The following is a 57,671-nucleotide window of genomic DNA, read 5'->3' on the forward strand; positions in this document are numbered from 1 at the left end:
GAGAGCGTAGGGTCTATTCTCGTGGTAGGCATGTTGATTGTACCTGCAGCGACGGCTTACTTACTCACGGATCGATTGGGCAAAATGATTCTGTACAGCGTGCTCGTAGGAGCAGCTTCCTCGGTAGGAGGCTACATCATGGCTTACGCGTTGGATGCTTCCATTGCAGGTTGTATGGTGGCCGTAGCAGGAATTCTGTTTGTGCTAGCGCTGCTGCTGTCTCCAAAGCATGGTATTGTCTTTCGGTATGCTCGTCGCAAATTCGCGGCACGTTAATGGATAAAAAAAGTAGCAGCCGCCTGCATCGCAGGCGGTTTTTTCATGGCTACGGGTAATTTTATTACATACCAGACTCTTACATGAATTGGAACAGACCCCTGTTGCCATGTTGTAAAGGTTCACCCGTATCGCGGGTTACTTTGTTGCAGGCCGACAATCTGTGGTAAAATGTCGTTAGCTGTGACGTCCGGAGCATCCGCCTACGCGAATGCCGGGCGATCTTTTTGTGAGAGTATGTTAGATAAGATATAAAGAGCATATAAGTTGAACTGGAGATACATTGGGAAACGGAGAGGACAGAAAAGTCCTGAAGAAGCGATTACTTGGTTTTATAAATTTTGTTTTTCCAAACAGGTATATTGGGTTTTATAAATAACAGGCGTAGTGGAGGGAACGGAATCGATCTGAAGAAGCGAAGCGTTCGCCTTTGTATCCAAATTACAACTATTAGAAAGTTGGTTCAAGAAAATTTGGATACAACAGCGATCGGAAGACGATCCGTCCCCGTAACGTTCACCCTGCAGACCCTTAGGAATACCAATGTTGTAGCTATAAAGGAAATATATAAAATCAAAGATAACAGCGATCGAAAGGTTTTCTGTCCACATAGTGTCTATATGTATATCCATGAGTTCAACTTGGAGAGAGACAACTGAGGAGGAAATACGGCATGAGTGAACTAAAATACAAATTGCTTGCATTGGATATGGATGGAACATTGCTTAACGATAATCATGAGATCACACAGGAAACCGCCAAATGGATTCAGATCGCCATTCGCCGGGGAGTGCATGTGTGCCTTTCGACGGGAAGAGCTGTTTTTCATGCGATGCCTTATGCGGTACAGCTTGGGCTGGAGACCCCGATGGTAACGGTCAATGGCAGTGAAGTCTGGAAAGCTCCGCATGATCTGCATATGCGCCATCTGATGGACCCGGCATTGATCCGCAAAATGCAGGAGATTGGCGAAAAATATAATAGCTGGTACTGGGCATATTCCGTGGAAGAGCTGTTTAACCGGGATCGCTGGACGGACAATATTGAAGGTCTGGAATGGCTGAAATTCGGATTCAATACCGAAGTAGATGAAGTCCGTCACCAGATTATGATGGAGCTGCAACAAATGGGCGGCTTGCAAATGACGAACTCATCACCTGTTAATATTGAGATTAACCCTGGTGGTGTATCCAAAGCGAGCGGCGTAGCTGAAGTCTGCAAGCTTCTGGGTATAGAGATGTCCGAAGTGGTTGCTGTTGGAGACAGCTTGAATGATCTGGCTGTTATTGAAGCCGTGGGTCTTGGTGTTGCCATGGGCAACGCGCAGGAACAAGTGAAGGAAGCGGCTGACCTGATCGTAGCGAGCAACAACGAAGATGGCATAGTCGAAGTCATCCGTGATCATATTTTGAAGGGGGAGTAACCTTTGCTCGCAACCGTTGGCTGGATTTTAATTGTACTGCTGTTTGCGGTGGGGATGGCCGGAACGGTATATCCCATACTGCCTGGTGCTGTAGCGATTTTCTTCGCGTTTCTGGTCTATGGCTGGTTCTTCAGCTTTGTTCCGTTCGGTGTATGGTTCTGGATTATCCAGATATTGATCGTAGTGGTGCTGTTTGTGGCTGATTATGTCGTCAGTGCCTGGGGTGTGAAGAAATTCGGCGGCTCCAAATTATCGACGACTCTCAGTACGATTGGTGTCATCATTGGCCCATTTGTCATTCCGGCATTCGGACTTGTACTGGGGCCATTTATCGGTGCTTTTATCGGGGAACTGATCGGAGGTTCTTCACCAGCCAAAGCTTCTAAAGTCGGATTTGGCTCCGTGGTGGGGCTGTTTACGAGCACCGTAATGAAAATTATTTTGCAAATCGTCATGATTGTTCTGTTTATTATCTGGGTGGTAAGATTCGCATAGACGTTCGGGAGCGGCTTCATCTGGATGTACGTCGGTGTGGGGGAAAGAAGGGGAATTGGCTTGTCTAAGAAGGAAACATTTATTAGAGGTACGCTCATCTTGGCGGCAGCTGCGCTGATTGCGAGGGTACTCGGATTGGTTCAACGGGTGCCGCTGGAGCATATCCTCGGCGATATCGGTAACGCATCGTTTACCATCTCCAACACGGTATATTTAATGCTGTTAACCGTTGCTACAGCAGGCATACCGAGTACACTTAGCAAAATGGTCTCGGAACGTTATGCACTGGGACGCGCAGGTGAAGCTCAACAAATCTACCGTGCAGCCCTGATCTTTGCGGCTGTAGCCGGGGTAGTGATGTCTGCTTTATTATGGTTCGCAGCACCTTATTATGCGACGTACGTATCCAAAGTGCCGGAATCGGTGAGCGCCATTCGGGCCTTGGCTCCAGCGCTGCTTCTCTTCCCGGCCATCGCAATGATGCGTGGATATTTCCAGGGTCGTGGCAATATGACGGCAGGCGGCATTTCACAGATTGTGGAGCAGTTTGCACGTGTAGGTACAGCGATCATCGTGGCGTTTGTTATGCTGCAATGGAATTATGATGATCAAACCATTGCGGCAGGGGCTTCATTTGGGGGCGTATTCGGAAGTATTGGCGCTTTTGCTGTCATGTTGTACTTCACCTTGAAGCTTCGCAAAAATGACCGTGCGGCTCAATTGAATTACGAACGTGCGGAGCAATTGCCCATGCGGGGTATTTACAGCGATATATTCAAACTTTCGATTCCAATCGTATTATCTTCACTCGCTGTTCCAGCGATTAACTTTATCGATTCATCGTTGGTAGTTCCACTGCTTAGCGGACGAATCGGACTGGAAGAAGCGACAGGAGTTCTTGCCATTCTCGGTGCCAAGGCCCAAAGTATTGCAGGCATTCCTCCGATTTTGGCTATCGCACTGAGTCAATCACTTGTGCCAGTCATTTCGGCAGCTTTTGCACGCAAGGATGAAGTTCATCTGAAAAACCAGGTGACGCTTGCTTTGCGCATTTCGATTCTGACCGGGATGCCAATCGTTATCGCTCTATGCGCGGCAGCGTATTCCGTTAACGGCTTGCTGTTTACCAGCCCAGACGGGACACCAATCATTACATTGCTGACGTTTGGTACTATTTTTCAAATTACAATGATGACCACGAACTCCATTTTGCTTGGGGTGGGTAAACCACGGATTACAATGATCAGTGTAGCTGCGGGTATCGTAGTCAAACTCATAGCGAGTTTAATCCTGGCTCCGATTTTTGGCATTTACGGAATCATTATTGCGACCGCATTGTGTTTCTTGGTTATTACGTACCTCAATCTGCGGGTACTTCGCAAAATTGTTGATTTCTCGATCATGGGTGATCGTTGGAAAGGATTCATCATTACCGTGCTGCTTGCAGCAGGTGTTGGTTTTGCAGCGAACTGGGCTGGGAACTCCATCTTTGATTTATTCCTGCCAGCACGTGTATCATTCCTCGTTACCTGTCTGTTTGTGGGTGCGCTTGTGGTTGTCGTGTATCTGGTACTCATGGTTGTTCTACGTGTACTTCGTAAAGACGAACTGGGCAGTTACCCTCGTATTTTGCAAAAAATACTCCGTCCGCTCATGCGTCTACAACGTGGAGCCGGGCAACGTGGCTAATCGTTTCAACACATAATACACACTTCGTTATATTGTTTGAAATAAGTACAAGCTCTGTCTGCTTTCATAGCGGACAGGGCTTTTTTATTTATACCAATAAAGGTAGTCCATTTTTTTCTACTAGACGAGTCCTCGACAAAGCCTCTGTCCTTAATGCGTCAAGGTTTTTGCATCATGGGCCAATGCAGTTTTCAGCATGCCGTACCGATGTTCATGGCTCATCTCAAACAGCCAGGGGCGGCGCGGGGCAGTGAGATGAACGAGGCAATCTCGATTTTGCAGCCAATCCTGCCTTGTAATCGGTTCATACGGCGTATCACCCCATACAGCCAGCAATTCAGGACTATATAACCTTTGTCCTACTGGTAGCCATTCTTGATCCAGTAGCTCCTGACTATAGAGCTCATTTTCTCCGGCTTCATCTTTATGTGCGGTGAACAGACCAGGCCAGTATTCAGCACGTGAGCCACGGTGGGGAACCGAGCGTGCAAACTCCAATACTTGAGTAAACACTTGTTCCACGCCAAACAGCATCGCATATAAACCTTTGCCAAACATAATCCGCTCATCCAGTTTGCCAAAATGTTCAATAACCCGGCCTGCAAGACCTTTTTCCCGTCCGAGTGGAAATACGATATGATTCAGCCCAGCCAGATTATGCAGATGGAATGCGGGTTTGGACAGCACTTGTTTTTGAAAATAGGGATGCTGCACGACCCGGCTCTCGATATAGTTCTGCTCATTAATAATTAATGCCACACTAAGCAGCGAGCTGCATCGCTCCAGCCAAAATCTTTCCCAAAATGGCGTCATGAACGCCGATACATGAAAATGGGACAACAAATGAAAACAGCTCCGGCCGATCCGGCGGCTATTCATATACAACAGAAGCTGGGGATAAGCATCCTGGAAAATGAGGGCATTGCATCGCTCCAGTAGTCGATACATATGCTCACGATCTGTTTGATTTTGCAGATTGTGCATAAGGTCACTCTGGAGATCGGTCATGTGATATCCGCCGTTGCGGGATACCATATGGGCAAGCAGGGCCCAATGCAGCTCTGGATACTGTTCGTAACATTCCAGGTATGCTGCTGTGCGAGTGATGTTACTCCGGTTGTTTTCTTGCGTTAATGTCTTGATTTCTTCCAGAATGATGCAGTCCTCTTCACAGACCAGTGCACTGAGCGTATTTCGGGCAAAAGCATTCTCGTTTCCAGGCAACAGGCGCTCCACTTCAGCTTGTAAGGTAGCAGCCATGTCAGAGTCCCAAGCCATATCACGCAAGGGATGACGAAGCTGTGCAGAAGCCTGCCAAGCCGCCTGTTTGCCCCTCCACACTTCCCGGGCCGCACCGGGGATGGATCGAACCATCTGTAATATTGACCCATGATGGGCAGACTCGGAGGAATCCGATTTAACGGAAGTCATGACATGACCTCCTTTCCTGATATTCTGATTACGGTTTTAGTTTAAGAAGCTGTTGATGTCAGTATGCGCCGAATATTTGACTTCCACTCCGCAATTTGCTTCACTTAGAGGATAAGACAAGGTATAGAAAGGAAGATGTTGTAATGGAAAAGATTACATCGAAACCGGAATTTGATGTGGCAATCCAATCTCCGCGTTTGACTGTAGCTGTATTTAAGGCAGATTGGTGTGGTGATTGCAAGTACATCGATCCGTTTATGCCTGAAGTTGAAGAGAAGTTTGCTCGTGAACTGAAGTTGGTTGAGGTCGACGTAGATCAGGTGGGTACAGTGAGCGAAGAGCAAAATATTCTCGGCATCCCCAGCTTTGTAGCTTACACAGATGGCCGGGAACTTGTTCGTTATGTGAACAAACTGCGCAAGTCGAGAGAAGAGATTGAGCAATTCCTGCAGCGTGCAGTTGAGGTGTATAACACGATTCATAAATAAAACATGACAGGTTAACCATGTTAAAGGTTATAATTAAAGGAACGCCATTTCTCTTGAAATAGGGAAGTGGCGTTTGTATTTTCCGAGTTTTCGGGAGAAACTAAGGTTGTAATAATGTACATATTTGCCGATGACCTGTGGGTCAACTTCTCGACAGACGTTAACATTTTGTCACAAAGCGCGGCGTCAATGACACATTTATCCGGTATAATGAATTTAGTTGTGAAATAAGTGTCAAAGTAACGAATCAAGCGGAGGATGTAGTTCTTCGCCATCTTAAACCAACAGCGGGTGAGAAAAAAATTGAAGCACATAACCTTGTTTAAATGGTTAACCGTATTAACCTGTCTTGTCATGTTTCTGGCCACATTTGGCGGAGGCGTAGTGACCCGAACGGAATCGGGCCTCGGCTGCGGCGCAGAATGGCCTTTATGTAACGGAAAACTTGTGCCTGCACATACTGTTGCCTCACTAATTGAATTTTCCCATCGCGCAGTCAGCGCACTGGCAGGGCTTTTGTCCATAGCCTCTTTTGTAGCATTTTTGCGGTTTGGCAAATCACGCCGTGATCTGCAATTGTTTTCATTGTTAACGCTGATATTTGTTATTGTCCAGGGAATTATGGGGGCTTTTGCCGTCGTATTCTCCCAATCTTCCGCAGTCATGGCACTGCATTTCGGATTTGCCTTAATTGCTTTTGCCAGCTCCTTGATGATGGCGCTTGGTATTCGGCAGGAAGCTCGCCATGGTGGATTGGAAAGACTGAATCGATATCCGCGAGTTAGCAAAGGCTTCCGAAATCTGGTGTGGTTTTCCACGATCTATACGTACCTCGTGGTATATACTGGAGCATTTGTGAGCCATACGGATTCTGCTGGAGGATGTTCAGGCTTTCCGCTCTGTAACGGGCAGATTATTCCTGAGCTCTCGGGAGGCGTAGCTGTTGCTTTTGCTCACCGGGTGGCGGCTGTTTCATTAGTAATCGTCATTGCAATTCTTGGTCATTTTGCGTATCGCAAACATCCGGATAACACGGAATTAAGAGCGCTAGGAGTCATTTCTGTTGTACTGGTTTTGTTGCAAGTGGTGATTGGTTTTGGTTTGATGCTCACGATGAACCGTCCGGAAGTGTATATGTTCGTAGCGCTGGCGCATATGCTTGATATTGCCATTTTATTCGGTGTATTAACGTATATGAGTTTCCTGGTGTACAAGTTGCATCGGCCCGTTAACCGTTTCTAATATATCCGAATTATTGTAGTTCAGGGGATGAATCCAGTGAAGTTCACCATCCGATGATGTACATCATTGGACAGGTGAACTTTGTTTGATGTCAGGCGTGTCAGGGCACCCTATTGTAAGCAGCGGTCATACGTTTACTCTGATTCCGATTTTGTTTAATATGATGAATTATTATTAATTTGATGATCTGCAGAGTGGAAAGAGGAGGCTATATATGCTGCGAACGTTGCTGGGTGAAAAGCCGCGTAAGAACGAAGGCATACTAAAGGACGCGATGGAAGCGATGGCGGATACACTTGAGCTATTTCAGCGACAGATGCATGTGGACCATGATCCTACCCATGATTTTCGTAAACTGTATATATGGACCCAGGGACTGATCTCTTCGCTGGATGAATTGGAACAAAGCTGTTTTGCAGCTTCCCATTTCCGTCAGAAAGTCAAAGCGGGCTCTACGGATGATATGACATTATTAGAAAAAGCGGAGTATGCCCGTTACGTCTATTTTTATAAGGATGGCTTCATCCGATGTTTTGCCATTTTGGATAAATTAGGTACAGTGTTGAATGAAATATTTGAGCTGAATACAACCAATGTTAAAACTCATTATTCATATTTCACCGTATTAAGACAGTTCGGATATGATAAGCTGCATTATGTTCTTGCCAAAGAACTAATTCGGATCAAGGACTCTTACCGTGAGCCAATGAGCAAATTGCGCAAACGACGAAACATGGAGATTCATTACATGAACTCCGAAATGCAGGATGATCTGTGGCAGTTGCACCAGACTTTGCAAGGGAAAGTGAAGCTGGAGGATCTGGATCAACATGTCGTGGAACTCCGGCAGGGTGTGGATATGGTATGTGAGACGTTAAAAGCAGCGTATGGCTACATCAATGAGAAATGGCATAAGCAGGTATTGCATCAACCGAAGAACTGATTGGATAGTAATATTTGCCTTTGACAAATCGGAATACTTGGATTATACTGAGTTCCTGATCGACAGTTAGATGGAATTAACATTTATGACATTAACATTACCTACTACTGAACTTATAAATTAAATATTTCTTATCGAGAGCGGCGGAGGGACAGGCCCGATGAAGCCCGGCAACCGATTTATAACTGCATGACAGCTGTGTCATACTTTATAGATGTTAGGTGCTAATTCCTACAAAATGGTGCAAGGCACGATTTTGGCAGATGAGAAGGTATAATCTTTCACGTGAAGAGCCCTTTTTGTTTCTGCAAAAGGGGCTCTTTTTTTGTACGATGAAGGGGAGTTTTCCTTTCATTCGGGTAAAGATACATGTAGGCAGTGGGAAGGAGCAGTAATTTTGATTGAATTAAAAGGTTTAACCAAGACGTACGGTAAAGGTTCAAAAAGTACGACGGCCTTATCCGATCTAAATTTGAATATCCGCAAGGGTGAAATATTCGGAGTTATCGGACATTCCGGTGCAGGCAAGAGTACATTGATCCGTTGTATCAATTTGCTCGAACGCCCCACGGCAGGCGAGGTTTGGGTTGATGGAATCAACCTAACCAATCTCAATAAGTCCGATCTACAACAACAACGGCGTAAGATCGGCATGATTTTCCAACACTTTAATCTGTTATCCTCAGCTACGGTATATGATAATGTGGCTTTTCCTTTGAAGCTCGTTAATACGCCCAAGGCTGCAATTGATCGGAAAGTGAAGGAAATGCTTGCATTGGTTGGACTGGAGGACCACAGCAATAAATATCCGGCCCAGCTGTCAGGCGGACAGAAGCAAAGGGTAGGTATAGCAAGAGCACTCGCGAGTGATCCGAACGTTCTGCTGTGTGATGAGGCCACATCGGCACTTGATCCCCAGACAACCGATTCGATTCTGAAGTTATTGCTGGATATCAATGAAAAGTATAACCTGACGATTGTTCTAATTACCCATGAGATGCACGTGATCCAGAATATCTGTGATCAGGTGGCGGTTATCCATCAGGGAGGCATCGTGGAGCAAGGCCCAGTGACGGAAGTGTTCCTCAAGCCGCAGCATGCCATTACGCGTGACTTTATGATGCGGGACCATGAGGTTGGAATTGCATTAGAAGAGACTGCTCTGGCGAGTGCAGATGTCTCATTACAGACGAACGGAGCTTCTAAGCTTGTGAAAATATCCTTCCTGGGCAATAAAACCTATGAGGCGATTTTGTCCAGAACGGTTCGTAAAACAGGAGTGGATTTCGCCATTTTGCAAGGCACCATTTCAACGATCAAACAAGTTCCCTATGGACAGCTGACCGTTCGGTTTGAGGGGCAGTTAGATGAGATTAATCTCACCATTAAAGAGTTAGTGGATCAGGGACTTGATGTGGAGGTGCTTCGTTAAATGGATTTTTCGACGGTACGTTGGGAAGAAATCGGTAAGGCTTCAATTGAAACGCTGCAAATCCTGGGAGCATCGGGCCTATTCACGATCATCATTGGTTTGCCGTTAGGCGTATTGCTGTTTATGACGGCAAGGTCGACTTCAATTCAGTCTCAAGTGGTGTACACGATACTATCGTTTATTGTAAACATTCTGCGATCAGTGCCATTTATCATTCTGATTGTTGCACTCATTCCGTTTACCCGTTCACTGGTTGGCACAGCTACAGGGGTGCTGGGTGTTATACCTCCGCTCGTCATTGCCGCAGCTCCATACTTTGCCCGGTTGGTGGAAACTACACTGCGTGAAGTGGATCGTGGCGTCATTGAAGCGGCACAGGCGATGGGAGCTTCAACCGGACAGATTGTAAGGCGTGTGCTTCTGCCAGAGGCATTGCCGGGTCTGCTAGCCGGGATCACCATTACAATCGTTACCCTTGTTTCCTACACGGCGATGGCGGGAATGGTTGGTGGTGGAGGTCTGGGAACATTGGCAATCAACTACGGATACTTCCGTTATCAGAATGAAATTATGATTATATCCGTAGTATTTATGATCATTCTGGTGCAAGTGCTTCAGATGGCGGGCGATCGTTTGGTTAAATGGTTCACCAGGAAATAACACATATATAGCATTTGCCTGATTCGGTATCGATTTGGGGCAAAATGCAAAAAAAATTTATTGGAGAAGGGGTTTTACACATGAAAAAATGGTCTTTTGCTCTACTTAGCATTATGCTGATTGCGGTTCTAGCGGCTTGCGGAAACAACAAGGATTCCGACAGCGGCGCTGACAATGCTGGAGGCGCACCGCGCACCGTAGAATTGAAAGTGGGAGCATCACCTACACCGCATGCGGAAATTTTGGAAAGCATCAAGCCTGAACTCGAAGCTGAAGGCATTCGCTTGCAAATCGTGACTTTCAATGATTATGTTCAACCTAACCAACAGCTTGAAGATAAACAACTGGATGCGAACTTTTTCCAACACCAGCCTTACCTGGATACAGAGAACAAAGAACGTGGTTTCCACCTCGTTGCTGTAACACCTGTTCATGTTGAGCCATTTGCTGGCTATTCCAAAAAAATCAAATCATTGGATGAGTTGAAAGACGGCGCAAAAGTAGCCATTCCTAATGACCCATCCAACGGTGGTCGTGGACTGTTGTTGCTTGCAAAAGAAGGACTTATCACGCTAAAAGACAACACAAATATCACTTCTACGATTCAAGATATTACAGCCAATCCGAAAAACCTGAATATCATCGAGCTTGATGCAGCCATGATGCCTCGTCAACTGGATGAAGCAGATCTGGTATTCATTAACGCCAACTACGCGCTGGAAGCCAATCTGAACCCAGAGAAGGATGCGCTGCTGATCGAGGACCTGCAAGGTAACCCATATGCAAACATCCTCGTATCCCGTGAAGATAACAAAGATGCAGATGCCATCCAAAAACTGGCTGCAGCTCTGCATTCCGAAGAGGTTAAAAAATTCATCAAAGATCGTTATCAAGGTGCTGTAGAACCTGCGTTTTAAGCTGAACGCTTAAGCTGAAAATAAGTTGTACTCGGAGCCACTTCTTACGGCGTTACTAAAGAAAGCCCTGCATCCTCTTTATAGAGAATGCAGGGCTTTGTTTTGTACATCATGTTATAGAACGTTTTGATGTAAGGGCACTTCGATGTAGTACTTATTATTATAAGTACATTAATTATAAGCTTAACGCTTATTCGGATCAGTATCCGAATGTCCATTTGTCTGTTGGCTATCAGAGCCTGCGGACTCCTGTCCAGCAGCATGCTGTTGGTAAGCTTCCTCTACAGGAGACAGCGAATTCTGATCTCCTGGTTCAGCATCCTTTTTGCGTCCAGTCAGCTTGCGACGAATCCATCCGAAAGCACCAACAATGGCGGCCACGATAACAAACCACCCTTTTTTGAGCAAAAGCAATAATCCGACTTTCTTAGCTACAGCTACACCAGCACCACCGAGAATCAGACTGGTCAGGCCGAGTTCTGATTTTTTGTCAACGGATGCATCAAACTCTTCATAGGTGTTTCCTTTGATCACGTTGAGCTGGTTAAGCACGGAGTTTTCAAACTGTTTGCGGTTTTCTTCAAAATTGGCACTATCCGTAACGAGGATAACACCGATGTATCCTTCACGGGTGAGTACATTCACATTGTAATTGACGAGTTTTTCCCGTTCTGCATCCTCAAGACCAAGAGAATAGATCAATTGGTGTTTGCTGCTGTCATAGGCGGGCTCAATTTCCCATCCGGTGATAAACAGCTGATTTTCGGGTGTCGTTTTCTCATTTTGTTCTTCTGTACCTCTTTTGTAGCTATCGAGCAGTTCATCGGCGTCCAGATCGTCTTTTTCACTGTCATCGACATGACCGGTATCGTTATATTCAAAGATAACATACCAGTTAGAGTTTTCGCCGGCGCCATAGATACTTCCGATTTCCGTTCCATTGGGGAAGGATTCCGTGTCTTCAAGGAACCTTTGGGTGTTAGCTGCATCGAGATAGGAGAGATTTTCAGCTACGTTTAATGTTGCTTTGTTATCAAGTACTACGTTTGAAGGCCCGTCAATCCATTGATAATCTTCGGTGGAACTATTGCTTTCACTTTCTGCAGATGCTGTGGTCGAGAATGGAGCTTGAAATGAGGCGATAAGCAAAATTGCAAGTAGAGAGGCTAACCATCTTTTCATTTACGCTGTATTCCTTTCGAAGTTGTCATGCAATGTTGTCATTTACATGAACATATGTATTGTGTCGTTATAATCATAAGAAAATAAGGACTTATCGACAGTACCATAGGTACTCAAACCCGACAAGGGGAATATGGATATAAAGGGTTATTTTTCCTCCAAAAGACCTAATTCACTTTATTTCAGTGGTTTGAAAGCTAAGTATTTAGTCCTTATTTTACACTTTCTTGCAAATGGTACAGATTAGTGGGAAACGCGAGTTGTGGGGGGATGATAAATCTTTTATACTGGATGAGTGACTGCTCTTTGAAGAGGGGGATGAACGTGAAGGGAAAGATTGCCCTCATAACGGGAAGTGCCAAAGGTCTTGGTAAAATGACGGCCCTCAGTCTGGCGGATCAGGGTTGTCATATTGCTCTGAATTACGTACATAGCCGTACGGAAGCTGAGGCATTACAGGCTCAGATTATCGCCAAAGGAGTGCGGTGTATTGCCATTCAGGCCGATATTTCCAAGACAGAAGAGATCACCATGCTCGTTGCACAGGTTGAAGAGAAACTGGGCAGCATTGATATTCTTGTGAACAACGCAGGCCCTTTTGTCCGTGAACGACGACTGTTTGCCGAGTATTCCGAAGATGAGGTTCAGATGCTTGTGCAAGGAAACCTGCTTGGACCGATGCTGCTAGATCAGCGTGTATTGCCGGAGATGCGGCGCAAGCAGTGGGGACGAATTATACATTTTGGCTTCAGTCATGCGGGAGAAGCGAGGTCATGGCCTCATCGGGCGGTATATGCTGCTGCGAAGGTAGGTCTGGTTTCATTTACAAAGACACTTGCTGTGGAGGAAGCTCCCTACGGCATTACGGTTAATATGGTCTGTCCAGGTGATATTCGCGGTGCCAACAAAGAGAAAACGATTGATGAGATGGCAGGTATAACCGACGAGGAAACGCCGAGAGGACGTCCTGGGAGCGGTGAAGATATTGCGCGGGTGATCACTTATCTGTGTCTGGATCATTCCGATTTTATAACAGGTAACATTATGGATGTATCTGGAGGACTTGATCCGATTCGTCCTAACATACAGCGTGAGGATGCATAGCACAAAAAAAGAGCCCTCCGCTTCATGCGAAGCGAAAGGCTCTTGAGGTTTATTTCGTGAAGGATTGATTAGAATACTTGTACGACTTCTTCGACACCCTCAACTTCTTCGAGAAGGGCGCGTTCAATCCCGGCTTTTAAGGTAATGGTGGAGCTTGGGCAGCTGCCGCAGGCACCGACCAGTTTCAGCTTAATAATACCGTCCTCCACGTCGACCAGTTCCACGTCACCGCCATCGCGTTGCAGGAACGGACGAAGTTTGTCAAGCACTTCAGATACCTCATCATACATGGTGCTTTGTGCGTTTTCGCTCATTTTTTTCAACTCCTTTCCTCACTATAGTATATTACAATTGGCCACAAATTAAAATGGTCAAACAAAGCAGGTGAACCTACATGAGACCGATTATTGAATTTTGTGCCAATAATATGCATTTTGGCACAGATGAAGTCATGGATCAACTGGAAGAAAATCCAGACTATGATGTGATAGAATACGGCTGCCTCAGCAATTGCGGCCAATGTTACATGACTCCATTTGCACTAGTGAATGGTGAGTTAGTTATCACCGACAAAGTGGAGGATTTATATAACGCCATCTTGGCCAAAATTGCCGAAGCCGATGCCTGGGATGAGTTGGATCTCGATTAACCGAGATGACGCTTGGACATCCAGAGCACACCGCTTTTTAGAATACGTGGAACACGTCCCATCATGGACGTTTTGCCCATCAGCCCAAATCCAGCCTTCTTGCCGAGTGCACCGAGTGTGCCACGAAGCTTGAGTGGCTGCGGATTGGGCTTTTCGCCTTTCCAGAGGGCATGCTGAATATGGGCGATTTGTTCACCCTGTACTTCGGCAGCCTGACCGCTTGGTGCATAAGGCACGCTGGCGCAGTCACCTACTACATAGACATCGGTATATTCCGGAATTTGATAATATTCGTTCAGTACAACACGACCTTGTGGATCCTTGGTCACATCGAGATCCTGTACGACTTTTACGGGCTGAATGCCGGCTGTCCAGACTACCGCATCCGTTAAAATTTCTTCATCCCGGTTGAAAATGGCATTTGGTTCAAGTCGGGAAATAGCAATATGTCCGCGTGTCTCGACCTGATGTTCACCAAACCATTCATGAACATAAGCGGACAAGCGCTGGGGAAAAGCGGATAATACTCGTTCACCACGGTCCAGAATACTGATGTTCAGGTCCGGTCTGCTCTCACGAAGCTCGGCAGCCATCTCGACGCCGCTCAATCCACCGCCGACGATATGCACATTACCATAAGCTTTAACTTCGTTAAGACGAAGGTAGGTTTCCCGTGTTTTGCTGAAGCTTTGAATTGTACAGCTATATTCCTCGGCTCCCGGCGTATTGTGGAATCGGTCTGTACATCCAAGTCCAATTACGAGCTTGTCATACTCCAACGGGTCCTGGCCTTCAAATTCAATCTGACGCTGTTCCAAGTCAATCGAAGTTACTTCTCCGTAACGATAAGTGACTTTGTCGCTGACTGGGAATTGGATACGCAGGTCATAATCGGATACGGTCCCTGCTGCGAGTGCGTAATATTCAGTTTTCAATCCTTGGAAGGGACTGCGGTCCACCAACACGATTTGTGTATCTGACGGGATCTTGCCTTCCAGAAGTTCCTTGATAATCGTGAGGCCACCGTAGCCGCCTCCGAGAATGACGAAATTTTTCATGACTCGGCTTCCTTTCTGCATCAGTCCCGTGTGAACGGGGCTGTAACCTGTGGAGCAGCTATGCAATAACATAGCTGCTCCTGTTTTTTAATCTGGATTTGAAATAATTGAAAATAGGCATTTAAAATTACAGATATGCTTCAGCAATCTGCACCACTCCATGCCAAACGCTCCCGGGTAGAATGAAAGTCGCTTATGGGAATGATGCTCATGCTAACATGTTATTCGTACACTTGAATTTCATTGTAGAACGTATCACGTTCAACCGGAATGCGTCCAGCACCCTTAATTAACCATATAAGCTCTTTACGTGTGAGACCTTCAGGTGTTAGTGCACCTGCAGCATGACTAATCCGTTCGCGAACGATCGTGCCGTGTGCATCCGAAGCACCGAATCCCAGAGCGACTTGAGTCAGCTGTGGACCGATGTTAATAAAGTAGGCTTTGATATGATCAATGTTATCCAGCATCAGACGGCTAATCGCAATCGTTTTGAGATCCTCGTATGCAGAGTTACGACGCATGATGCTGGCGTTTTTGCTTTTCGGCTGCATGGAAAGCGGGATAAAGACCATGAATCCGTTGGTTTCATCTTGCAATTCACGAATCTGTACCATATGGTTCACACGATCTTCATAGGACTCAATGGATCCATAAAGCATCGTGGTATGGGTACGCATGCCCAGATTATGAGCAGTACGGTGCACTTCCAGATAACGGTCAACGTTCGCTTTGTTTACGCGCATTTTTTTGCGGTATTCATCGGACAGGATCTCAGCGCCGCCACCAGTCAGTGATTTCAGACCTGCTTTTTGCAGTTCTTGTAGTACTTCCTTGATGCTCAGTCCGCTGATGCGAGTGAAGAAATCAATCTCGGCAGCCGTGTAGGCTTTCAGCGTAACGTCCGGATATTTCTCGTTTAAAGCACGCAAGGAATCGACATAATATTGAAAAGGAACATGGTTGTTATGTCCGCCTACAATATGGAACTCGCGTACACCTGGGTGAATATGCTGTTCTACGTAATCAATCATTTCCTGACCGGACAATGTGTAAGAGCCATCTTCGCCCTGATCTTTACGGAAGTTACAGAAGGCACAGTGGGCTTCGCATACGTTGGTAAAATAAAGGCTCATGTTTTCAATAAAATAAACTTTCTTGCCATTCTTACGCAAGTTGGCCTCATTGGCCAGTTGGCCCAAAGTCAGCAGATCATCCGATTCATACAGATAAACGCCGTCTTCTACGGTCAGCCTTACGCCGTTCTGCACTTTCTCAACGATCTCAGCCATTCTTTTGTCTGTGAACGGTGTTACCAATGTAGACATTTTGTATCCTCCTATTCTTAACCGGAATTGAGTTGTGTGTAGGACTTACTTACAGAACTACATAGAAAAGATGCGGTCATCTGCCGCTTCTTATATGGACTAACTCTTATTTACCCGGTGCAGCCTGTGCTGCGTACGTAAAGCTAATTTTTCATCAAAATGAGTCTTTTGACTCTATATGCATTGGGGACTGCGTACAGTCTCGAAATGTGAAAAAAATTACAACTCTATATATGATCATCACCTGAATAAGTCATGACAAAAAATCGACATTTCAAAGCGATCACCTACTCATTATAAACCTCGTATCCCGGGGGTTCAATACACTGGGAAGAAAAAGGAGTTAAGGGGGAACGCGGAAACTGGCAAAGATGACTTGAGCCCCTTGACGGGGTGGAGTATAATTTAAAGAAGAGTTAACGAAAAGTTGTTCAAAAAAGTACGCTTTTGATTACGAAGGATGCCTAGCGGCATCTCAGCGTCGAATATGGGATTCAGCCGAAATGTCCGTTGCTCACGTAGTTTTGCCTACGCTCCGCTACTCCATTTCTATCTTCATCCCATCTTCTTGGTACTGAAAAGCGCCCTTTTTGAACATGATTTTATATGAAAAAGGAGAGTGACCTGGCATGATTAGCATCAGCGAAACGGCTGCAGACAGATTGAAAGAAATGCTTGCACAGCAAGAGACACCTGGTATGTTCTTGCGTCTTGGAGTAGCACCGGGCGGTTGTACCGGATTTTCGTACGCCATGGGCTTTGACGATAAAGAGTCCGATGAGGACCTCTATATGGATATTCAGAATATGAAGGTTGTTGTGGAGAAGGAAAACCTGAAATATTTGAATGGACTGGAAATTGATTTTGAAGAATCCGGCATGTCCGGTGGTTTCACCATTCACAACCCGAACGCAGTGGCAACATGCGGCTGCGGTTCATCCTTCCGTACGCGTGAAGAAGCTGGTGTACCGGATAAAGATTGCTAATCTGGTGCGGGTTTGAGCCTTTCAGTAGTTGATTTTAATCTGTGGGCAAGAGTTGTGAATTGGAATGTTAATTGTATTTGTGGAAAATACAATTCATAATCATTTATTTAGGTGAACTCAACCCTATAATTTATGATTTTGGATTGTTGATTACACCTTCTGGACTTGAGTATAACGAAAATTATACTTAATTCAGGAGGTTTTTTTGTGCTAAAAAAACGTGAACGAAGAATGACAATCAATAATAAGGTTTATCCAGCTTACACCTTTGAACAAGGAATAAACTATGTAATTACAACTAAGAAGTCGGAGGGTTTAAGAGAGCGTACTTTAATTGATTATGCTAAGCATTGGGGTTATTTTATAACTTGGGTCGAGAAGAATTACGAAATTCATGAAGTAGGACAGATAACAACTGAAATGATTAGGAATCATGTGAACTATATGAAACATGATGCCAAACGTTACGAAGGACACAAGCACATAATTGGAGAACATGGAACAGGACTTAGTGATACCACAATAAATATTCGCTTACGTACTTTAAAAGCAATTTTTAATCAGTTAGAACGAGATGAGATTATTGAGATGAATCCGACAAACAGTATTAAATTAATTCGGACTGATGAGGACTTAGTGGAAGCTTTAACCTCAGAACAAATAAAAATCTTACTTAGCCAGCCTAATCAAAAAGATTTTGTTGGGTATCGTGATTATGTAGCTATGGTTCTCCTTCTGGATACAGGAATGCGTGCTAATGAACTGATGAGCTTAAAATGTGAGGATATTGATTTTCAATCAAGACTTATAACATTATCAGGGCAGCAAAATAAAAACAGGAAGCCGCGGATTGTCCCTATGTCTCATCTAACCGTAAAACTCCTGCATCAATTAGTTTCTGAGAACAGAAGAAGTTTTGCGTCGAGTAGACTGTTCTTATCTTGTTACGGTGACCCATTGGGCCAGAATCAATTTAATAAAAGGTTGAAATATTATGGGCAAAAAGCGGGATTTGGTCGTGATATCAAATGTACTGCTCATATTTTCAGACATACTATGGCGAAAAATTATATTCTTAACGGAGGAGACCCATTTACTCTACAGAGGATTTTAGGCCATTATGACTTAAGGATGACTAGAAGATACATTCAAATGGATAGTCAGGACTTGCTCAAGCAACATGGTGATTTCAGCCTTATTAAAACATTAAGAGGAGGGAATAGAGTTTATTGATTTCTTCTTCTAAAAAAATGTTATAATAAGGAGGGACAGCACCTTATAATTTATTTATAATTCAACACCCCCAATCTTGATAAAGGGGGTGTTTTCTGTGCTTTTAAGCGTTTTTTTAACTTATCAAGACATTAACATAGGTGAATCTACAAAAGCCTTTATAAAGTCTTATTGGTTTGTTATCGGAGCTATATTTGGAATCGTCGTTTATCTTATAGAACAGAAATTTAAGAAGTGAGGTGTTGAACTAATAATGAGTGAAAAAAGGACCCAGATTATCCAATTTGACGAATACAGAAGAGCAAAAGCATTACAGAAGTATGCACTTATGAGACCAAAACCTATTAAGAGACTTACAGAGGAACAAATGAAGTCCTCAAATGAGAAGAAAAGACGAGAAGATTGAAGTCGGCGGAACAACGAATATATTAATTATTAGGAGTGGGCGCTATGAGCACAAAAAAGCCGTTAGAGCAAATTATCGAAGATGAAACAGCTTTGATGTGCTTGGAGATGGCTGGTGAGTTTAATCAATATACTGAAAATACTCGCAAAAAATTAAACCATTTGATAAAAATGGTTTTTGGGCAATATAGATTTGGGGGAGACGCTAACTACGAGTTAGTTCGTAGAATAGATAGGGTCATTCAAGGATGGGAGACAACGGAAGAGTTCATTGAATTTATTAAAAATCGTGAGGACAAGCAGGACTAATATTTATCTTTCCCGCCGCCGCAAAGTCCTCGGATTTCAGTAGGAAAGAAAAGACTGTACTTCTCCTTAAAATCTAATATTTGATTGTATAGACGACTTTCCAAAACGGAGGTCGTCTTTTTTTGTTTTGGCGACTTTGGCAGTATCAGCATTCTACACGTTCGGTTCCCGCGTTCCTCTCCAACATCCATATTGAGTTTAAATTTTATTTGACTGTGTGGGGATTTTTGAAGCTGTTCACTTAAATATATAGATGTGTCCGAATAAGGCATATTAGGACTGAATTAAAGCTCTATTTATAGAAGATTATTCAAAGGAGAAGTGTTAATGGAAAGTTTAGTGAGTTCAAATGTAGTTTGTGACATGTACGGCATTTCTAAGCGTACGCTATGCAGATGGAAACATGAGGGATTACCTTCTGTCAAATTATCATACAACATGGTCAGGTATCAGCTTGCTGAAGTGGCTAAATGGATTGAATCTAACAAAGTTATGGCGGCAGGAGCGGGAAAAGAATGAGTATAGCGCGTGAGCTACTCGAAGAAGCAGACAAAAGATTAAAGAGAAGTAGAGTTAATAGAGTAATAGATGGGAATGGGGAAGAACGAACCGATTGCATAGTAATAACCCCTGAAATGCGGGAAGCGGCTAGAAGGAGGGGGAAGCTGGAGACTTACAGGAACAGGACGGAAACTCCATTTACAATGGTGAATATGGAAGGAGCAAAACAATTAGCGACAATGGAGAGGTTGAGTACAAAGGAGTTGGGGTATTTTTTGGTGCTTCAATCATATATAGGTTATGATAACATGCTTAAAATGTCGTTAGATGCAAGAATACCTATGACTGAGAAAGGACTAGCGGAAGTGCTAAGGATAAGAGATAAAAGAACATATTCAAACTTGCTAAGAAAGTTCATGGAACTAGGCTTAATACAAAGCCAAAGGGTTTCTTTATTTAAGAAAGAATATGAAGCGCTTTACATCAGTAAAGCCTATTGCCTAAGGGGAACAAGCAAAGAGAATAGACTAGTCAAGGTTTTCATTGAAGCTATGCATGAACTGTACAGTCAGCAGGATATAAAGCCCGCTGATATTGGTTTCTTATATCGTATACTCCCATATATGCACTTTGAAAGTAATCACCTTGTAAGGAATCCTTACGAAAAGGATTTTTCCAGTGCAGAAGCACTATCTCTAAGGGATGTAGTAGAAATCACTGGTATGGACGAAAAGAATGTCAAGGAACATCTTAGAATTAAACTATCTGGCGTGCATGTGTTCGGTTCGTTTAAGGCTGGCAAGAACAGTGTTTACAAAGTCAATCCATCATTATTCTATAGAGGTGTTGCACCAGAACTAGTGAAATCAGACTTTACTTTGACGGAACAGAGCCGTAATTAATGCGCTGTTCCTCTACCATGTACCGGAAAGTGATATACACAAATTTTATAAAAGGCAAATGCAATCTCAATCGAGGGGTATTTTTGCAGGAATATTGAACAACCGAGGGGTATTTTTGCAAACTTTAAAGTGGTCTCAGCCTTAGAGCCATAAGGGTTTCAGGGATTTCCCAAAAGTAGTATCTCTCTTATCTTAGAAGATATATATAATTATTAAAGTTATAATTATAGGCAAAGGTGTTAGGTTGTTTATTACCCAAAATAATCCGTTTACCGCTAAGCGAAGCAAGCAATCGTCAATCTTATTCAACATGTCTCTGTTGACGATTCAAATTATAGGCATTAGCAAAGAATATATAGCTGAGATAATGATATAACATATATATGATTGAAGTACCCAGTCATCTTAGTTAAATGGTTAGGTACTTGCCGCCTGAACTGGAATGAAATATATTCCGCATGTTTAAAATCAAATATGCATTGGCAGAGGAATGAACAATATGACGTATTAAATCAAAATTATACTCTACTTGCCAATGGATAAAATATATCTTATGCAAGTCGTCGTCCAAATCTAAGCGCTTACGTAATCATTCCTATGGGTGGCGGCGCTAAGATTCAGATAAAAGGATGTTATGGACTTGTCAGAATATTGCCAACCAAAATGTTGCTTAGCAGAATGTTGTCGTTGGAACCGATGGATACATAATCATGACTTATACTTCATCTAACTAAAGTGCGCTTGGTAAACCGGAGTTTTTGTGTGTGACCCTGCGTAGCCCTAACTTCCTCGTTCTGATTCCGTTCCGGCGAATATCCCCCTCCCCCACTTCAGATAAGGTATATTATCAGAAGTTTTAATCTTCTTCTCGTTCTGAGCTTTGTAAAAGTCGGTTTATCTTAATTTATGATAGATGTTGGCTTTTTTTTGTTTAAAGCAAACAGTATTGTTCATAATTCGACAAATTCCACTGAAGGAAAATAGTAGAATAGAAATAGTTATCTACTGCTCGAGAGAGGTGTTAATGATATGACCGTTCTTAGGGAAAAAAAAGAGGAAAGAGATGGTGGTTACTACGCAGTAAAGGGTTTCTTGTATCAATTCGATATGACTATAAAAGAAGTATTGAAGAATCCTTTGCAAGATGTATTGTTTGAGCAGGTACAAGATATAAGTTACGAAGACTTCATAATCCAAGTCAAGCACAAAGAATCTCAGGTGTATAGTCCGAGCAAAATAAAGAAGCCAATTATTCAATTATTGGATTTACACAAAGAGAACGATAGAAAAAAGTATCGTTTACATTGCTATTTCAAAAATACAGTCAGACATACAAAAAAATTAAGTATAAACGAATTAGATATTATCCTCTCAGACAAAAGCAGTGCGTATTCTGTACCTCAGAAAAACAAATTCATTGAAAGTTTTATACTATGCTACACTGATGATTTTGTTACTCAATTTGATGAAGTTATCACTATGATAAAATCTCAATATGGTTTACGTGATAATGAAAGTGCAATTATTCATCATGCGATGATACGCTCTCACTTACTTCAATTAGCAATAAATAAAGATAAAGAAAAACGTTACATCAATAAGCTTAAGTTAGACGTGTATGTAGAAGATGCAAAAAAGCTGTTTTTTGATTTAGGTTATTCAAATTACTTAGGTAAAGAAAAGTATGAGAGGTATCTTAAGAGTAAGTATTTCACAGTTGGTTTGAATCTGTTTAACTTACAAAGGTTGTTTATTATTGATTTTGAAGATGAAATAGATAATTCAATTATACTAACAATAATGGCTAGAATAATAAGTAAATATAAAAGGTCAAGCAAGTCTCCTCCTCCTATATTTTGTTTTAGAAAATTAAGCAAGGACCGTATCGACAAATTAAAACAACTTATATTTGATAATGGAGAAAAGTTTAACGATGGAACCTATTTTGATGGAGATAGATTCAGAATTGAGAGATTTACGGAAAAGAGTGAAGACTGCAAATTTAAAATCATTGGAGCAAAGGATTTTTGTGAATTGCTGAGTGCTAGCTATATTAATCAAATTTTCCACTTTTACTTGAAAGAATACGATGACATCCAGGCAGGAAGTCATAATATCGTACATATACATCTTGATGAAATTACACAAATAATAAAAATAATTTAATTTATAGTAGGGGTGTAAAATGAGTTTATTTGATATTGATGAGAAAATTGCTAAAGTAGTTTCTGTTCTACCAAACAAAATAAAAATTGAAATAAAAAATATTGAACTATTTAAAGTTGAGAGTGAAAAATTCTCAGTAGGCTCCTACCTTAGGGTTTCCGATAGTGATGATTGTGCATTAATTTGTATAATTGAAAACTATACAATACAGAAAGAAGAGAACTCGGAAAGTTTATATATCATTGAAGCTGTGCCCATTGGATTTCTTGATAATGAAGGGAACTTCACTAGAGGAGGTAATAATATAGCTATTCCTCCTACAGATGTTGAACCTGCAAGGAAAGAGGAAATACAACGAATTTATGATGATATTGAAATGGGCAAACGTTTTTATTTCTCATCACTTTCACAGGATAATTCTATAAAAGTCCCTGTAAACGGAGATAAGTTTTTTAATAAACACATTGCAGTTGTAGGTTCAACAGGCTCTGGTAAATCACATACTGTTGCAAAAATACTTCAGGAAGCAACTATGATTAGAAATCAAGGTTATGAGGGGTTAAACAATTCTCATATTGTTTTATTTGATTTACACTCTGAATATCACCAGGCTTTCCCAGATGCTAACTATATTAATGTGAATAATTTAGTCCTTCCTTATTGGTTGATGAACAGTGAGGAACTTCAAGAATTATTTATTGATACTGAGGCTAATGACCATAATCAAAGGAACGTATTCAAAGAAGCTGTGTTATTGAATAAAAAGCGTCATAATCCTGATGTGAATCCGAAATTTATAACGTATGATGCTCCTTTTAAATTTAATATTTATGAAGTCTTGACTTATATTACAAACAAAAATAATAATCGTAAAAACAAGGAGAATAAAATTGTTTGGGATGATGGAAGTGGTAAAGAATTTGAAATAACAAGTAGTAATGTTAGTCTAATGTTCGATTCGATACTCAAACCTTTAGGTACAGCTGCTGGGCCTAACTTTGGTGATTTTCTTAATTTTATTTCTAGAATGGAAAATAAACTCAATGATGAACGCCTATCTTTTTTGACTAAGGGAAGGGCAGAAACTATTACATTTAAAGAAACATTAATGCAATTTCTCGGTTATCAAATTCCTAATCAAGGAAGCAAATCAAATCATAATATAACAATAATTGATTTAAGCGGTGTACCTTTTGAGGTCCTAAGTATTACAGTGTCTTTAATCTCTAGAATCATATTTGAGTTTGGCTATTACTTTAAGAAGACTTTTTCTGAAGGTAATGAGAAGGCCCCGATTATGATTGTTTATGAAGAAGCTCATAAATATGTGCCAAAGGTACAATCGGCAAAATATAACTCATGTAGAATATCAATTGAAAGGATTGCCAAGGAAGGAAGGAAGTACGGAGTTACAGCAATGATAGTAAGCCAGAGACCTTCAGAAATTTCTGAAACAATCTTTTCGCAATGTAATAATTTTGTTGCTATGAGGTTAACTAATCCAGAAGACCAAAACTATGTAAAACGGTTACTGCCTGATAATTTGGGTCCACTAACAGATTCTTTGCCGAATTTAAAAGAAGGCGACGCTATTTTGTTAGGTGATGCAATTATCATGCCTTCACTTGTGACAATAGATAGATGTAATCCTTTTCCCTCTTCCAATGACATACTATATCTAGAACATTGGAAAAAAGAGTGGTTAGAAGTCGATTTTAAAGAGTTAACTGAGAGTTGGACTAAATAGTTGTATTCGCACAAATTTATGAAAGTTTGTGGACTTAATTACTGTGTGAGGACGACAAAACAAAAAGCCCCCTAATGAGTGCTTCTCATAGGGGGTTCACTGGTTCTTCCAGATATAAACAATATATACAATTAGTATTCGTTTGTCAATGTGTTGAAGTAAGGATTTTTATAAATAATTGCTGCCTCTATCTTCTTTTTAAAGAAATGTTTTATATCTCCTTCAGTTTCAAGTAAACGAATTATTTCTTGGAGGTCGCAAAGAATTGATACAGCAAGATTTAAAGATTCTTTACTCATTGTAATCGCTGGTTGTGTAAAACCATTAACAGCAATGAAGATTCCCCTTGCTTGATTACGACTAAATATTCTAACTAGATGACGTGCAATTTCATCTGTTCCAACTGATTGCCCCCACCATTTCATTTCCACTAGGTAATACTCATTATCAATTTCAATAACCCCATCAATCTGCTCAGTAATACCCTCTTTGTTATCGCCATTTAGTGTGAACGCTTCAGACATTAAAATTCCAGATGCCTTGAATAAGTTGTTCATTACTTGTTCGAATAGTTTTCCTCTCATTTGACGGTCTTGCATAAGAAGTAGTTTATTAATCTCATCCTTAAATTTGTTCTTTGCTAAAGTTATCTCTCGTGCTTTTTGAACTTTAAGCAAGTACTCATCTCTTTTTTGTTTTTCGATTCGTTCTTTTTCAGCTTTCATTCTTGAGAAACTGTCTTTAGTGTTAACAATTCGTCTAATTTCACTTACTAATCCAATTGCTTTAAGTCTATCGTTATCCCAGCATACTTCGAAACTCTCAAATTCAATAATTCTTTTCAGGATTTCCCTACGCTCACTAAGAGCCCCATCTCCTTTTTCATTAAGACGAGTTAGAATGGTTCGTGCTATTTCATATTTACTAATTAGTTTTGGATTTTCTTTAACGGCTTGTGCAACATCGTATAGAGTGTTCTCAGCAACCCCGGCTCCTCGAAAAAAGGAAATTACATCTGGTTTAGAACGATTCAGTAGTGGGATAGTATCGATAAGTAATGCAATTAGTTCTGGAGGAAAATGGTAAATGGTCGCTCTCATTAGAATCACCCCTGAATAAAGAATAGTTTTATAAGAAACAGGTCCTATTTTTGTTGTAATCTAAAATAGTTCTATTATACTAGTGATAGAATAATTTACTAATTGTTCAATAACTGGGCTGGAGGAATTTGTGGTGTCTGATGAAAACAAAATAAAATCAGGATACTGGTCAATTGCAACTCAAAAGCATCTTAAAGAGTTTAGGACGGATAGTTCTAATCTTGATGAATTTGATGGGCTTAATGTAGCAGGTAAAGCTGGAAGATTACTTGGTGTATTAAGAGGTAATTCACAAATAGGTAATATTAAAAAAATTGAAAAGATGGCCAATCAGGTAGGTATCTCTAGACAAGAGCTTCATAAAATTGTATTACCTCATCTTGCAGATGCTTCAGATAAAAAAGTGAAAATTTTGAGAAGTTCTGCTGGTGATATAGTTGGTGTAGAAGAATATGTCTTCACTAACAGCAGCGTGCTAGAAATCACTGGTGAGGTGTTTGAAAGGTCTAATCCATCAAGTGTTGAGCGTCTGACAATTGAGACAATGGATGAAACTAAGAAGATTCCGTATCTACATCGAGATTTAACTGAACTGCTTACAGGTAGGGGATTTCTAGAACAAGATATCAATCTAGCCTTCACTCTACAAAATCAATTCAGATTAATTCAGATGTTGAGTAAGACAAATAGTACGGATAAAATTATTAGTAATGAGTATGTATGGGGCCCGAATCATGAGAAAATAGCGATGGCTGTTTCAAACTTGGATATGGATAATAAACAGAGCCTTAAGGAAGTCATTGAAATTATACAATATGCGCAGGGACATCCTCTGGAAAAGTTGCCTCCATTAGATGAAAAACTAATTATGCTTGCGAAAAAGACAGGCATGATAAATCCAATTGTAATATTATCTAGCAGAGGATTGCAAAAAGAATTTGGATTTAGTTCAAATTTATTAGGTAGTGGTGGCTATGATGATGATATTCTTGATGATGTGAAGCTATTACTGGCTTCAATCAGATTCGGTGAACATTATACTCCCTATTCTACCATAGAAAGCCCAGAAAAGTTTTTGAGGTTCCTTCTTGATAGAGGGAAAATTGGTCCGCATGCAGCAAATGAGACTGATTACACTCTGTTAGAGAAAAAAGGTATCATTAAAGTGACTTATGGGACAAAATACAGCTATTGGAGGCAAAGAAACGAATCTGGTTATTTCCTTGAACTAATTAGAAGAGATGTTGCCGAAGCTGCTTTAGAAATTGTGAAGAGTGCTGATTATCACTTAGCAGGTGAAACCGACATTCGACAATATGGTGAGTTAGCTGACACAGGTTCTTATATCAGCCCTGAGGAATCAAGAATCAAGCTTGGAGAGGTTCCAGACCAGGTGAAAGAAGCTGAGGAATATCTAAATCAGGTGTTGAGAGATGAACTTCTATAAAAAAGAGGTGATAGGCATTGTCAGGAGATGAGAACAAGACAGAGGTCGATAAACATTCAGTAGACCAAAAATCAAGTGATGTAAGTAAGGAAAGTGATTCAATTGAAAAGGCAGAGGCAAGTCAATTGAATGAAATCCCTGCACCAGTACCTCCTATCTCTAGCCAGCCCAAGAGGGCTGGTTATAAATCTAAGGGTAAAACAAGTGGGAGTGGAGCTAAGTACGATAAGTCAAACAATAGGGGAATATCGACCGGAGATTTGCTTGAGTATCGGATGAAGCGGCTTGTCTTTAAAATGGGTTACTTTCCAAAAGTGGGTGTAGTGATAAGGACTTCGCAAGAGGACAATGCTGACCCAATAACTGACTTGGATGTTTTTGGTGTTTATATACACAGAGACTTTTCGAATAAATCAATATGGGTTGATTGTAAATCGGGTCAATCCAGACCCCATGAAAGAATATCTTGGATAAAGGGTATACAAACCACAGTGAATGCTGATGATATTATCTTTGTAAAAAGTGGGGTTAGAATTACTACCAAAGAGTATGCAAGGAAGTCTGGGATTCAAATTCTTGATGTGAATTTAATTGAGAAGCTCGAGAAAGATTACGATATAAAACCAGAAGATTGGAGAGGTTCTTGGGATTATAAGAATCTCCACACTGTTGACACCAATTTTGGAAAGCTAAAAATACCGACTAATGACGTGTACAAGAAAATTAGCAATTTTATTAAAAGTGATTACTGGATTATGGATGATTATTCGAGGATAAAAAAGTCTATAACAGCCTTAAGAGAGCTATCTGCTCTCGTGACATTATCCCTCGAAGAAGACCAACTAAAGGCAATTAAATGGGCCATATACGAATTGGTAGGACTATTTACAATGGCTACGTTAAACATCTTGAAGGAAGTGTATTATTTCTCTGATTCGGAAAAGAAAGAGATAATTTCAGAGCGTTTAATATCTAGTGACATTCCTTTATCTAAGCGCCTAGAATTGGTCGATGCATCTTTCAAAATAGCATATGCACTCTTAAAACAACAATTTCCGGATTTTGTGTTACCAACTAGTAAGCAGAATGTCAATCTAAAAGCTCCTAGTTATTTTGATGCATTTTATGATGTAATTCTACGGATATCAAATAGTCCTCACAGTTATTATGATGTCCTTAGATATCTAGATTTTGTTCTGATGGAATATGACATGAAATCCAAGAAAGTGAATGAAAAAGAAATTTCTTCTCTATTTAGTCATTCCAAAGAGAATAATCTAGCAGCTAAAACTCTACTTCATTTCCTGTGTCAAATTACGGGACTGCCTCAAGAACTATTTGTTCTGCTAAGTACTCAGCTAACACATGTTAACAAATGAATGAGAGACACTTTTAATATTAAAACTCTAGGCACTATATTGAAGCTCTAATCTTGCTGTAGAATAACACTTAATGTACAATGGGATTAACGTTGTACTCAAGTCAGAAACATTGCAATTAACAAGTGTTGATACAATTCATAATACCTAAGATTTAGTCATTTAAGAGCTCAACCATCTGGTATGTCGCGGTCTTGAAATTGATTTTGAAGAATCCGGCATGTCCGGCGGTTTCACCATTCACAACCCGAACGCAGTGGCAACATGCGGCTGTGGATCATCTTTCCGTACGAGGGAAGAAGCAGGCGTACCGGATAAAGATTGTTAATAGTTGCGAATCGCGACCTCTATAGCGGATTAGTCTTGTGCTAATCCTGTTATGGAGGTCTTTTTTTGCGTGGTGGTTTGGTATGTACTTTGGTTGTTCATATTAAGTGGGAACCTGGACGCTTTTTTATAGAAAGGTTAAGTTGACAAGTTATATTGTAACTAATATAGTTACAATATGAAATTTAACAGAGCCTAATCACAAAGGAGAGATTATGATGAAGATTGGAATTATTGGCGCGACAGGCAAAGCAGGGAATTTGATTTTGAAAGAAGCATTGGATAGAGGGCATGAAGTGACAGCGATCGTTCGTAGTGCATCTAAGGTAGAAGATAAAAGTCTGAGTGTACTTGAAAAAGATGTATTCGACCTCACGGCAGAGGATGCCAAATCATTCGACGTAATCGTCAATGCATTTGGTGCACCAGCCGGTAAAGAGAATCTGCATGTGGAAGCAGGACAAGCCCTGATTAATATTCTGAAAGAGGCGCCGAATACTCGTCTGATCGTTGTTGGTGGTGCAGGCAGTCTGTTCACAGATGAAACCCAAACCTTGCGGGTAGTAGACTCCCCAGGGTTCCCTGATGCATACAAAGCAACAGCAACCAACCAGGGTAAAAACTTGCAGGATCTGCAAGCTTCCTCAGGTATCCAATGGACGTTCCTGAGCCCGGCTGGATTCTTTAATCCAGAGGGTGTACGCACAGGCAAGTACCAGTCCGGTAAAGATCAGATTTTGGTAAACAGCGAAGGCAACAGCTACATTAGCTATGCTGACTATGCCATCGCTTTGGTCGATGAGATCGAAAACCCGCAGCATAAGAACGAACGCTTTACGGTTGTAGGCGAAGCGAAGTAATTGAATTGAACTTGAAGATGAAAAATGGACGCCAATCATTATACTGATTAGCGTCCAATTTTTTCGTATGAAGTTGAAGCTCTAATATCCTCGATGCTAGTGAGGTGTAACGTCATCTGTATTTGGATTTTCTATCAATTCTACGGACTCTGCCGACTCCATACTTTCAACACCATCGACAACCTCAACGAGTCCTACAGCCAATGTAGTGACTGCCGCAGCGGCAATTAGATTCTTGGCCCCGAGCTTTACTCTCTCCATGTCCTCGTCTTTCATGCCGACAACCACATCTTTGCCGCCGTTATACACATACTTAGCTGATACCACTACGCCTTTAGCTGTATTAGAAACAGCACCTCCAATATCGGCAAGTCCCGCATCTAACGTTGTATTGTCTTTTCTGATCACACCACTCGCCATATCATATGTACCGCTGGCAAGTTGTCCTACCGTTTTCCCTGTATTAATCGTAGCTTTTTCTACGCCATTACCAATTTCTTTAATGAATGGACTTCCTGTAAGTTCTCCAGCCACTCGGACGGTGCCGCCCAGTACTTTTCCGGTAACTTCTCCAGCAAACTGACCCAGTTCTTTTAAAAATCCCATATATATTCCCCACCTTTGAAATAAGGTTGCACATGTGTTGTCTGAATCTTTTATCTTTATTATATAAGTATATGAGCGATAAGACTATTTACGTTCAGATTCATCAAGCGTTCCTAATTAACATGAACCAATTCAACAAATTCGATCTAACCTATCTAACCCAACTAGCCGAACCGAAGAAGCTAATATACCTTCCTAGCTTAACGCAACTACCCAAACAACTAACTACAACCCCCAAAAAAGCGCTACTCCCTAACGGAAGTAGCGCCTTTTTCTTTTATTACCCCAAATTCCTACTAAACACATTTTAGAAGTGTCTCATAAGCAGCGAGCGTAGTGGAGGGACGGAATCGATTCTGAAGAAGCGGTAGCGGTCGCCTTTATCCCCGGATTTTGTCCTATGAAATAGGACATTCAAAAAAATCCGGGGATAACAGCGATCAGAAGAACGATCCGTACCCGTAACGCCCACCTACTGCTCACCAGTCACTTATCTCCGTGTTTAGTCGATAAATCCTTCCAACATTACAGTCGGCAAGCCGTTAGACTGCCATGCACCTTTACTGTAACCGCCGTTGTAGCCCGGCGTTGCTTCAGGCTCCCAATAGAATACACCTTTACCTTTACTGCTCGGCAGGTTGCGGAATTGCGTTTTCATCGCTGCGACGAAACTTTTACCAGCTGCCGGTTGGGTATTATCCATCCCGATTTCCGATACGATAATCTCCTTACCATACCGGTTGATCAGATCCTTGGCATTATTCACAGCATTGGTGACAGCCGTGTTCCAGCCGGAAGCGGAAGGATAGAGGGACATGGCAATCATGTCAAAGTTGGCACCGTTATCGATCAGACCACCGATATTCCATACATAGAGGGCATTATCGTCCCCACCTGCGAGGTGAACAATTGTTTTGGTGTTGGTGCTGATGGATTTTACGGCATTATGGCCCGTGTTCACCAGCCACGCATAATTTTTCATGTTGGTGGATGCTTTTCCATCCTCCCATAACATACCGTTGCTTGTTTCGTTACCAATTTGTACCCAGTCCGGGGTTACGCCTTTGCTCTGCATGGCCGTCATGACTTCACGCGTGTGATTCCATACAGCATCCATCAGCTGTTGGAACGTGTAGTTTTTCCAAGCCGCAGGTTTCGTTTGCTGACCCGGATCAGCCCAGGAATCACTGTAGTGTAGGGTCAGCATGACACTCATACCTGCATTTTTGGCACGCAGGGCCAGAGCAGCTGCACGATCTTTATTCATGTAACCGTTACCATAATCATTCGAAGGATTAACAAAGACACGAATACGAACGGAGTTGATCTGGTAATCATTTTTCAAAATATCAATAATATCACGCTGTACGCCGTTTTTGTCTTTCCATTTGTAACCTTGCGCTTCCATCCCAGGCACCCAACTGATGTCGGCTCCTTTGGCGAAGCTCGGTGCAGCACTGGCATGCTGGCCTGCCGGCAGCATAATGGAGGTGAATAACAAAACAAAGACCAGAGCGATGGATGTTTTGAAACCCCTTACATTTTTGAACATTACAATATGCCTCCTCGAATATAGGTTGAGTTGCAACCTAATTATATCGAGCATCATTTACTCAGCTACAGGGTCCATTTCCAATCTTTTGGTTGTTTTTTTAACCTCTCCCGAAAAAAGACAAAACAAAAAGCCGTCCGAAGACGGCTTTTCTACCCGTGGCGCTTTTTGAAACCTTGATCCGTATCCCGCGCCTCCACCAGAATCAGTTTATTTTGAGCTAGTGGATCGGGTAAGGGACACGTTCAACATGTGATTAGATATGTTGACGCACCTCCTTTCCTTGTGCCAAGAGTATACAACACTCTTTTCCGGAAAGCTAGTCTTTTTTTCATATATACGCAAAATTATTTTTCGGTTTGGAACATCGTGATATCCCGGTCATAATGACTCTTCGTACCGTTGTCGTTGCGAATTCTCACACTGTCTTCGCTGATCTGTTCTACGATGCCACGGCCCACTTCACAATATACGCCAGCCGGATCTTCCTGCCATGCAGTTACCGTGCATTGGGATAGTGCAGCCGTGAAAAACTCTATATTTTTTTGTAACGTTCTAGGTTTGTTCGATTTCATTATATACTCCTTTAACAAAAACAATTTTAGAATGTGGACAGCAACCGGACATTTTACACTGTAAATCACTTTACTCTGTCTCCTGCTCTTTGTAAAGGGATGGAAAAAGTTATCGTCATGAGGTATCATTTACATAAATTTTACATAGCGTTTACACTACGCTGACGCTTGTAGCCAATCACGAATAGTACAATTAGTTCAGAACATCTAACCAAGAATAGATATGTAACAAATTCGGAGGCCATACATGCATAGAGATGTCAAAACAGGTAACTACGTTAATCGTGATTTAAGTTGGGTAGAATTCAATCGTCGTGTGCTTCAGGAGGCGCAAGATCCAACAACACCTCTGCTGGAACGCATGAGGTTTCTTGGTATTGTCGCCAGTAATCTGGATGAGTTCGTAAGTGTAAGGGTAGCGGAGACGAAAGAGAAGATCAAGGCTGGATTTACGCAAAAGGATTTTACGGGCTACACCCCTGCTGGCTTGTACCGTAGATTAATTAAACGAACGGGGACCATGGTCGCCGAGCAATATAAAACCTATCGAGAGCTGATTCGTCTTCTCGCCAAGAAAGGCGTCCATTTTCAGGAATATACAGATCTGAATATGACCCAACAGCGAGCAATGGACCAGTACTTTCACGAGATCATTTTTCCCGTTTTAACACCGATGGCTATTGATTCGAGCCGGCCATTCCCACTGGTACACAATAAGTCTGTATATCTGTCCGTAATGCTGCAGAAGGAAGAAGAGCAGGAGGGCGAGCCATTTTTGGCTATTGTGCAGGTTCCCTCTAATCTGCCGCGGGTCGTTCAGGTGCCTTTAAGGGCGAATAGTAAAAAGAAAACGTTCATTCTGATCGAAGATCTCATCAAGCATCATATTCATACCTTATTCAGCGGTTATGTTCCGCTGGCTGTTCAAGAGTTCAGAGTTACTCGCAATGCGGATCTTTCCATTAATGAAGAAGAAGCTGAGGATTTACTTGAGGCGATTGAGAAGGAGCTGCGGCGCAGACGCCGGGGAGCACCGGTACGGTTGGAAATTTGCAAGGATTTCCGCCCGGATGCGTTGCTAGAGTTACAGGAAGAGTTCGATATTCAAGACCCTGTGTACGAGATCGATGGACCGCTGGATTTGAGCTTTTTGGCCGGGTTTGTAGATAGTTTAGATGGCTTTTCTCATCTGAAATATAGTCCGGTGCAGCCGGTGTATCCTCTGGAGTTCCTCCCTCGGGAAAGTCACTTCGAACTGCTGCGTAAACGGGACGTGCTTGTGCATCATCCATACGAATCGTTTGAACCGGTAACGGACTTTATTGTGGAAGCTTCGGAAGATCCGCGCGTGATGGCGATCAAAATGACGTTATATCGGGTGAATGGTGATTCCCGTCTTATCCCCGCACTGGCTCATGCGGCCGAGAGCGGCAAACAGGTAACGGTTGTTGTTGAATTAAAAGCCAGATTTGATGAAGAACGGAACATTGCATGGGCCCGCACGCTGGAGAAGGCAGGTTGTCATGTCGTATATGGATTGGTCGGGTTAAAGACGCATGCCAAGATTATTCTCGTCGTACGCAGGGAGCAGAGTGGTCTGAGAAGGTACGTGCATGTGGGAACAGGTAACTATAATGAAAGTACGGCCAAAGTGTACACCGATGTGGGGCTGTTTACCTCCAATCCCATCATTGGTGAAGACGCATCGGAATTGTTTAATGAGATTACCGGTTATTCAGGACCCAAAGCGTTGCAGGCATTCCGCGTCGCCCCTGATGGCATGAAGGATGAACTGTTCGCGCTCATTCGTCGGGAAAGGGAACATGCCTTCAAGGGAAGACCGTCCAGGATTATTGCCAAAATCAATTCTTTATCCCATCAGGATATCATTGATGAATTGTATCTGGCATCTCAAGCTGGAGTACAGATCGATCTGATCGTGCGTGGTGTATGCTGCTTGCGTCCAGGGGTAGAGGGACTTAGCGAGAATATTCGGGTGATCAGCATCGTGGACCGGTTTCTGGAACACTCCAGATTGTTTTATTTTGAAAATAGCGGGAACCCGGATGTGTATCTGTCCAGCGCAGACTGGATGACCCGTAATTTGAAGCGGAGAATAGAACTGATGTGTCCCGTGTTTGATCCAGAGCTGAAGAAGATGTTGGTCGACATATTGAATCTGTCACTCATGGATAATGTGAAGGCCAGAGAGCTCATGCCTGGTGGCAATTATGTTTTTGTACAAAATGAAAAGCCCCCGCTGAGAAGTCAGACGGAGGCGATGGGCATTATTCCCTGGAAGCCTGCTGAATGGAGTGCGTTAACGTAACTCCCCAAGCTTCCTGTAAATCCTTGACGGCATCGTCAAGGCCACTGAGTTCCAGTAACGGCTCGGCTGTACAGATCAATTCCATCTGCAGCGAGTCGTTTTCTTTTGCCGCCTTTATGGCGGTTATACTTTCAGAACGATTAATCGCTTCAGTCACGCGCAGTAGAGAGCCCAAACGATGGGCATGCCGTTCGTCCGAATCCTTGAGAATGTCCCTGTGCTTATGCAGCAGCTGGGGCGTTCTTTTTTTTGGATGATAATCGGCTGCAATGGCACTCAGGATGGTCTCCCGGTGAGATAGTCCGTAGATGCTTGCATTCATGATCCAATAAGCCGAGTGCTGCGGATACCGGAAGTAGTTAATCTGTTTTCCAGCCATGTGAAGCATGGAGACCGTGTACAGAATCCGGGCATCCGCTGGATCGGGAGCACTACCTTGTAAGGCGGTATACAGGGTAAGCGCATCAAGGTGAATCCGATTCAGACGTTTCTCCGGAATGGGTGGACCAAAATGAATGAAGTTGCGAATGCTGTCCCGCAGCGCATCTGGCACGACTGGCTTACCTTGAGCCAGGAGGTCCCTTAGCAAACCATCCCGTAATCCCGCTCCGCTCACAACATAACGATCCCCCTGGATGATGCGGAAGACCGTCCGCAATATGAGTACACCTGGAACAATAATGTCGGCACGATCCTTGGCAAGTCCGGGTACTTTCTTGCGTTGTGCCGAGGTTAGATGTGGCAAAGAACGAGCGATATTTTCCATCTCTTCTGCACCGATTTCATAATGATGCGTAACCGGTAATGAGTATTGTGTTCTCTTCTGCTCCACTTTGGCCAGTGTACGCATGGTGCCACCAAGTCCAATGAGAGGTAGTCCGGGATGCTGTGTAACCCAATCCTGATCGCTTAATGCCTGTATAACCTCATTACATAGTGCAGTCGCATTTGCCTCAGTCCATTGATCTTCCCCACCATAACGGGCATGTGAGTTAACCGCACCAATAGGCAGAGAGATGCTGTGCAGTCTTTTTCGATCACGGAATACAGTGATCTCGGTACTGCCGCCGCCAATATCTACGACATAACCATCTGCCAGATCAATCGATTGAGTGACACCTAGGAAACCGTAATAGGCTTCCTGATCACCGGATACACATTCGATGGTAAGTCCCGTCTCGGCTTCCAACCAACCTATAATTTCTGGGGCATTGCCTGCATTCCGAATAGCAGCCGTAGCTGCAGCCCGGATAAGCTTGGTTTGATAAGCTTCGCAAGTAGCCCTGAATTGTCGCAAAATCGTAATGGCCTTGTCTAGTGAATGTCGCAGGATGGTTCCGTCTTGTTCAACCACATTGCTTAGACGAGCGGCATATTTGTCTTCATGAATGATGCGATAGGCTCCATCCTGGTCGAGTTCATAAATAACCAGACGAATGGAATTGGAGCCGATATCGATGATTCCAAGTTTTTCGTTATGTGTCATAAGCATCTCCTTCTACAGAGGTTAATCTACCCGACTTTCAGCAAGGCAGCCATGGCTTCCGGTGAACCCGGAGGCGTCGAGGAGAAGGGCGTGGTCAGCATGACCACAATGATGAAGACGATAAAGCAGGCAAACAGAATACAACTTACAGCAAAACCGCGATTGCTTTTCTTCATAAACAGTCGAATACCTGTAACGAATAGAAGTACCGTAATGGCCACCAGAACGATAGAAATTGCAAAATAGGCTACGCCATACAGTGATTTGAAAAATGATTCCATGTCTTCTGAACGCTCCTTAGATCCTCATATTTAAGCCTCTCCAAACTATTCCTTAGTAGCATACGATAGATTGATGCGTTTGAAAAGCAAACCGGGCGCCTGTTCCGGCCTTGAACCAAGCTGATGGACTATATCAACGGAAAAGGGGCCCTAGCCTTGGACAGACATCCAAGAAAGCACGGTTTCTGTTGAGTATGTATAAGGAAGGACTATTGTTCACGAAAGGAGATCAACCCATGTCGAGACAGCTTGCAAGCAAATGGCTGAAGACAGCGGCACTGTTGAAATATCCGGTAGCTGCTGTCCACATCCCACAGACGAAGGCGTTCAACTCGGGGAATCTGCTAAACATGCTTAGTCATTATGGAATGGTGTATATCAAACCTATTGTTGGTGGTGGAGGTTACGGTGTCATTAGAGTATCAGCAAGCGGAGGCGTCTATCGGTACACTCATATGAAAATAACCCGTTCTTTTACTCAGTTTAATCAAATGTACCGTTCTCTAATCCGTGTAAAAGCCAGACGGAGATACCTGATTCAGCAAGGCATTCATTTGGCGACCATTCAAGGCAGACCTGTCGATTACAGAGTCAAAGTCGTCAAGACGGAAAGAGGCTGGGTATTTCGTTCAATAGTGGGACGGCTCGCTCGTCCAGGACTGGTCGTGACCAATCTTAGCAAAGGAGGAACGATGCTGTCCGGTAGGAGAGCGCTTGGTCTGTCCCTACCTCATATTTCTGGAAAACATAAACGTCGCGAGATGCGTTCACTGACACTTACCTGTACGCATATTATGGAAAGGCAGTTCCCGGGTGTGGGACAGCTCGGCTTCGATTATGGACTGGATCATTCAGGCAAGATATGGATTTTGGAAGTGAACACCAGACCGCAATGAAAATGGTGACAAAAGCTAAAAAAATCCAAAGAAAATCCGATAGTAATATAGAAGGAAACTAGATGGAAAACGTTTGAAATTTAACAAATAAGGGTAATTTACTCGCATCAACTCTTGAAACTATGAATTTATTCTAAAAAAAATGCTCTTATAATCGTTCTGTTTGATAGGCTACGATCCTGTGTATAAATACTGTCCACACAATCCACGTTGATCAATCAACATTTTTACCATTTATCAACAAACTATACACAGGATTTCCACATAACGTTGTGGATAACAAGAACGCTTGTTCTCTTTATAAATCTCTGATATGATAGTTTTGAGGAAAAAAAAGGAAAGGTTGTGGCGGGAAATGGCTATGTTATCCGATGAGATGTTGTTGGATTCCTACCATAAGGCGATTGAGTTGAATCTCGAACGAGATTTCATCGCACTGCTGTTGGCAGAAATCCATAAGCGCAAACTGGGTACCGACGTATCTGCCATTCTTCACTAGAGATCCTCATTGCAGGCAATGTTACAGGTTTCCGGACATGTCCCATAGATTGACAGGCCACAGTGTGCTTGTTTGACAATGGTGACAGTACATCATATGATTGCAAACGTTTTCGGCTTCGTCTGCCGTGTCAGAGGAAGTGTGAATGACGTAGGGGCTGTATGGTCCGGTGTAATCGTCCAATTTGCCGCATTCTGACAGTCCCTGAAGGCAGTGGGGACAAGCCTGCTCCGGTACAACCAGACCGTTACACAGCGGGCATATATAAGACAAGGGTATCCCTCCTGATGTTCAATTCATTCAGGAGTAAGATACCCTTTTTTGTGTCTTTTATGTTCTATATGATTCCATAAGGAATTAGCGCTTCATGTTACTGCTGTGTCCCGGGGACAACTTGGCATCTGGATCGAAGTAAACCTTGGCATTATTGACTGCGGTTGGTGCTTCACCGAATCCGACAGCAATCAGCTTCAGCTTGCCTGGATAAGTTGTAATATCTCCGGCAGCATAGATACCTGGAATCGAAGTTTCCATGCGGGAATCGACCACGATGGAATTGCTATCAATTTCGATGCCCCATTCTGCGATAGGTCCAAGGGAAGAGACAAAGCCGAAATTGACGATTACATCATCGACTTCAATTTCCTGTGTTTCCTTCGTTTTAACGTGAGCCAAAGTGACCTTGGTAATGCTGTCTTCACCGTGAAGTTCCGTAATTTCGGTAGGTGTAACGATGTTTACCTTGGAATTCATCAGGTTTTCGACACTGTGCTCATGCGCGCGGAATTTGTCGCGGCGATGGATCAGGGTTACTTGCTCAGCGATTGGCTCAAGCATAAGCGCCCAGTCTACAGCGGAGTCACCGCCACCACTGATCAGTACTCTTTTGCCTGCAAAGGCGTTCAGGTCACTGATGAAGTAGTACAAATTGGTTTTTTCGAATTTGGCCGCACCCTCAAGCTCCAGACGACGCGGTTCGAATGCACCCACACCTGCAGTGATAATTACGGCTTTGGCGTGATATTCATTCACATCGGTTTTTACGACGAAGTGACGTTCTTCTAATTTCTCTACGGATACGACCTTTTCCTCAAGACGGATGTTCGGGTTAAAATGGCTCATTTGCTCCACCAGATTATTCACCAGTTCCTGAGCGGTAACTTTCGGGAACCCGGCTACATCATAGATGAATTTTTCGGGATAGAGGGCTGCAAGTTGTCCACCAAGTTGTGGCATACTTTCAACCAGAGTAACAGATGCCTGACGCATCCCTCCGTAAAACGCGGCGAACAGACCCGCAGGGCCGCCACCAATAATAAGTAAATCGGTCATGTCATGACCGGCAGTTTGTGCAGTCAAGAATCAACAACACCTTTCTTATTTTAATAGGTAGTTAACAGAAATAATAAAGCCGGGTACGAATGGTAACCAGCGTTTGTTGCTGAACTGTCTTTTTCATTATAAACGGTGTAAACTGGGTTGCAAAGTTGGCAGTTTGATGAATCTGGGAACAATAGATGAAGATCAGGTGAGAATAGGATGAAATTGGAAATGAAAGGTTATGAAAAATAACAAAAAAAACCTTGATCTTTGCCAGAAATACAGATATCCTTGACCTGTACTATGTGTTTTTTTGTCTAATTTAGCCCCAATTTGTAATGTGAAGACAATACCCGCGTTTTGTTGAATCTTGTGTATAATTTCACAATTTTAATCGATAACTTGCATGCAAAAAGTTCAAATAAATTCGCGAAGTTAACATTTGTCGTCATAATGGATAAGACCTCATCAATATGGGTAAGTAAGAGCCTTTTTACAACAAAACAATCGAATGGCTGATGCGAGCGAAACTGGAAGGGGTATAGACATGAGCAGTATTCCCAAAATCGTCATCCTCGGCGCGGGCTATGGCGGGATTCTGACAGCCCAGCGGCTGCAGAAGGAATTGAACTATAACGAGGCCGATGTCACATTGGTGAACCGGCATGATTATCATTATATCACTACACATCTACATATGCCGGCAGCTGGCACGGATACCATTGAACATGCACGGGTCCCGATTTCGAAGCTGATTGACGAGTTCAAGATTGATCTGGTCAAATCTTCGGTGAAGGAAATTCGCCTACAGGATCGGAAGATTATTCTGGAGGATGGCACGTTATCCTATGATTATCTGATTATTGGATTGGGTGGGGAACCGGAGACCTTTGGTATTCCAGGCATGCTCGATCATGCCATGACAATTCGCAGCATTAACTCGGTCAGAATGATTCGCGAGCATATCGAATATCAGTTTGCCATGTACAAAAACGATAATAAACGTAACCGCATTCGTTTTGTTGTGGGTGGGGCTGGCTTCAGTGGTGTCGAATTCGTGGCTGAACTTGCGGATCGCATTCCTCAGCTTTGCAAGGAATTCGACGTGAATCCCAAAAATGTGCATATTTATAATGTGGAAGCAGCGCCTTCAGCTCTGCCGGGCTTTGATCCGGAACTGGTTGAGCATGCAATGAACGTGTTGAAGAAAAAAGGTGTTACTTTCAAAATCGGTGTTCCGATCAAGCAATGTCTGCCAGATGGAGTCATTGTGGGTGAGGGAGAAAAACTCGATGCAGCAACGGTCGTATGGACCGGCGGTATTCGTGGGAATGCCCTGCTTGAGCAGGCAGGCCTTGAAGTGATGCGCGGACGGGTGAAGGTCGATGAATTCCTTCGTGCCCCAGGGCATGAGCATGTCTATGTCATCGGTGACAATTCACTCGTGTTCAACAACGAAGGGCGTCCATATCCACCAACAGCTCAGATCGCGATGCAGCAAGGTGTTAACTGTGCCAAAAACGTTGTCGCTGCCATTCGCAAAAAGCAGCCGCAGCCTTTTGTATTTACAAGTAAAGGTACAGTTGCGTCACTTGGAAAAGGTGAAGCTATCGCCGTCGTAGGCGGTAAGAAATACAAGGGGTGGAAGGCCGCTCAGCTGAAAAAGCTGGTGGATCTCCGGTATTTATTTATCATCGGTGGCATTCCCTTGGTACTGAAGAAAGGGCGGTTTTTTGGATGAGACATTGCAGTGTTCAGGTCAGAGGACTACTCACACGCGAAGAACTGGATCGTTACAACGCCCTGATGCAGGTTGGCGGTTATCTGGAGGAACAGGATCAGTATGATCTGGCTTATATCGTTCAGAAGGAAGTGGATATTCTCATTTTGCCTGCCATTGAGCGGCTTAAGGAGAAGGGACGTGACCGTGACCGGGCAACGGCTGAGTTTTTGGAATCTCTGAAAGCGGTTGATGAAGAGGATCAGGATTAAGCAATCACGTTATCCAAAGGAACCTGAGTCATCCATTTATTATTGAACATTTCATATTCATTCGAGAACGTAAAAGCACCGCTGACCCTATCCTTAATGGAGGTGTCGCGGTGCTTTTTTTGTAATTTATCCGATTTACAGCTTGAGCATCTCTTCCAATGTTGCTTCGTTCAGCAGGCTTCCCACATAGAAAGAGCCAAATTCGCCATAACGGGCACTGACTTCGTCAAAGCGCATCTCGTAAACGAGCTTCTTGAACTGAAGTGCATCATCCGCAAACAACGTAACGCCCCATTCCCAGTCGTCGAAACCAACGGAACCGGTAATGATTTGTTTCACTTTGCCAGCGTAACTGCGACCAATCATGCCGTGGCTGCGCATCATCGTACGACGCTCGTCCATCGACAGCATGTACCAGTTGTCGTTCAGCTCGCGTTTTTTGTTCATCGGGTAGAAACAGATGTATTGCCGCTGTGGCAATACCGGTTTGAGACGAGCGATAATTTCCGGGTTCTGCATAGGGTCTTCGCCCTCTTTGCCAAGATAATTGCTCAGTTCCACTACACTGACATATGAATATGATTTGGTGGTGTATTGGGCAAACATCGTTTTGTTGAACGCGTTCTCAACGGCTTTCAGATCTTCCAGCGTTTCACGCAAGTGCATCATGACAAGGTCAGCCTTCTGTCCCACAACGGTATATACGACAGTGCTTCCTTTGGATGAATCCTCTACAGCTTTCCATTCCTTCCAGAATGCCTGAAGCTCGTCCAGTGCTACGGCGCGTTCCTCATCATCGGCTGCTTTCCAGGCGGCCCAGTTAATCGAGCGGAAGTCATGCAGGGCGTACCAGCCCTCCAGTGTTGATGCGGCTTCGTTCATTGAATTGATTCCTCCTGCAGGTTATATTTCCAAATCCCGGTAAGGGACGGTTGAGTACTTTATCGTCTTCATTGTATCCCAACAGGAAGCAGAAGGGCAAATGAAGAGAAGGTGAATATAGGGAAATTTGTCCAGAAAGTTCGTTGCTTCGCCACATTTTTTGCGGTACACTATCTACTATCCGTAGTAAGAGAAACCGAGTCAGTGAAAGAAGAGGTGAACGTCACCCGATGCAGTTTATACCTGTGCTGGTATTGATGGTGTTATTTTTCGTTATGATGTTTGGTATCGGTTTCATTCTGAATATGCTGATGAAGACAACCTGGTTTCCTTCCTATCTGTTCATTATTGTCATTCTGCCTGTCGTCGTGTATTCCTTATGGGATCATACGGCATCGCTGATGTCGCATTTGGGTTCTTTCCATATTGTAGACTATATGACGGGTGTAGCTGGACTTGCTGGAGCGGTCATCAGTGGCTGGGCCATTCGCAAACTTCGTCTGGGTGGGTACAAAATGTTTTGATCGGCTAGCCAAATGGCAGCAACGCTGGACTGCATTTTCCGTAAAGGTCTTGCCTTTGTCGTAAACGCTTACGAGTGCAAAGGGAAGGCTTTTTGGCATGCAGTCCAAAAAAATGTGCATGATTGTTTGGACATGTCTCATATATATGAATAACATTTCTCCATATGTTCACTTGTGTTCTAAGGCTGTAGCTTTTATAGTAATCTAGCAACTCTGCGAAAACGTGAATGCTGTCGACCTAGGACGAAACGGAGTGAGAACAGGTGTGTTTTTTACCTGTTTTTGAGCATTTGAGGATCGGACATTTATGATAGAATAGATAAACATACTTTTGGGGAGAAGGAGATCAAGCTATGCGCATGAAGAATTTGCACCATTATACTGAACATCATCGCTACTGCGTATACAGGGAGTTTGGACTTAGTGCCCTGGATGACCGCATGCTCACCGGAGCGTATCAGCCAATGGTAGGTGCCTTTGCGATAGGTTTGTATCGACTGCTGTTTCAGCATCTTCCCGGTGAACAGGTCGGTTACTCGCCGCTTGAACAGCAACGGAGGCTGTTTATGACGTTGGGACTCGAGCCCAGCGAGAAAGGGCGCAAATATTTGGTGGAGCAGGCATCCAAGCTTGAAGCCGTTGGTTTGCTTCAGACTTCACGGCTGTATATTCCGGAAAATGACGACTACATTTATGAATATGAGCTGCAACCTCCGCTCTCTCCGGCAGAATTTTTCCGTACACAGCATTTGACACTGCTGCTTCGTGACAAAATCGGCAAGTTCGCCGTACTCTCACTACGTTCCGGTTTTTCGGCGATAGAGAGCGGTGACACGCCTTACTCGGCAGCAAATAAAGAGAATATTTCCGTTCCTTTTTACGATATATTTGAATTGAATACGCATGTCATTGATTATGAGCTGGAGCAGGCGTTGTCGGAAGTGTCAACTTCGGCTCAGCGCAGCGGAATAAGTGGTGCAGCCGAAGAGAATAGCCTGAATTATGCCGACATTATATTGCGTTTTCCGCGTGAGTCGGTCAATCGCCGTCATGTGGAGCAATTGCGGTTCGATCACGAACAGCTCGGCATTGTGAATTATGTGGTGAACAAGTTCAATCTCAGCGTACAGGATGTATGTCGATTGTTGGATGAAGATGATATCTTTAACCCTCAGGGACAGCTCGTGCTGGATGACCTTCAACACAAGGCGAGTCTGCAGTTCAGACAGACCAAGAAGCGACATGAGCAGCAGACGGTGCAGGCAGCGAAGGTTGTTGCCCTGAGACAGCATATGGAGGAGCCTGAGCGGAAAGAGGATTCCGGTGAACCGCCTGTCGAACATGTGGTACAGATGGAATACTACGTCGAAGTGCCACCACAATTTTCGACCAAGTGTGATATTCATCAATACAATATGATGCTGCGTAATGAGCCCTACACACGATTGCTTCAGACGTTCTTCCCTGGGGCCGTACCGGACAACCTGGTGGACATTTTTGAGAAGATCGACCTCAGCTACAAGTTGCCGGGTGAAGTGATCAATGTGCTTATTCATTATTTGATGGCATTGCTTGTATCCGGTGGTGAGCAAAGAATTAACCGTAACTTTGTTGAGGCCATTGCCTCCAACATGCTGCTCAAACAGGTAAATTCCTATGAGAAGGCGGTACAATACATTCGTGACCAAGCCAAGGTCAAAGGCAAACAGGCTGCTGGTGCAGCTGGAACCCGTTCCCGTACATACGGCAAAGGAACCAAAGCCAAACCCGAAATTCCGATTGTACAAGACATAGGCGCCGACGGCGATGCTGTATCCGAAGAAGAGTTTGAAGAGATGATGAGGTTTGCCCAGCAGATGCAGGCAAGCAAACAAAAGGGAACCTCATAATTTTTATAATAATGACCCAAAAGGCGAGTCACCTAAATCAAAGGAGACTCGCCTTTTATTCTTTCAATGAAAAGAGGAGGGCTCCCAATGGCAAAATGGGATAACATGCTGTCCATGCTTTGGATGCTGCGATCCGGAAGAAAACTCACCGCCGCTCAGATCGCGGACAGTTTGGAGATTAGCGTCCGCACCGTGTATCGATATATCGATGCATTATGCGCGAGTGGCGTGCCGGTCGTTGCGGAATCGGGCCATGATGGCGGTATTCGTATTCTGGAAAATTTCAAGGAAACACCATTGTTCTTCAACTCTGTAGAGTTGAAGGCACTTGTGGATGCGTTTAAATTTGCCCAAGGTGCTGGCTATCCGTATGTGCAGGAGCTGGAGTATGCGTTGAAGAAGGTGGAGAACGGACTGCATGAGGAGCAGCGCCACGATCTGTCTCGCCAGCAGAGCAGCTTGGACGTCGTTTCTTCAGCGCGCGCGCCTTCTATTGTTCCGTTGTTGCGGGAATTGGAACAAGCGACAAAAGACGGGCGAACGGTCCGTATGGTCTATCGCAAAGCGAAAGCGGAGCAGGCGGACGAACGTGAAGTCGATCCATATGGGCTTGCTTACGTCCGAAACGAATGGTACGCTGTCGCGTTCTGCCATCGGTCGCAGGCGATGCGGACGTTTCGCGTCGAACGAATCGAACAGCTGGAGTCAACCGAAGCGAGGTTTGATAAGCCGGAGTCTTTCTCTGCGTCCGCGTTTTTCTGTGAGCAGTCCAACCAGAGACGGGAGGCAGATGGACCGCTGACGGTTATCCGTATCGAGGGAGAGCCTGACACGCTTAATGTAGTTTGCGGCCACTGGCATCTGCGCCACTATTTGACGGAACGAACCGATCGGGAGGCACGGTTTCTAATCGATGCTCCGACGATGTACAAATACCTACCGACATATCTCCTGACGTTCGGCACGACCATTCGCATCCGCGAACCACTGGAGTTGAAGCGGCGAATTCAGGAAAAGGCATACGGTATCGCCAAACATTATGAAGACGATCCGAATTGAAGTTTGCTGACAACATTTGTCAGCGAACTTGATATATGATAAAGACACAGCTGCGGTAGCCAAACCATGCGAAGAAGGGAAAGGTGAATTTATCGATGCTTCAACAACCATACCGATTGTATGATTATCATGTTTGGGCAAACAATCGATTGTTTGCACACCTGGAGCAACTCCCGAAGGAAGTATTCCATGCGGAAGTGACGAGCGTGTTCCCATCCGTATCACAAACATGTGCACACATGTACTTGTTTGAACAGCTCTATATGCTCGTGCTCGCGGAAGTTCCGAACAAGGAGATTTTCTCGAAAATCTCGGGCTGGACAGAGGAAGCACAGGGCAAAACCGTGAATGAGATACGTGAGCTGTTTGGCAGCGTTGCCGAACGTTTCCGCGATTTACTGCGGCATACGCCTGACCCGGACAAAAAAATGACAATCGAGCATCCGAAATACGGTAAAATGGAAACACATTTTTCGGACATCCTACAGCATGTTGTTAACCACGGGACTTATCACCGGGGCAATGTGACTGCGATGTTGAGACAGCAAGGTTATACCGGTGTGCCAACCGATTATATATTTTATTTGTTAGAACAGCAGAAAGTTCAAGGATAGTGCCAAACATCAATTCAGCCCTTCCGACTTCCTGTAGGGAAGCGAAAGGGCTGAATTGATTTCTTGTGAATCTTTTATCGCAGAATCGTCGTTGCTTTATTGCCAGCATAATCTTCGATAACGAGCTTCAGGGAGCTGGTGCTGGATGCAGGCGTGAATGTCATTTCGCTCAGCTTCGTTCTACCCCGAATGATATAAGGGAATTTCTGCGAAACGTAAGTTACTCCGAATTCGCGTGCTACTCCATTTTCATAGACATAGATTTTGTACCAATCCTCCAAATCAGGCAATGCGAGGGTATACTTTCCATCCTTTACCGTAACCTTTTCCTTGGCATATGGTGTAATCTGAGTATCTGCCAGTTGTCCGGTCGTTGTGACTGGATTCTGTTTGCCAATGGCAATATTCAGGACGTAATGTTCACCATTGGTCGGCAGGCCTGTCAGAATGGTAGACTGTTTCCCTTTTTTGACCTGAAGTGTCTTGCTGAAAGGTTCCTTCGTGTACTCCGTTTGGAGTGTAAGCTGGATTGGATCTTTACCTGGGTTCTTCTTCGGGTTTTTCCAACTGACAATAGCATCGCCATTGTTCTTGAATTTCACGTCAATGTCTTGAACAGCTGCATTCAGATCATAGGACAGGACGGTTGCTTCACTCTCGGTACCATCTGCGCCTACAGCACGAATGGACAATTCGCCAGCGGGATGTTTGAGCGATTTAATATAAAATGTGGAGTCATACACGCCGCCGACATAAGCGCCGTTCTCATACAGATTATATTGCTTAACCTTCGAATAGTCCTCGATATCCCATTCGACAACCAACTCATCGGTGTTGGTCAGTGCTTTGGCAATATGGAATCCGGTTGGTGCATTCGGTTTGGCGGCAGAACCGTCGGATATACGAATCTCACCGATGTTCATCTGATATTTTTCAATCGTAGTACCATTAGGGTCGAAGGATAGACCAAAAGCTGCGACGGTCTTCCCTTGGTATGCACTCAGATCGAGTGCAGCAGTCTTCCAGCCTGCCGTGTGCTGACCTGAATCCGGCACTTTGACTTTGACCACTTTGGTTGGTTCATCCTCAAATATCAGTCCGACATACATGGAGGAAGCGTCGTTGACAGACGGTTTATTATAGGTGAGTTCCAATTTGGATTGGGCGTTGATCGACAGATCCGTCTTGTACAGACGTAGGAAATTGTCCGTATTCAGACTTCCATTTACGACAAGAGAACTGCCGCCAGTGAACGCACCAACGGAATCATAAGTATAACGAGCACCTTTTTCATAGGTAGGACCATAGTCAAAATCAACAGTGAGCTTATCACCTTGACTATCCATCCACCACTGCCAGGTGACCGGGATATCCTGAATATTAATATTGGACCATTCGGTTGCATTGGAGACGGTTCCGCCCTCATAATATTTCAGACCGTGGCCTGTATTGAAGTTGGTCACAAAATTGGAGCCATGAATAACGGAGCGTTCAGTGAGGTAAGCGGCGATCCCGTCCCATTTTGCGCCAGAAGCATACACGTCGGATAGATCAACGGATGCCGTACGGCGTGCGTTGGTTGGGTCCTGATTCGGACCTGACCACCAAGCGCGGTCACGCACAAAGGTCATCCATTGGTACTCATCTTCGGCTCTATGATTCGTGCTGCCATCGCCCATTTCTTCATCCAGGGCATTATGAGTAAAGTCGGCACCAAGCGTTGCAATACTGTTCATCGGTTGACCGTTCTCGTCCAGATTGTTACGCAGATCGTAGAGCTGCTTCCAACGGCCGAACTGGTCATTCCCACCTTCGACACCGGCAAATACCGTTTCCAGTGGGTCAAGTCCCAAACCTTTGGCATGATCGCGCGAATCACGCAGCATGTCATGGTTCCACACGTAATTCAGGAAGATCGAATCCGAGACTCTGCCTAATGCAGAATCTTGCACAAAAGGGCTGTTAAGTCCATTAAACTGGTTCTGGTATTGAATTTTGCCTGTTGTATTGATGGTGGAGTCATACCACTGAACATATAGTCCTTCGTCTTTTAAATACTTCATGAATTTCTTGTAGGAAGCGATGTCTTCAGGCGCTACGCCTTTGGCAACCTCTTCCTGATTGAAAAAGTATCCGTCGTAATTATAATACTTTGCCATCTCGACCAGCTTTGCAGCGACAGGGAAATTCCCTTCTTCATCCTGCACAAGCATCTGCTTGTAGGTTTGTGGTCCACGATCATTGTCGGAGAAGAAGATGTTGGCGATGGAACGGACACCGTTTTTGTGTGCAGCATTGGTGTATGCCGGGTTCGGAATGTTCAAAATGCCAAACTCAAAGTACTTTTCCGTCCATTCCTTATTGGGGTCATACAATTCCTCAGGCACGCCAGCAGAAGCCATACCATGCCAATAGCTATAATAGTCTGTGTACTGCCAATAATTAAAGAGGTATTCGCTGAATTCATTGGTGTAAGGGGTGCTGTCAAAGAATGAATTGCCGTAATCGCCACTCATCGTAAACAACTGGGTGTCCGGGCTAAGTTCGGGGTAAGCTTGCGTGGCCGCAAAGGCATCATTACGTGGCTGCAAAGGTACATGAGCTCGAAGCAGATCACCATGGATATCACTTTTGGGTGTCCAATTCAGAATCTGGGCAGCGGTGTAACCATGCTGATAGGGCTGATTTACTCCCTTGGCGCTGTCACCTGTGTAAGGGAGTGTGTCTCCGGCATAAACGGATGAGGCAATGACTTGTCCAAGTAGAGCCGAAGTGAGAACCATTGCGGTTACTTTGGGGATGAGACCTTTGGGTTTGAGTTTGCGTGTCATGTTGTTCCTCCTTCAAGTCGAATGAATGTAAGGTATTCTTTTACACAAAAATAAACTTATGGTTAACGATAGGGCATGAAAGCATTTTCAAATAGGGTGAAATTAAAGAAACACAGGTATAAACTAAAGAAAAGTTCGAGGTGACAAGTTAATGTCAGAAGGCAAATGATATAATTTAGACAGGAAAACAGCATCGGGGGGAACATGTGACTTGAAAATTGTTAGCGTTTACAAAAATTTCTTTAAAAATAATATGTTTATGAAGATGCTGTTCATCTTCTCCATGATTTCGATTGTAACGATTATTACCTTGTCCTATATCATTTTCCTGTCGGTGTCCGATGCCACGATTCGCCGAGAGCTGGCGATCCAGAAAGCGGCCATGGAGAGTGTTGACCGATATATTCATCAGCAGTATGAAACAGTGCAAAACATGGTGAGGGATATGCATCAGAATGAGGCGTTATCGTCCAATATCACTTATTTGATGAACCACACGTACGCCGAGTATGTACAGCATCTGACGAATGGCTATTATGCGAATCAGGATGATTACTCAGCTGATGTACTGAAACATTTTCAAAATATCATGGATCGCAATTCGGATATCAATCAAGTGATGTTATATAGTGCCGAGCGACAGGATCTGTCCAGCTTCAATCAACATAAGCAGTTCAGAAAGCTAAACACCAATGTGGCTCATTCCTATATTCCTGACGTGATGGCGATGGAGACACCGAATATCAGCGCACCGAACTATTGGATTCGTAAAGAAATTGATCAATGGGACCCGGCACTGTATGCGATTCGTGTGCCTATCAATGATACACAGACCCTTCGAAATTTGGGCCAGTTCCTTGTGTTCTTTGACTCAGCAGGTATTGGCAACGCTTTGGATAGTTATGAAAGTAATCTCAAGGGAGAAATTGTGGTGCTGTCAGCCAAGGGTACAGTATTGTTCGATTCCAACAGTAACTATTACGGCAAGAAGTACCCGTATATCAATGTGGCCGATTCCCTGTTTGATCAGACGGATATGGATTCGATGAAAAAGGAGCGAAATATGTATGTGAACAAGTTTGTCTCGGCGGATCAGGGATATGTGGTCGTTGGCACGGTCCCTGTGGATGAGATGGCAGAGGCCTATGCGGGTACACGCAATACAATCGTTTCGATTAGTATCATATGTATCCTGTTTGCAGTGCTGGTTCCGGCGTTCTTCATTATTAATTTTGCCAAACGCACTCGCAGAATCATTCGTTTCACCCAAAGGGTGAAATACGGCAACCTGACAGCACGCATTGATGATGCCCGTGATGATGAGCTTGGACAGATCTCGCACAGTTTCAACGATATGCTGGATGAACTTAATCAATATATTGAACGCGTCTACAAAGCCGAGATCAAACAAAAGGAGACAGAACTGGTCGCTCTCCAGGCACGGATTAATCCTCACTTTCTCTATAACACGCTGGAGGTCATCCGAATGAGGGCGATCTCGCAGGGGGCGAAGGATGTCGGCGAGATGATTTACAGTTTATCCGTGTTATTCAAGAGCCTTGTTCAACAGAAGAAAAATTATACGCTCAAGGATGAGATGGAAGCTTGCCGTTTGTATCTGGAATTGTTCCGAATCCGGTATAAGGATATTTTTATGTACACGATTCAGTTGGACTCTGTTCATAACCAGCATCCGGTGGTCAAGCTGTCCCTGCAGCCGATTATTGAGAACTATGTGGTGCACGGCATTCAGACAGAACGTTCGGATAATCAATTAACGATCGTTGTTGAAGAACTGGGCGACGCTTTGCAGGTAGAGGTCAGAGATAACGGCAAAGGCATTGAGCCTGAGCGCCTGACTGAAATTTTAGAAGAACTGGAACGTCCGGAAGAGTCGGGTAAAATGTTCGGACTGCGCAGCGTTCACACCCGTTTGCGTTTCCTGTATGGACCGGAATTCGGCATCACGATAGAGAGTACACTCGGAGAAGGAACCCTGATCAGGGTTCGTTATCCTCATACAGAAGGGACAGGTATTTAATATGTACAAGGTATTTATTGTGGATGATGAACCATTCATCATTGAAGGATTGTACGATATTTTGGATTGGTCGTCATTTGATATGGAAATTGTAAGCCATGCCGGCAATGGACAGGCCGCATTAAACGCCTTGTCTGCGCAGCCTGTGGACATACTGATCACGGATATATCCATGCCATTCATGAATGGTCTGGACCTGATTCGGGAAGCAAGGCAATTGCAGCCTGACATCAAGGTGATTATTCTAAGTGGTTTTAATGAGTTTGAGTATTTGAAAGAGGGCATGCAGCTGGGCATCGAAAATTACCTGCTCAAACCGATCAATGTGGAAGAACTGGAATCGACGCTTCGCAATACGGCGTCCAAGTTGGACCATACGTTGTCTCCTCAAACAGATGATGCTTATGGTGTTCAGATTTTGAAAGACAACATCCTTCATCGATGGTTGACGGGACAGATTGCCGCCACGGAATTCGAGGAACGGGCACAGTTCTTGAACCTTTCGCTGGATGCACCTGATGTTGCAGTAGCTATCTTGCGGACAAAAGGGGAAGTATCCGGCATGTTCGAGCGAGTGGAAGACATGTTGAAGGATAAGTCCTATGTGAATATATTTCATGACATCGATGGGGACATCGTCATCGTTGCCAATGTGCATGCAGGCGAGGATGAGAAAAAGAGGTTTATGGAGTGCCTTCAAGCATTATCCGCTGCGCTATGTGAGACACATCCTGCTGTTTTGATTGGAGCAGGAAGTCTGATGCGTGGACTTCACCATGCTCCTGCAAGCTATCAGGAGGCGAAAAAGGCGCTCCAGTATGTGATGATCTATCCCGATCTCAAAGTGATTGATCATGCCATATTGGAGAAAGGTGGAAGCTCTGCTTCTTCCTTCTCGATCGATTGGAAGGAGTACGCGAAGCTCATTCTATCCCGCAATGCAGAGCTGCTTGCAGAGCGAATTCGGGTCGATTTTGAACAGCACCGCGATGGAGTTACTCCGGCTGAGTTGCAGAACATCGCACTGGAAGTGGTCATTCGTTTCAAGATGGAATTGGAGGGCATCAAACATTCGGATGAATCGGCTATTTACCAACGTGGACTTCGTCTCGTATTGGACAGCGGAACCTTTGATGAGCTCGTGCAGGCGTTGCAGCAGGTTGGTACGGAGACGATTCAGTCTCTGCTTCAGGATTTAAAGAATCCAATCGTCAACCAGGTACTTCAACATATTGACAAACATTACGCAGAAGAACTTTCCCTGAAGCTTCTGGGTGCTCACTACCATCTTCATCCGGTATATTTGGGACAACTGTTCCATAAGGAGACGGGGGAGACTTTTGCCGAATATATCAATAAATACCGGATTGAACGTGCCAAGGAACAGCTGCGCAATTCGAATCTGAAAGTACATGAGATTGCAAGGAATGTTGGCTACTGGGAGACCGGATATTTCTATAAACAGTTCCGCAAATATGTGGGAATTTCACCAACCGATTTTAAGGTTTTTGGATAATTTTCAGTGGATCACCGATTGGACCAGTGGACTGAACTAAATGAGACATTCTGGGGACAGGAGGGCATGCAGTGGAGTTGGTGCCAAATGTTACTCAGCATGTCTTTTTTATGTAAGCGATTTATTCAAATAGGTACAAATTAATGAATAGGTACTGATTTCTCTTTAATTTGTACCTCGAAATATTAAGTTTATCTTCTTTTTGAAAATGCTTTCATTCGATAAGGTTAAAGCAGTTAGTTTGTAGAGCTAAAGGGAACACGAAAAGGGAGGATCAAGGAAATGAGTAAACAAAGAAAAAGTTTTTCTCTCGTACTTGCATTGTTGATGGCGGTTACACTCGTTCTTAGCGCCTGTGGAGGAAGCAAAGATGCTTCAGAATCAGGAGAAGCAGGAGAGGCACCTGTCGAGCTGATCTGGTACACCATCGGTACCCCTCAGAAAGATGTTAATAAAGTGATGGAAGAAGTCAGCAAGTACACCAAAGAAAAAATTAATGCCACAGTAACGATGAAAATGGTTGACTGGGGTGACTATCCGCAAAAGATGCAAGTTAACGTAGCATCCGGTGAGCCAATGGACATCCTGTTCACCTCTTCAGGCGGATTCGATTATGTTCAAAATGCCAGAAAGGGCGCATTCCTAGAACTTGATGATTTGCTCCCGAAATACGGTCAGGATCTTATTAAAACCATTGATCCTGCATTCCTGAGCGGTTCGAAAGTAGACGGACACAATTACGGAATTCCGGCCAATAAGGAGCTGCCTCAACAAGAGGTATGGCGTTTCAACAAAACGCTGCTTGATAAATACAAAATGGACATCTCCAATATTCGTACGTTGGACAGTCTGGAGCCTTTGCTCAAAACGATCAAGGAAAATGAGCCAAGCGTGACTCCATTTGGAATGGATAAAAACTTTGTTCCTTATGTTCCTTACGACTACGTCATTCAGAACTTGCCAATGGCAATCAAACTGGATACGACGGATTACAAGATTGTGAACATTCTGGATACTCCGGAAATGAAAGCAGCTCTCAAAACGATGAGCAAATACTACAAAGCTGGTTATGTATCGCCAGAGGCAGCAACAACAGGCTCCACCAATGACCTGACCACATCAGGTAACTGGTTCCTGGATCGTGCACAGACACAACCGCTCGCGGACAACCAGTGGTCAGCAAGCTACGGATACCCGGTAGTTTCCACACCAGCAAGTGACGCGATCATCACCAACACGTCTGTACAAGGTTCGATCATGGCTATCTCAGCCAACTCCGAATATCCGGAGAAAGCAATGGAGTTCCTGAACCTGTTGAATACAGATCCAGTGCTGCGTAATATGGTTGATTCCGGTATTGAGGGCGTTCACTACAAAAAAGTGGATGACACGCACATGGAAAATCTGGCTGAATCCAAGAACTATGATATGCCTTCTTACTCCCTCGGTAACAACATGTTGTTGTATCTGAACAACAATGACCCGGATAACAAATGGGATGAGTTCAAGAAGTTTAATGCAGAGGGTGTAAATTCCCCTATTCTGAGCTTTAACTTTGACTCAAGCAAGGTGTCGTCGGAACTGACAGCAGTGCAGAATGTCAAAGAGCAATACTGGGCCGCATTGATGACAGGTACGCTGGACCCAGAGAACAATTTGGAGCAAGTGATTGAGAAGTTCAATCAAGCCGGACTTGAAAAAGTGATGGCTGAAGCCCAAACCCAGCTTGATGCCTGGAGAGCGGCAAATAAGTAAGGGTAAATTCAGGGATCGGGCCGCTGCTTGTTGCGCCCGATCCTTTTTCATTCAAGCCTGAAGGAGGATCTCCATATGACCGCATTTTTGAAAAATCTGATTAGAAACCGAGTCATGCTGTTCATGGTGCTACCAGGCGCCATCTGGTTCTTCTTCTTTTCCTACTTGCCATTGGTTGGTACAGTAGCAGCATTCAAACAATATCGTTTCAGCCGCGAAGGCTTCTGGGCCAGTCTGATGAAGAGCGAATGGGTGGGTTGGGATAACTTCAAATTCCTGTTCAGCACCAACGATGCCTGGCTCATTACTCGAAACACGCTTTTTTATAACCTTGCAATTATATTTCTGGGGCTGGTATTCGCTGTAGGTTTGGCAATTCTACTATCGGAGCTGGTCAATAAACGATTGGCCAAATTGTATCAAACTGGTATGTTCCTGCCGTATTTCCTATCCTGGGTTATTGTCGGTTATTTCGCGTTCAGCTTCCTGAGCATGGACCGGGGGATGTTGAACCAGATTATTGGGTGGTTCGGTGTTGAACCGATTCAGTGGTATTCGGAAGCGAAGTATTGGCCGTATATCCTGGTGTTCGTAGCTTTGTGGAAAACGATCGGGTACAACAGCATTGTCTATCTCGCTTCCATTCTGGGGATTGATCGGTCGCTGTATGAGGCAGCGATGATCGATGGTGCTAATAAATGGCAGCAGATCCGCAACATTACGATTCCTTTGCTCTCACCTATCATTATTATTATGACGTTGCTGGCTGTGGGTCGCATCTTCTATGCCGACTTTGGTCTCTTCTATCAGGTTCCAAGGGATTCGGGTACGTTGTATGCCGTTACCAATGTTATTGATACGTATGTGTATCGTGGCTTGAAAACAAGTGGTGAGATTGGCATGAGTACCGCTGCCGGATTGTATCAATCCGTTGTAGGCTTCGTGCTTGTTATCATTTCCAACTATGTTGTACGCAAAATCGATAAAGATAGCAGCCTATTCTAGGACAAGGGAAAGGAGTGAACCACTGTGGCTCAAATCGTAAAAAAACGCGACTTCCATCATGTATCCAATGGCTGGAACGTCATTATGAATATTTTGGCCGGACTATTCGCTTTAATCTGTGTATTTCCTTTCGTGTTTGTAGTGATCATCTCGTTCACGGACGAGAAAGCACTGGCCCGTGACGGGTATCGACTGATTCCGAAGGAATGGAGTCTCGCAGCCTATCAGTTTGTGTGGCAGAGTGGAGACACGCTGCTGCGTGCTTATGGGGTAACCATTCTGGTGACGGTGCTGGGTACCATCATAAGTCTGATTCTAATGTCGCTGTATGCTTATGCAATTTCCCGCAAGAGTTTCCGTTATCGGAGATTTTTCTCCATATTTGCCATTCTGACCATGTTGTTCAACGGCGGGATGATTCCGACCTATATGGTCGTATCTCAGCTTCTTCATTTAAAAGATAGCATATGGGCACTGGTTCTGCCGCTTGCAATGAATGCCTTCTATATCATGATCCTGCGTACATTCTATTCAACCAGTGTGCCGGATGCAGTCATTGAATCCGCGAAAATTGATGGAGCCGGAGAATTCTATACGTTTATGAAAATTGTCATTCCATTATCACTGCCAGGGCTGGCGACAATCGGATTGTTCAGTACGCTCGGTTACTGGAACGATTGGTTCAATGCACTGTTATATATCGATAATCCCAACCTCGTACCGCTGCAATCGATGCTGATGCGGATCGAGTCCAGCATCCAGTTCATCCAGCAGAACTCGGCGAACAGCTCGATGAGTCTGGCGGCGATGCAATCCATCCCGCAGGATACTTCACGGATGGCCATGGTGGTTCTCGCTACGTTGCCGATTATTTTCGCATATCCGTTCTTCCAGCGTTACTTTGTACAAGGTCTGACGGTCGGAGCTGTCAAAGAGTAACCGAATCACTTCTATAGGGTGGAGGCGTCGAAGGATGATGATATATAAGGATAAAAGCAAATCCGTGGAAGAGCGAGTAGAACATCTGCTGAGCTTAATGACGACGGAAGAAAAGGCGGGACAACTCATCCAGCCTTTTGGTTGGCAGACATATACGAATGATCAAGGGAACATCACGCTGAATGAATCCTTTAAGCAGCAGGTGGAAAACGGGGGAGTAGGCTCCCTGTACGGTGCACTTCGTGCAGATCCATGGACGGGTGTTACGCTTGAAAATGGACTGTCTGCCAGAGAAGGGGCAGAAGCAGTAAACCTTATTCAGCGTCATGCTGTAGAGCAGTCCAGACTGGGGATTCCCATTCTGATCGGAGAGGAATGCTCGCACGGACATATGGCGATTGATGGTACGGTCTATCCGGTTCCCCTCCTCTTGGGAAGTACCTGGAATGTGGATCTTTACCGTGACATGTGCCGGGCGGTCGCTCGCGAGACGCGTGCTCAAGGTGGTGCGGTAACGTATTCTCCGGTGCTGGATGTTGTACGTGATCCACGCTGGGGGCGTACCGAGGAATGCTTTGGCGAAGACCCGTATCTTATTGGTGAGCTAGCTGTTGCTTCCGTGCAAGGACTTCAGGGCGAGCGTTTGGACCAAGAGGATGCGGTAGCGGCTACACTGAAACACTTTGTCGGTTATGGCAGCTCGGAAGGTGGACGCAATGCGGGACCAGTGCATATGGGCTGGCGTGAGCTGCTGGAAGTAGATCTGTATCCGTTCCGCAAAGCTGTTGAAGCAGGTGCTCAATCCATTATGCCGGCTTATAACGAAATCGACGGTATCCCGTGTACGGTTAATACGGAGCTGCTGGATGACGTTCTGCGAAAAGATTGGGGCTTTGACGGTCTGGTGATTACGGACTGCGGTGCCATCAACATGCTCGCAAGTGGGCATGATGTGGCGTCAGATGGATTGGAAGCATCCGTACAGGCCATTCAGGCAGGTATTGATATGGAAATGTCCGGTGAGATGTTTGGACAATATCTGGTGCAAGCGATCTCGGAAGGCAAACTTGAAATGCATGTACTGGATCAGGCTGTCCGCCGTGTGCTGGCACTGAAATTCAAGCTGGGATTATTCGAGCAGCCTTATGTGGATGCCGATCGAGCGGCAGAAGTCATTGGCAGTGAAGAACATATTCAACTGGCACGCCAATTGGCTGCAGAAGGTGTGGTCTTGCTCAAAAATGAAGCTGCAACATTACCTCTGTCGACGGCAACAGCGGGCCGAATTGCTGTTATTGGTCCTAATGCAGACCAAGCCTACAACCAGTTGGGCGATTATACATCCCCCCAACCGAAGTCCAAAGTGGCTACGGTGCTGGATGGCATCCACAGTAAGCTTGC

52 protein-coding genes, 1 pseudogene and 1 riboswitch (2 of these 54 cut by a window edge) are annotated in these 57,671 nt (G+C 44.0%); of the genes and pseudogenes, 38 read left to right on the plus strand and 15 right to left on the minus strand.

Features of this window, described 5'->3' with window-relative positions; translation table 11 throughout:
• The 4 genes from CS562_RS20030 to CS562_RS20045 all read left to right on the plus strand — a co-directional run.
• On the plus strand, nucleotides 1-276 hold the end of the coding sequence (locus CS562_RS20030) for a metal ABC transporter permease (protein ID WP_063566127.1). It extends 597 nt beyond the left edge of the window; the window shows 276 of its 873 coding nt (coding positions 598-873); the start codon falls outside the window, past its left edge; its stop codon occupies nucleotides 274-276.
• A 673-nt stretch (nucleotides 277-949) separates the two neighbouring features.
• Nucleotides 950-1,699, plus strand: a complete 750-nt coding sequence (locus CS562_RS20035; RefSeq protein WP_076290920.1) for a Cof-type HAD-IIB family hydrolase — start codon at nucleotides 950-952, stop codon at nucleotides 1,697-1,699.
• Between the two features lie 54 nt (nucleotides 1,700-1,753).
• Nucleotides 1,754-2,194, plus strand: a complete 441-nt coding sequence (locus tag CS562_RS20040) for a DUF456 domain-containing protein (RefSeq protein WP_063566179.1) — start codon at nucleotides 1,754-1,756, stop codon at nucleotides 2,192-2,194.
• A 60-nt stretch (nucleotides 2,195-2,254) separates the two neighbouring features.
• Nucleotides 2,255-3,883, plus strand: a complete 1,629-nt coding sequence (locus tag CS562_RS20045) for a putative polysaccharide biosynthesis protein (protein WP_099858137.1) — start codon at nucleotides 2,255-2,257, stop codon at nucleotides 3,881-3,883.
• Nucleotides 3,884-4,033: 150 nt separating this feature from the next.
• Here the strand turns inward: CS562_RS20045 and CS562_RS20050 are convergent, their stop codons facing one another.
• A complete protein-coding gene (locus CS562_RS20050; RefSeq protein WP_099858027.1) occupies nucleotides 4,034-5,314 on the minus strand; it encodes a DUF2515 family protein in 1,281 nt (426 codons plus the stop codon).
• 143 nt (nucleotides 5,315-5,457) lie between these two features.
• Here CS562_RS20050 and CS562_RS20055 point away from each other — a divergent pair, with 143 nt between their 5' ends.
• The 6 genes from CS562_RS20055 (at nucleotide 5,458) to CS562_RS20080 (ending at nucleotide 10,996) form a co-directional block, all read left to right on the plus strand.
• On the plus strand, nucleotides 5,458-5,802 hold the full coding sequence (locus CS562_RS20055) for a thioredoxin family protein (protein ID WP_063566123.1): 345 nt from the start codon (nucleotides 5,458-5,460) through the stop codon (nucleotides 5,800-5,802).
• 303 nt (nucleotides 5,803-6,105) lie between these two features.
• Entirely contained in the window at nucleotides 6,106-7,044 is a 939-nt protein-coding gene (locus tag CS562_RS20060; RefSeq protein ID WP_090954689.1) for a COX15/CtaA family protein, read from the plus strand.
• 214 nt (nucleotides 7,045-7,258) lie between these two features.
• On the plus strand, nucleotides 7,259-7,987 hold the full coding sequence (locus CS562_RS20065) for a Cthe_2314 family HEPN domain-containing protein (protein ID WP_099858028.1): 729 nt from the start codon (nucleotides 7,259-7,261) through the stop codon (nucleotides 7,985-7,987).
• A 128-nt stretch (nucleotides 7,988-8,115) separates the two neighbouring features.
• Nucleotides 8,116-8,257: riboswitch (SAM riboswitch) on the plus strand.
• Between the two features lie 127 nt (nucleotides 8,258-8,384).
• The gene (locus CS562_RS20070; protein WP_076290914.1) at nucleotides 8,385-9,419 is read left to right on the plus strand and encodes a methionine ABC transporter ATP-binding protein; all 1,035 of its coding nucleotides are present in this window, start codon (nucleotides 8,385-8,387) and stop codon (nucleotides 9,417-9,419) included.
• On the plus strand, nucleotides 9,420-10,079 hold the full coding sequence (locus tag CS562_RS20075; protein ID WP_076290913.1) for a methionine ABC transporter permease: 660 nt from the start codon (nucleotides 9,420-9,422) through the stop codon (nucleotides 10,077-10,079).
• A gap of 80 nt (nucleotides 10,080-10,159) precedes the next feature.
• Nucleotides 10,160-10,996, plus strand: a complete 837-nt coding sequence (locus CS562_RS20080) for a MetQ/NlpA family ABC transporter substrate-binding protein (RefSeq protein ID WP_076290912.1) — start codon at nucleotides 10,160-10,162, stop codon at nucleotides 10,994-10,996.
• Between the two features lie 183 nt (nucleotides 10,997-11,179).
• Here CS562_RS20080 and CS562_RS20085 read toward each other — a convergent pair whose 3' ends face one another.
• Nucleotides 11,180-12,178 carry a DUF2167 domain-containing protein gene (locus CS562_RS20085; protein WP_083679042.1) on the minus strand — a complete coding sequence of 333 codons (999 nt, stop codon included), beginning with the start codon at nucleotides 12,176-12,178 and terminating at the stop codon, nucleotides 11,180-11,182.
• 324 nt (nucleotides 12,179-12,502) lie between these two features.
• Here CS562_RS20085 and CS562_RS20090 point away from each other — a divergent pair, with 324 nt between their 5' ends.
• Complete coding sequence (locus tag CS562_RS20090; RefSeq protein ID WP_099858029.1) at nucleotides 12,503-13,282, plus strand: SDR family oxidoreductase; 780 nt, start codon at nucleotides 12,503-12,505, stop codon at nucleotides 13,280-13,282.
• 68 nt (nucleotides 13,283-13,350) lie between these two features.
• Here CS562_RS20090 and CS562_RS20095 read toward each other — a convergent pair whose 3' ends face one another.
• Complete coding sequence (locus tag CS562_RS20095; protein ID WP_024632664.1) at nucleotides 13,351-13,596, minus strand: NifU family protein; 246 nt, start codon at nucleotides 13,594-13,596, stop codon at nucleotides 13,351-13,353.
• An 80-nt stretch (nucleotides 13,597-13,676) separates the two neighbouring features.
• Between CS562_RS20095 and CS562_RS20100 the strand changes: the two genes are divergently transcribed.
• A complete protein-coding gene (locus CS562_RS20100; protein ID WP_063566116.1) occupies nucleotides 13,677-13,931 on the plus strand; it encodes a YuzB family protein in 255 nt (84 codons plus the stop codon).
• On the opposite strand, the gene CS562_RS20105 is transcribed toward CS562_RS20100, so the two are convergent.
• Together CS562_RS20105 and mqnE are read right to left on the minus strand one after the other, a co-directional pair.
• Nucleotides 13,928-14,989 (minus strand): NAD(P)/FAD-dependent oxidoreductase, encoded by a 1,062-nt coding sequence (locus tag CS562_RS20105; RefSeq protein WP_076290910.1) that lies wholly within the window; start codon nucleotides 14,987-14,989, stop codon nucleotides 13,928-13,930. The genes CS562_RS20100 and CS562_RS20105 overlap by 4 nt on opposite strands.
• Before the next feature lie 221 nt (nucleotides 14,990-15,210).
• Nucleotides 15,211-16,317, minus strand: coding sequence for an aminofutalosine synthase MqnE (gene mqnE / locus CS562_RS20110; RefSeq protein WP_053783250.1), 1,107 nt, complete (start codon nucleotides 16,315-16,317; stop codon nucleotides 15,211-15,213).
• Between the two features lie 629 nt (nucleotides 16,318-16,946).
• On the opposite strand from mqnE, the gene CS562_RS20115 reads away from it, so the two are divergent.
• From CS562_RS20115 to CS562_RS20145, 7 genes are all read left to right on the plus strand, one after another.
• Complete coding sequence (locus CS562_RS20115) at nucleotides 16,947-17,303, plus strand: HesB/IscA family protein (RefSeq protein ID WP_064635713.1); 357 nt, start codon at nucleotides 16,947-16,949, stop codon at nucleotides 17,301-17,303.
• 207 nt (nucleotides 17,304-17,510) lie between these two features.
• Nucleotides 17,511-18,536 (plus strand): tyrosine-type recombinase/integrase, encoded by a 1,026-nt coding sequence (locus CS562_RS20120; RefSeq protein ID WP_257219557.1) that lies wholly within the window; start codon nucleotides 17,511-17,513, stop codon nucleotides 18,534-18,536.
• Nucleotides 18,537-18,986: 450 nt separating this feature from the next.
• Nucleotides 18,987-19,250 carry a hypothetical protein gene (locus tag CS562_RS20125; RefSeq protein WP_099858030.1) on the plus strand — a complete coding sequence of 88 codons (264 nt, stop codon included), beginning with the start codon at nucleotides 18,987-18,989 and terminating at the stop codon, nucleotides 19,248-19,250.
• Nucleotides 19,251-19,577: 327 nt separating this feature from the next.
• Complete coding sequence (locus CS562_RS20130; RefSeq protein WP_099858031.1) at nucleotides 19,578-19,769, plus strand: helix-turn-helix transcriptional regulator; 192 nt, start codon at nucleotides 19,578-19,580, stop codon at nucleotides 19,767-19,769.
• A complete protein-coding gene (locus CS562_RS20135) occupies nucleotides 19,766-20,653 on the plus strand; it encodes a hypothetical protein (protein WP_099858032.1) in 888 nt (295 codons plus the stop codon). Before CS562_RS20130 ends, CS562_RS20135 begins: the two co-directional genes overlap by 4 nt.
• A gap of 1,029 nt (nucleotides 20,654-21,682) precedes the next feature.
• Complete coding sequence (locus CS562_RS20140) at nucleotides 21,683-22,819, plus strand: hypothetical protein (protein WP_099858033.1); 1,137 nt, start codon at nucleotides 21,683-21,685, stop codon at nucleotides 22,817-22,819.
• A gap of 19 nt (nucleotides 22,820-22,838) precedes the next feature.
• Nucleotides 22,839-24,566 (plus strand): ATP-binding protein, encoded by a 1,728-nt coding sequence (locus CS562_RS20145; protein ID WP_099858034.1) that lies wholly within the window; start codon nucleotides 22,839-22,841, stop codon nucleotides 24,564-24,566.
• 131 nt (nucleotides 24,567-24,697) lie between these two features.
• On the opposite strand, the gene CS562_RS20150 is transcribed toward CS562_RS20145, so the two are convergent.
• Complete coding sequence (locus CS562_RS20150) at nucleotides 24,698-25,666, minus strand: restriction endonuclease (RefSeq protein WP_099858035.1); 969 nt, start codon at nucleotides 25,664-25,666, stop codon at nucleotides 24,698-24,700.
• Between the two features lie 133 nt (nucleotides 25,667-25,799).
• On the opposite strand from CS562_RS20150, the gene CS562_RS20155 reads away from it, so the two are divergent.
• From CS562_RS20155 to CS562_RS20170, 4 genes and pseudogenes are all read left to right on the plus strand, one after another.
• Nucleotides 25,800-27,113, plus strand: coding sequence for a hypothetical protein (locus CS562_RS20155; protein ID WP_099858036.1), 1,314 nt, complete (start codon nucleotides 25,800-25,802; stop codon nucleotides 27,111-27,113).
• A 17-nt stretch (nucleotides 27,114-27,130) separates the two neighbouring features.
• Nucleotides 27,131-28,492 carry a hypothetical protein gene (locus tag CS562_RS20160; RefSeq protein WP_099858037.1) on the plus strand — a complete coding sequence of 454 codons (1,362 nt, stop codon included), beginning with the start codon at nucleotides 27,131-27,133 and terminating at the stop codon, nucleotides 28,490-28,492.
• A 190-nt stretch (nucleotides 28,493-28,682) separates the two neighbouring features.
• Nucleotides 28,683-28,820: pseudogene (locus CS562_RS33540) on the plus strand (HesB/IscA family protein); the annotation flags it as partial.
• Between the two features lie 217 nt (nucleotides 28,821-29,037).
• Nucleotides 29,038-29,679 carry an NAD(P)-dependent oxidoreductase gene (locus CS562_RS20170; RefSeq protein ID WP_099858038.1) on the plus strand — a complete coding sequence of 214 codons (642 nt, stop codon included), beginning with the start codon at nucleotides 29,038-29,040 and terminating at the stop codon, nucleotides 29,677-29,679.
• Between the two features lie 96 nt (nucleotides 29,680-29,775).
• Here the strand turns inward: CS562_RS20170 and CS562_RS20175 are convergent, their stop codons facing one another.
• The 3 genes from CS562_RS20175 to CS562_RS20190 form a co-directional block, all read right to left on the minus strand.
• Nucleotides 29,776-30,285, minus strand: coding sequence for a hypothetical protein (locus tag CS562_RS20175; protein WP_072735485.1), 510 nt, complete (start codon nucleotides 30,283-30,285; stop codon nucleotides 29,776-29,778).
• A 502-nt stretch (nucleotides 30,286-30,787) separates the two neighbouring features.
• Nucleotides 30,788-31,768, minus strand: coding sequence for a glycoside hydrolase family 53 protein (locus CS562_RS20185; protein ID WP_236703614.1), 981 nt, complete (start codon nucleotides 31,766-31,768; stop codon nucleotides 30,788-30,790).
• Between the two features lie 416 nt (nucleotides 31,769-32,184).
• Complete coding sequence (locus CS562_RS20190) at nucleotides 32,185-32,412, minus strand: hypothetical protein (RefSeq protein WP_072735535.1); 228 nt, start codon at nucleotides 32,410-32,412, stop codon at nucleotides 32,185-32,187.
• Between the two features lie 247 nt (nucleotides 32,413-32,659).
• On the opposite strand from CS562_RS20190, the gene ppk1 reads away from it, so the two are divergent.
• A complete protein-coding gene (gene ppk1 / locus CS562_RS20195; RefSeq protein ID WP_076290907.1) occupies nucleotides 32,660-34,741 on the plus strand; it encodes a polyphosphate kinase 1 in 2,082 nt (693 codons plus the stop codon).
• On the opposite strand, the gene CS562_RS20200 is transcribed toward ppk1, so the two are convergent.
• Both CS562_RS20200 and CS562_RS20205 read right to left on the minus strand, forming a co-directional pair.
• Nucleotides 34,701-36,227 carry a Ppx/GppA phosphatase family protein gene (locus CS562_RS20200; protein WP_099858041.1) on the minus strand — a complete coding sequence of 509 codons (1,527 nt, stop codon included), beginning with the start codon at nucleotides 36,225-36,227 and terminating at the stop codon, nucleotides 34,701-34,703. The two genes, ppk1 and CS562_RS20200, sit on opposite strands and share 41 nt — an antisense overlap.
• 26 nt (nucleotides 36,228-36,253) lie before the next feature.
• The gene (locus CS562_RS20205; protein ID WP_063566109.1) at nucleotides 36,254-36,508 is read right to left on the minus strand and encodes a hypothetical protein; all 255 of its coding nucleotides are present in this window, start codon (nucleotides 36,506-36,508) and stop codon (nucleotides 36,254-36,256) included.
• A 236-nt stretch (nucleotides 36,509-36,744) separates the two neighbouring features.
• Between CS562_RS20205 and CS562_RS20210 the strand changes: the two genes are divergently transcribed.
• Nucleotides 36,745-37,404: a YheC/YheD family protein gene (locus CS562_RS20210; RefSeq protein ID WP_076290905.1), complete on the plus strand. Its 660-nt coding sequence runs from the start codon at nucleotides 36,745-36,747 to the stop codon at nucleotides 37,402-37,404.
• A 355-nt stretch (nucleotides 37,405-37,759) separates the two neighbouring features.
• Entirely contained in the window at nucleotides 37,760-37,903 is a 144-nt protein-coding gene (sda, locus tag CS562_RS20215) for a sporulation histidine kinase inhibitor Sda (RefSeq protein WP_017692430.1), read from the plus strand.
• 21 nt (nucleotides 37,904-37,924) lie between these two features.
• Here the strand turns inward: sda and CS562_RS32615 are convergent, their stop codons facing one another.
• Both CS562_RS32615 and CS562_RS20220 read right to left on the minus strand, forming a co-directional pair.
• Nucleotides 37,925-38,176: a hypothetical protein gene (locus CS562_RS32615; RefSeq protein WP_072735483.1), complete on the minus strand. Its 252-nt coding sequence runs from the start codon at nucleotides 38,174-38,176 to the stop codon at nucleotides 37,925-37,927.
• 84 nt (nucleotides 38,177-38,260) lie between these two features.
• A complete protein-coding gene (locus CS562_RS20220; protein ID WP_218966745.1) occupies nucleotides 38,261-39,235 on the minus strand; it encodes an NAD(P)/FAD-dependent oxidoreductase in 975 nt (324 codons plus the stop codon).
• Nucleotides 39,236-39,770: 535 nt separating this feature from the next.
• On the opposite strand from CS562_RS20220, the gene CS562_RS20225 reads away from it, so the two are divergent.
• The gene (locus CS562_RS20225) at nucleotides 39,771-40,964 is read left to right on the plus strand and encodes an NAD(P)/FAD-dependent oxidoreductase (RefSeq protein ID WP_024632649.1); all 1,194 of its coding nucleotides are present in this window, start codon (nucleotides 39,771-39,773) and stop codon (nucleotides 40,962-40,964) included.
• A complete protein-coding gene (locus CS562_RS20230) occupies nucleotides 40,961-41,215 on the plus strand; it encodes a hypothetical protein (protein WP_024632648.1) in 255 nt (84 codons plus the stop codon). The genes CS562_RS20225 and CS562_RS20230 overlap by 4 nt, the downstream gene beginning before the upstream one ends.
• Before the next feature lie 135 nt (nucleotides 41,216-41,350).
• Here CS562_RS20230 and hemQ read toward each other — a convergent pair whose 3' ends face one another.
• Nucleotides 41,351-42,097 carry a hydrogen peroxide-dependent heme synthase gene (hemQ, locus tag CS562_RS20235; protein WP_076290903.1) on the minus strand — a complete coding sequence of 249 codons (747 nt, stop codon included), beginning with the start codon at nucleotides 42,095-42,097 and terminating at the stop codon, nucleotides 41,351-41,353.
• A 230-nt stretch (nucleotides 42,098-42,327) separates the two neighbouring features.
• Between hemQ and CS562_RS20240 the strand changes: the two genes are divergently transcribed.
• From CS562_RS20240 to CS562_RS20255, 4 genes are all read left to right on the plus strand, one after another.
• Complete coding sequence (locus CS562_RS20240) at nucleotides 42,328-42,621, plus strand: YuiB family protein (RefSeq protein ID WP_053783239.1); 294 nt, start codon at nucleotides 42,328-42,330, stop codon at nucleotides 42,619-42,621.
• A gap of 353 nt (nucleotides 42,622-42,974) precedes the next feature.
• Entirely contained in the window at nucleotides 42,975-44,510 is a 1,536-nt protein-coding gene (locus tag CS562_RS20245) for a replication initiation and membrane attachment family protein (protein WP_099858043.1), read from the plus strand.
• A gap of 87 nt (nucleotides 44,511-44,597) precedes the next feature.
• Entirely contained in the window at nucleotides 44,598-45,569 is a 972-nt protein-coding gene (locus tag CS562_RS20250; protein ID WP_099858044.1) for a helix-turn-helix transcriptional regulator, read from the plus strand.
• A gap of 95 nt (nucleotides 45,570-45,664) precedes the next feature.
• Nucleotides 45,665-46,183 (plus strand): DinB family protein, encoded by a 519-nt coding sequence (locus tag CS562_RS20255; protein ID WP_099858045.1) that lies wholly within the window; start codon nucleotides 45,665-45,667, stop codon nucleotides 46,181-46,183.
• A 74-nt stretch (nucleotides 46,184-46,257) separates the two neighbouring features.
• Here the strand turns inward: CS562_RS20255 and CS562_RS20260 are convergent, their stop codons facing one another.
• Nucleotides 46,258-49,014 (minus strand): endo-beta-N-acetylglucosaminidase, encoded by a 2,757-nt coding sequence (locus tag CS562_RS20260; protein ID WP_099858046.1) that lies wholly within the window; start codon nucleotides 49,012-49,014, stop codon nucleotides 46,258-46,260.
• A gap of 211 nt (nucleotides 49,015-49,225) precedes the next feature.
• Here CS562_RS20260 and CS562_RS20265 point away from each other — a divergent pair, with 211 nt between their 5' ends.
• The 6 genes from CS562_RS20265 to CS562_RS20290 all read left to right on the plus strand — a co-directional run.
• On the plus strand, nucleotides 49,226-51,055 hold the full coding sequence (locus CS562_RS20265; RefSeq protein ID WP_099858047.1) for a sensor histidine kinase: 1,830 nt from the start codon (nucleotides 49,226-49,228) through the stop codon (nucleotides 51,053-51,055).
• Between the two features lies 1 nt (nucleotide 51,056).
• Nucleotides 51,057-52,571 (plus strand): response regulator transcription factor, encoded by a 1,515-nt coding sequence (locus tag CS562_RS20270; protein ID WP_099858048.1) that lies wholly within the window; start codon nucleotides 51,057-51,059, stop codon nucleotides 52,569-52,571.
• A 282-nt stretch (nucleotides 52,572-52,853) separates the two neighbouring features.
• On the plus strand, nucleotides 52,854-54,326 hold the full coding sequence (locus CS562_RS20275) for an ABC transporter substrate-binding protein (protein WP_076290896.1): 1,473 nt from the start codon (nucleotides 52,854-52,856) through the stop codon (nucleotides 54,324-54,326).
• 75 nt (nucleotides 54,327-54,401) lie between these two features.
• Entirely contained in the window at nucleotides 54,402-55,331 is a 930-nt protein-coding gene (locus tag CS562_RS20280) for an ABC transporter permease (RefSeq protein ID WP_076290895.1), read from the plus strand.
• An 84-nt stretch (nucleotides 55,332-55,415) separates the two neighbouring features.
• Entirely contained in the window at nucleotides 55,416-56,270 is an 855-nt protein-coding gene (locus tag CS562_RS20285) for a carbohydrate ABC transporter permease (RefSeq protein WP_205525065.1), read from the plus strand.
• A 34-nt stretch (nucleotides 56,271-56,304) separates the two neighbouring features.
• Nucleotides 56,305-57,671: the 5' portion of a glycoside hydrolase family 3 N-terminal domain-containing protein gene (locus CS562_RS20290; protein ID WP_180287192.1), read on the plus strand. Its footprint extends 982 nt past the window's final position; the window shows 1,367 of its 2,349 coding nt (coding positions 1-1,367); it begins with the start codon at nucleotides 56,305-56,307; the stop codon falls past the right edge of the window.

The sequence above is a fragment of the Paenibacillus sp. LK1 genome (assembly GCF_002750415.1).
Classification (GTDB): Bacteria; Bacillota; Bacilli; order Paenibacillales; family Paenibacillaceae; genus Paenibacillus; species Paenibacillus taichungensis.

Excerpts from the sequence above, each read along its gene's own strand:
- CS562_RS20240 (WP_053783239.1), top strand. The coding sequence starts at position 42,328 with ATGCAGTTTATACCTGTGCTGGTATTGATGGTGTTATTTTTCGTTATG.
- CS562_RS20225 (WP_024632649.1), top strand. The coding sequence starts at position 39,771 with ATGAGCAGTATTCCCAAAATCGTCATCCTCGGCGCGGGCTATGGCGGG.
- CS562_RS20170 (WP_099858038.1), top strand. The coding sequence starts at position 29,038 with ATGAAGATTGGAATTATTGGCGCGACAGGCAAAGCAGGGAATTTGATT.
- CS562_RS20275 (WP_076290896.1), top strand. The coding sequence starts at position 52,854 with ATGAGTAAACAAAGAAAAAGTTTTTCTCTCGTACTTGCATTGTTGATG.
- CS562_RS20115 (WP_064635713.1), top strand. The coding sequence starts at position 16,947 with ATGATTAGCATCAGCGAAACGGCTGCAGACAGATTGAAAGAAATGCTT.
- CS562_RS20095 (WP_024632664.1), bottom strand. The coding sequence starts at position 13,596 with ATGAGCGAAAACGCACAAAGCACCATGTATGATGAGGTATCTGAAGTG.
- CS562_RS20080 (WP_076290912.1), top strand. The coding sequence starts at position 10,160 with ATGAAAAAATGGTCTTTTGCTCTACTTAGCATTATGCTGATTGCGGTT.
- CS562_RS20125 (WP_099858030.1), top strand. The coding sequence starts at position 18,987 with ATGAGCACAAAAAAGCCGTTAGAGCAAATTATCGAAGATGAAACAGCT.
- CS562_RS20230 (WP_024632648.1), top strand. The coding sequence starts at position 40,961 with ATGAGACATTGCAGTGTTCAGGTCAGAGGACTACTCACACGCGAAGAA.
- CS562_RS20145 (WP_099858034.1), top strand. The coding sequence starts at position 22,839 with ATGAGTTTATTTGATATTGATGAGAAAATTGCTAAAGTAGTTTCTGTT.
- CS562_RS20050 (WP_099858027.1), bottom strand. The coding sequence starts at position 5,314 with ATGACTTCCGTTAAATCGGATTCCTCCGAGTCTGCCCATCATGGGTCA.
- CS562_RS20220 (WP_218966745.1), bottom strand. The coding sequence starts at position 39,235 with ATGACCGATTTACTTATTATTGGTGGCGGCCCTGCGGGTCTGTTCGCC.
- CS562_RS20085 (WP_083679042.1), bottom strand. The coding sequence starts at position 12,178 with ATGAAAAGATGGTTAGCCTCTCTACTTGCAATTTTGCTTATCGCCTCA.
- CS562_RS20285 (WP_205525065.1), top strand. The coding sequence starts at position 55,416 with ATGAATATTTTGGCCGGACTATTCGCTTTAATCTGTGTATTTCCTTTC.
- CS562_RS20040 (WP_063566179.1), top strand. The coding sequence starts at position 1,754 with ATGGCCGGAACGGTATATCCCATACTGCCTGGTGCTGTAGCGATTTTC.
- CS562_RS20280 (WP_076290895.1), top strand. The coding sequence starts at position 54,402 with ATGACCGCATTTTTGAAAAATCTGATTAGAAACCGAGTCATGCTGTTC.
- CS562_RS20205 (WP_063566109.1), bottom strand. The coding sequence starts at position 36,508 with ATGGAATCATTTTTCAAATCACTGTATGGCGTAGCCTATTTTGCAATT.
- CS562_RS20270 (WP_099858048.1), top strand. The coding sequence starts at position 51,057 with ATGTACAAGGTATTTATTGTGGATGATGAACCATTCATCATTGAAGGA.
- CS562_RS20245 (WP_099858043.1), top strand. The coding sequence starts at position 42,975 with ATGCGCATGAAGAATTTGCACCATTATACTGAACATCATCGCTACTGC.
- CS562_RS20075 (WP_076290913.1), top strand. The coding sequence starts at position 9,420 with ATGGATTTTTCGACGGTACGTTGGGAAGAAATCGGTAAGGCTTCAATT.
- CS562_RS20250 (WP_099858044.1), top strand. The coding sequence starts at position 44,598 with ATGGCAAAATGGGATAACATGCTGTCCATGCTTTGGATGCTGCGATCC.
- CS562_RS20100 (WP_063566116.1), top strand. The coding sequence starts at position 13,677 with ATGAGACCGATTATTGAATTTTGTGCCAATAATATGCATTTTGGCACA.
- CS562_RS20255 (WP_099858045.1), top strand. The coding sequence starts at position 45,665 with ATGCTTCAACAACCATACCGATTGTATGATTATCATGTTTGGGCAAAC.
- CS562_RS20190 (WP_072735535.1), bottom strand. The coding sequence starts at position 32,412 with ATGAAATCGAACAAACCTAGAACGTTACAAAAAAATATAGAGTTTTTC.
- mqnE (WP_053783250.1), bottom strand. The coding sequence starts at position 16,317 with ATGTCTACATTGGTAACACCGTTCACAGACAAAAGAATGGCTGAGATC.
- CS562_RS20065 (WP_099858028.1), top strand. The coding sequence starts at position 7,259 with ATGCTGCGAACGTTGCTGGGTGAAAAGCCGCGTAAGAACGAAGGCATA.
- CS562_RS20185 (WP_236703614.1), bottom strand. The coding sequence starts at position 31,768 with ATGCTGCCGGCAGGCCAGCATGCCAGTGCTGCACCGAGCTTCGCCAAA.
- CS562_RS20140 (WP_099858033.1), top strand. The coding sequence starts at position 21,683 with ATGACCGTTCTTAGGGAAAAAAAAGAGGAAAGAGATGGTGGTTACTAC.
- CS562_RS20260 (WP_099858046.1), bottom strand. The coding sequence starts at position 49,014 with ATGACACGCAAACTCAAACCCAAAGGTCTCATCCCCAAAGTAACCGCA.
- CS562_RS20035 (WP_076290920.1), top strand. The coding sequence starts at position 950 with ATGAGTGAACTAAAATACAAATTGCTTGCATTGGATATGGATGGAACA.
- CS562_RS20150 (WP_099858035.1), bottom strand. The coding sequence starts at position 25,666 with ATGAGAGCGACCATTTACCATTTTCCTCCAGAACTAATTGCATTACTT.
- sda (WP_017692430.1), top strand. The coding sequence starts at position 37,760 with ATGGCTATGTTATCCGATGAGATGTTGTTGGATTCCTACCATAAGGCG.
- CS562_RS20175 (WP_072735485.1), bottom strand. The coding sequence starts at position 30,285 with ATGGGATTTTTAAAAGAACTGGGTCAGTTTGCTGGAGAAGTTACCGGA.
- CS562_RS20130 (WP_099858031.1), top strand. The coding sequence starts at position 19,578 with ATGGAAAGTTTAGTGAGTTCAAATGTAGTTTGTGACATGTACGGCATT.
- CS562_RS20055 (WP_063566123.1), top strand. The coding sequence starts at position 5,458 with ATGGAAAAGATTACATCGAAACCGGAATTTGATGTGGCAATCCAATCT.
- CS562_RS20105 (WP_076290910.1), bottom strand. The coding sequence starts at position 14,989 with ATGAAAAATTTCGTCATTCTCGGAGGCGGCTACGGTGGCCTCACGATT.
- CS562_RS20135 (WP_099858032.1), top strand. The coding sequence starts at position 19,766 with ATGAGTATAGCGCGTGAGCTACTCGAAGAAGCAGACAAAAGATTAAAG.
- CS562_RS20210 (WP_076290905.1), top strand. The coding sequence starts at position 36,745 with ATGTCGAGACAGCTTGCAAGCAAATGGCTGAAGACAGCGGCACTGTTG.
- hemQ (WP_076290903.1), bottom strand. The coding sequence starts at position 42,097 with ATGAACGAAGCCGCATCAACACTGGAGGGCTGGTACGCCCTGCATGAC.
- ppk1 (WP_076290907.1), top strand. The coding sequence starts at position 32,660 with ATGCATAGAGATGTCAAAACAGGTAACTACGTTAATCGTGATTTAAGT.
- CS562_RS20200 (WP_099858041.1), bottom strand. The coding sequence starts at position 36,227 with ATGACACATAACGAAAAACTTGGAATCATCGATATCGGCTCCAATTCC.